At 40.1% G+C, this 57671-nt stretch carries 58 protein-coding genes and 1 other annotated feature (2 of these 59 cut by a window edge); of the genes, 40 read left to right on the top strand and 18 right to left on the bottom strand.

What is annotated here, in order from left to right:
• On the top strand, positions 1-41 hold the 3' portion of the coding sequence (locus ACZ5AE_RS23280) for a hypothetical protein (protein ID WP_464566897.1). The gene continues 268 nt to the left of window position 1, outside the view; only the last 41 of its 309 coding nucleotides appear in the window; its start codon lies off the left edge, out of view; it ends in the stop codon at positions 39-41.
• Between the two features lie 43 nt (positions 42-84).
• On the opposite strand, the gene ACZ5AE_RS23275 is transcribed toward ACZ5AE_RS23280, so the two are convergent.
• Together ACZ5AE_RS23275 and ACZ5AE_RS23270 are read right to left on the bottom strand one after the other, a co-directional pair.
• Entirely contained in the window at positions 85-519 is a 435-nt protein-coding gene (locus ACZ5AE_RS23275) for a Dps family protein (RefSeq protein ID WP_464566896.1), read from the bottom strand.
• A gap of 91 nt (positions 520-610) precedes the next feature.
• Positions 611-1864, bottom strand: coding sequence for a TolB family protein (locus ACZ5AE_RS23270; RefSeq protein WP_464566895.1), 1254 nt, complete (start codon positions 1862-1864; stop codon positions 611-613).
• Positions 1865-2052: 188 nt separating this feature from the next.
• Here ACZ5AE_RS23270 and speD point away from each other — a divergent pair, with 188 nt between their 5' ends.
• Positions 2053-2859, top strand: a complete 807-nt coding sequence (gene speD / locus ACZ5AE_RS23265; protein WP_464566894.1) for an adenosylmethionine decarboxylase — start codon at positions 2053-2055, stop codon at positions 2857-2859.
• A gap of 271 nt (positions 2860-3130) precedes the next feature.
• On the opposite strand, the gene ACZ5AE_RS23260 is transcribed toward speD, so the two are convergent.
• From ACZ5AE_RS23260 to ACZ5AE_RS23245, 4 genes are all read right to left on the bottom strand, one after another.
• Positions 3131-3880, bottom strand: a complete 750-nt coding sequence (locus tag ACZ5AE_RS23260; protein WP_464566893.1) for an AAA family ATPase — start codon at positions 3878-3880, stop codon at positions 3131-3133.
• Positions 3881-4090: 210 nt separating this feature from the next.
• Positions 4091-5461 carry an amino acid permease gene (locus ACZ5AE_RS23255; protein WP_464566892.1) on the bottom strand — a complete coding sequence of 457 codons (1371 nt, stop codon included), beginning with the start codon at positions 5459-5461 and terminating at the stop codon, positions 4091-4093.
• A 111-nt stretch (positions 5462-5572) separates the two neighbouring features.
• Complete coding sequence (locus tag ACZ5AE_RS23250; RefSeq protein WP_464566891.1) at positions 5573-6106, bottom strand: hypothetical protein; 534 nt, start codon at positions 6104-6106, stop codon at positions 5573-5575.
• Positions 6107-6246: 140 nt separating this feature from the next.
• Complete coding sequence (locus tag ACZ5AE_RS23245; RefSeq protein ID WP_173058944.1) at positions 6247-6468, bottom strand: DeoR family transcriptional regulator; 222 nt, start codon at positions 6466-6468, stop codon at positions 6247-6249.
• Positions 6469-7013: 545 nt separating this feature from the next.
• Between ACZ5AE_RS23245 and dat the strand changes: the two genes are divergently transcribed.
• Positions 7014-7868 (top strand): D-amino-acid transaminase, encoded by an 855-nt coding sequence (gene dat / locus ACZ5AE_RS23240; protein WP_464566890.1) that lies wholly within the window; start codon positions 7014-7016, stop codon positions 7866-7868.
• Between the two features lie 112 nt (positions 7869-7980).
• Here dat and cysK read toward each other — a convergent pair whose 3' ends face one another.
• Positions 7981-8916: a cysteine synthase A gene (gene cysK / locus ACZ5AE_RS23235; protein ID WP_464566889.1), complete on the bottom strand. Its 936-nt coding sequence runs from the start codon at positions 8914-8916 to the stop codon at positions 7981-7983.
• A 149-nt stretch (positions 8917-9065) separates the two neighbouring features.
• Between cysK and thpR the strand changes: the two genes are divergently transcribed.
• The 4 genes from thpR to ACZ5AE_RS23215 all read left to right on the top strand — a co-directional run bounded on the left by thpR (position 9066) and on the right by ACZ5AE_RS23215 (position 13724).
• On the top strand, positions 9066-9635 hold the full coding sequence (thpR, locus tag ACZ5AE_RS23230; protein ID WP_464566888.1) for an RNA 2',3'-cyclic phosphodiesterase: 570 nt from the start codon (positions 9066-9068) through the stop codon (positions 9633-9635).
• 15 nt (positions 9636-9650) lie between these two features.
• A complete protein-coding gene (locus ACZ5AE_RS23225) occupies positions 9651-10634 on the top strand; it encodes a diacylglycerol/lipid kinase family protein (RefSeq protein WP_464566887.1) in 984 nt (327 codons plus the stop codon).
• Entirely contained in the window at positions 10621-12756 is a 2136-nt protein-coding gene (gene pulA, locus ACZ5AE_RS23220; RefSeq protein ID WP_464566886.1) for a type I pullulanase, read from the top strand. The genes ACZ5AE_RS23225 and pulA overlap by 14 nt, the downstream gene beginning before the upstream one ends.
• A gap of 194 nt (positions 12757-12950) precedes the next feature.
• On the top strand, positions 12951-13724 hold the full coding sequence (locus tag ACZ5AE_RS23215; RefSeq protein ID WP_464566885.1) for a phosphotransferase: 774 nt from the start codon (positions 12951-12953) through the stop codon (positions 13722-13724).
• Here the strand turns inward: ACZ5AE_RS23215 and ACZ5AE_RS23210 are convergent.
• Positions 13721-13999 (bottom strand): YtzH-like family protein, encoded by a 279-nt coding sequence (locus tag ACZ5AE_RS23210; protein ID WP_464566884.1) that lies wholly within the window; start codon positions 13997-13999, stop codon positions 13721-13723. The two genes, ACZ5AE_RS23215 and ACZ5AE_RS23210, sit on opposite strands and share 4 nt — an antisense overlap.
• 155 nt (positions 14000-14154) lie before the next feature.
• Between ACZ5AE_RS23210 and trmB the strand changes: the two genes are divergently transcribed.
• Entirely contained in the window at positions 14155-14814 is a 660-nt protein-coding gene (gene trmB, locus ACZ5AE_RS23205) for a tRNA (guanosine(46)-N7)-methyltransferase TrmB (RefSeq protein WP_464566883.1), read from the top strand.
• A 185-nt stretch (positions 14815-14999) separates the two neighbouring features.
• Positions 15000-15839 (top strand): YtnP family quorum-quenching lactonase, encoded by an 840-nt coding sequence (locus ACZ5AE_RS23200; protein WP_464566882.1) that lies wholly within the window; start codon positions 15000-15002, stop codon positions 15837-15839.
• A 54-nt stretch (positions 15840-15893) separates the two neighbouring features.
• On the opposite strand, the gene ACZ5AE_RS23195 is transcribed toward ACZ5AE_RS23200, so the two are convergent.
• On the bottom strand, positions 15894-16223 hold the full coding sequence (locus ACZ5AE_RS23195; RefSeq protein WP_464566881.1) for a PepSY domain-containing protein: 330 nt from the start codon (positions 16221-16223) through the stop codon (positions 15894-15896).
• Positions 16224-16405: 182 nt separating this feature from the next.
• On the opposite strand from ACZ5AE_RS23195, the gene ACZ5AE_RS23190 reads away from it, so the two are divergent.
• The 12 genes from ACZ5AE_RS23190 (at position 16406) to ccpA (ending at position 28440) form a co-directional block, all read left to right on the top strand.
• Positions 16406-17479 carry a M42 family metallopeptidase gene (locus ACZ5AE_RS23190; protein ID WP_464566880.1) on the top strand — a complete coding sequence of 358 codons (1074 nt, stop codon included), beginning with the start codon at positions 16406-16408 and terminating at the stop codon, positions 17477-17479.
• Between the two features lie 64 nt (positions 17480-17543).
• Positions 17544-18065, top strand: a complete 522-nt coding sequence (locus tag ACZ5AE_RS23185; protein ID WP_464566879.1) for a DUF84 family protein — start codon at positions 17544-17546, stop codon at positions 18063-18065.
• A gap of 86 nt (positions 18066-18151) precedes the next feature.
• Entirely contained in the window at positions 18152-18679 is a 528-nt protein-coding gene (locus tag ACZ5AE_RS23180) for a hypothetical protein (RefSeq protein ID WP_464566878.1), read from the top strand.
• Positions 18680-18820: 141 nt separating this feature from the next.
• The gene (locus ACZ5AE_RS23175; protein WP_464566877.1) at positions 18821-19135 is read left to right on the top strand and encodes a thioredoxin family protein; all 315 of its coding nucleotides are present in this window, start codon (positions 18821-18823) and stop codon (positions 19133-19135) included.
• An 88-nt stretch (positions 19136-19223) separates the two neighbouring features.
• On the top strand, positions 19224-20018 hold the full coding sequence (locus ACZ5AE_RS23170) for a DUF1444 domain-containing protein (RefSeq protein WP_464566876.1): 795 nt from the start codon (positions 19224-19226) through the stop codon (positions 20016-20018).
• A gap of 455 nt (positions 20019-20473) precedes the next feature.
• The gene (locus ACZ5AE_RS23165) at positions 20474-22660 is read left to right on the top strand and encodes a DNA translocase FtsK (protein WP_464573719.1); all 2187 of its coding nucleotides are present in this window, start codon (positions 20474-20476) and stop codon (positions 22658-22660) included.
• Between the two features lie 287 nt (positions 22661-22947).
• Complete coding sequence (gene murC / locus ACZ5AE_RS23160; RefSeq protein ID WP_464566875.1) at positions 22948-24249, top strand: UDP-N-acetylmuramate--L-alanine ligase; 1302 nt, start codon at positions 22948-22950, stop codon at positions 24247-24249.
• Positions 24250-24496: 247 nt separating this feature from the next.
• Positions 24497-24958 carry a DUF948 domain-containing protein gene (locus ACZ5AE_RS23155; protein WP_464566874.1) on the top strand — a complete coding sequence of 154 codons (462 nt, stop codon included), beginning with the start codon at positions 24497-24499 and terminating at the stop codon, positions 24956-24958.
• Positions 24959-24978: 20 nt separating this feature from the next.
• Entirely contained in the window at positions 24979-25443 is a 465-nt protein-coding gene (locus ACZ5AE_RS23150) for a YtxH domain-containing protein (RefSeq protein WP_464566873.1), read from the top strand.
• A gap of 89 nt (positions 25444-25532) precedes the next feature.
• Positions 25533-25862, top strand: a complete 330-nt coding sequence (ytxJ, locus tag ACZ5AE_RS23145) for a bacillithiol system redox-active protein YtxJ (protein WP_464573718.1) — start codon at positions 25533-25535, stop codon at positions 25860-25862.
• 288 nt (positions 25863-26150) lie between these two features.
• Entirely contained in the window at positions 26151-27227 is a 1077-nt protein-coding gene (locus ACZ5AE_RS23140) for a bifunctional 3-deoxy-7-phosphoheptulonate synthase/chorismate mutase (protein ID WP_464566872.1), read from the top strand.
• 208 nt (positions 27228-27435) lie between these two features.
• Positions 27436-28440: a catabolite control protein A gene (gene ccpA, locus ACZ5AE_RS23135; protein WP_464566871.1), complete on the top strand. Its 1005-nt coding sequence runs from the start codon at positions 27436-27438 to the stop codon at positions 28438-28440.
• A gap of 33 nt (positions 28441-28473) precedes the next feature.
• On the opposite strand, the gene ACZ5AE_RS23130 is transcribed toward ccpA, so the two are convergent.
• From ACZ5AE_RS23130 to ACZ5AE_RS23120, 3 genes are read right to left on the bottom strand one after another with little or no spacing between them, the layout of a single operon-like run.
• Positions 28474-29646: an acetoin utilization protein AcuC gene (locus tag ACZ5AE_RS23130; RefSeq protein WP_464566870.1), complete on the bottom strand. Its 1173-nt coding sequence runs from the start codon at positions 29644-29646 to the stop codon at positions 28474-28476.
• Entirely contained in the window at positions 29643-30290 is a 648-nt protein-coding gene (locus tag ACZ5AE_RS23125; RefSeq protein WP_464566869.1) for an acetoin utilization AcuB family protein, read from the bottom strand. The genes ACZ5AE_RS23130 and ACZ5AE_RS23125 overlap by 4 nt, the downstream gene beginning before the upstream one ends.
• 35 nt (positions 30291-30325) lie before the next feature.
• Complete coding sequence (locus ACZ5AE_RS23120; protein WP_464566868.1) at positions 30326-30958, bottom strand: GNAT family N-acetyltransferase; 633 nt, start codon at positions 30956-30958, stop codon at positions 30326-30328.
• 195 nt (positions 30959-31153) lie between these two features.
• Here ACZ5AE_RS23120 and acsA point away from each other — a divergent pair, with 195 nt between their 5' ends.
• Entirely contained in the window at positions 31154-32872 is a 1719-nt protein-coding gene (acsA, locus tag ACZ5AE_RS23115) for an acetate--CoA ligase (protein WP_464566867.1), read from the top strand.
• Positions 32873-33014: 142 nt separating this feature from the next.
• On the opposite strand, the gene ACZ5AE_RS23110 is transcribed toward acsA, so the two are convergent.
• A complete protein-coding gene (locus ACZ5AE_RS23110; protein ID WP_464566866.1) occupies positions 33015-33209 on the bottom strand; it encodes a DUF6954 family protein in 195 nt (64 codons plus the stop codon).
• Between the two features lie 108 nt (positions 33210-33317).
• On the bottom strand, positions 33318-34577 hold the full coding sequence (gene tyrS / locus ACZ5AE_RS23105) for a tyrosine--tRNA ligase (RefSeq protein ID WP_464566865.1): 1260 nt from the start codon (positions 34575-34577) through the stop codon (positions 33318-33320).
• A 45-nt stretch (positions 34578-34622) separates the two neighbouring features.
• Positions 34623-34837: a binding site (T-box leader), on the bottom strand.
• 146 nt (positions 34838-34983) lie between these two features.
• Between tyrS and ACZ5AE_RS23100 the strand changes: the two genes are divergently transcribed.
• On the top strand, positions 34984-37749 hold the full coding sequence (locus ACZ5AE_RS23100; RefSeq protein WP_464566864.1) for a transglycosylase domain-containing protein: 2766 nt from the start codon (positions 34984-34986) through the stop codon (positions 37747-37749).
• 110 nt (positions 37750-37859) lie between these two features.
• Here the strand turns inward: ACZ5AE_RS23100 and rpsD are convergent, their stop codons facing one another.
• Positions 37860-38462, bottom strand: a complete 603-nt coding sequence (rpsD, locus tag ACZ5AE_RS23095) for a 30S ribosomal protein S4 (RefSeq protein ID WP_464566863.1) — start codon at positions 38460-38462, stop codon at positions 37860-37862.
• A 350-nt stretch (positions 38463-38812) separates the two neighbouring features.
• Here rpsD and megL point away from each other — a divergent pair, with 350 nt between their 5' ends.
• On the top strand, positions 38813-39991 hold the full coding sequence (gene megL, locus ACZ5AE_RS23090; RefSeq protein ID WP_464573717.1) for a methionine gamma-lyase: 1179 nt from the start codon (positions 38813-38815) through the stop codon (positions 39989-39991).
• Between the two features lie 25 nt (positions 39992-40016).
• Here megL and ACZ5AE_RS23085 read toward each other — a convergent pair whose 3' ends face one another.
• Positions 40017-40496 (bottom strand): GAF domain-containing protein, encoded by a 480-nt coding sequence (locus tag ACZ5AE_RS23085; RefSeq protein ID WP_464566862.1) that lies wholly within the window; start codon positions 40494-40496, stop codon positions 40017-40019.
• A gap of 153 nt (positions 40497-40649) precedes the next feature.
• Here ACZ5AE_RS23085 and refZ point away from each other — a divergent pair, with 153 nt between their 5' ends.
• The 7 genes from refZ to rarD all read left to right on the top strand — a co-directional run bounded on the left by refZ (position 40650) and on the right by rarD (position 48891).
• Positions 40650-41282, top strand: a complete 633-nt coding sequence (gene refZ / locus ACZ5AE_RS23080; protein ID WP_464566861.1) for a forespore capture DNA-binding protein RefZ — start codon at positions 40650-40652, stop codon at positions 41280-41282.
• A gap of 247 nt (positions 41283-41529) precedes the next feature.
• Complete coding sequence (ezrA, locus tag ACZ5AE_RS23075) at positions 41530-43218, top strand: septation ring formation regulator EzrA (protein WP_464566860.1); 1689 nt, start codon at positions 41530-41532, stop codon at positions 43216-43218.
• Positions 43219-43436: 218 nt separating this feature from the next.
• The gene (locus ACZ5AE_RS23070) at positions 43437-44582 is read left to right on the top strand and encodes a cysteine desulfurase family protein (RefSeq protein WP_464566859.1); all 1146 of its coding nucleotides are present in this window, start codon (positions 43437-43439) and stop codon (positions 44580-44582) included.
• Positions 44579-45787, top strand: a complete 1209-nt coding sequence (thiI, locus tag ACZ5AE_RS23065) for a tRNA uracil 4-sulfurtransferase ThiI (protein ID WP_464566858.1) — start codon at positions 44579-44581, stop codon at positions 45785-45787. Before ACZ5AE_RS23070 ends, thiI begins: the two co-directional genes overlap by 4 nt.
• Before the next feature lie 97 nt (positions 45788-45884).
• The gene (locus ACZ5AE_RS23060) at positions 45885-46091 is read left to right on the top strand and encodes a small, acid-soluble spore protein, alpha/beta type (protein ID WP_464566857.1); all 207 of its coding nucleotides are present in this window, start codon (positions 45885-45887) and stop codon (positions 46089-46091) included.
• Positions 46092-46228: 137 nt separating this feature from the next.
• Complete coding sequence (gene mbcS, locus ACZ5AE_RS23055) at positions 46229-47815, top strand: acyl-CoA synthetase MbcS (protein ID WP_464566856.1); 1587 nt, start codon at positions 46229-46231, stop codon at positions 47813-47815.
• 146 nt (positions 47816-47961) lie between these two features.
• Positions 47962-48891: an EamA family transporter RarD gene (rarD, locus tag ACZ5AE_RS23050; RefSeq protein ID WP_464566855.1), complete on the top strand. Its 930-nt coding sequence runs from the start codon at positions 47962-47964 to the stop codon at positions 48889-48891.
• Between the two features lie 32 nt (positions 48892-48923).
• On the opposite strand, the gene ACZ5AE_RS23045 is transcribed toward rarD, so the two are convergent.
• Positions 48924-49724, bottom strand: a complete 801-nt coding sequence (locus tag ACZ5AE_RS23045; RefSeq protein ID WP_464566854.1) for an NAD kinase — start codon at positions 49722-49724, stop codon at positions 48924-48926.
• A 155-nt stretch (positions 49725-49879) separates the two neighbouring features.
• Between ACZ5AE_RS23045 and sppA the strand changes: the two genes are divergently transcribed.
• The 9 genes from sppA to ACZ5AE_RS23000 all read left to right on the top strand — a co-directional run bounded on the left by sppA (position 49880) and on the right by ACZ5AE_RS23000 (position 57569).
• The gene (gene sppA, locus ACZ5AE_RS23040; protein ID WP_464566853.1) at positions 49880-50890 is read left to right on the top strand and encodes a signal peptide peptidase SppA; all 1011 of its coding nucleotides are present in this window, start codon (positions 49880-49882) and stop codon (positions 50888-50890) included.
• An 11-nt stretch (positions 50891-50901) separates the two neighbouring features.
• Positions 50902-51339 (top strand): RDD family protein, encoded by a 438-nt coding sequence (locus ACZ5AE_RS23035; protein ID WP_464566852.1) that lies wholly within the window; start codon positions 50902-50904, stop codon positions 51337-51339.
• A gap of 253 nt (positions 51340-51592) precedes the next feature.
• On the top strand, positions 51593-52105 hold the full coding sequence (locus ACZ5AE_RS23030; protein WP_464566851.1) for a DUF2953 domain-containing protein: 513 nt from the start codon (positions 51593-51595) through the stop codon (positions 52103-52105).
• A gap of 17 nt (positions 52106-52122) precedes the next feature.
• Positions 52123-52596, top strand: coding sequence for a GerW family sporulation protein (gene ytfJ / locus ACZ5AE_RS23025; RefSeq protein ID WP_464566850.1), 474 nt, complete (start codon positions 52123-52125; stop codon positions 52594-52596).
• 193 nt (positions 52597-52789) lie between these two features.
• Complete coding sequence (tpx, locus tag ACZ5AE_RS23020) at positions 52790-53290, top strand: thiol peroxidase (protein ID WP_464573716.1); 501 nt, start codon at positions 52790-52792, stop codon at positions 53288-53290.
• A gap of 210 nt (positions 53291-53500) precedes the next feature.
• The gene (locus ACZ5AE_RS23015; protein ID WP_464566849.1) at positions 53501-54484 is read left to right on the top strand and encodes a class I SAM-dependent methyltransferase; all 984 of its coding nucleotides are present in this window, start codon (positions 53501-53503) and stop codon (positions 54482-54484) included.
• A 434-nt stretch (positions 54485-54918) separates the two neighbouring features.
• Positions 54919-56109 (top strand): acetate kinase, encoded by a 1191-nt coding sequence (locus ACZ5AE_RS23010; protein WP_464566848.1) that lies wholly within the window; start codon positions 54919-54921, stop codon positions 56107-56109.
• 108 nt (positions 56110-56217) lie between these two features.
• Complete coding sequence (locus ACZ5AE_RS23005) at positions 56218-57060, top strand: EcsC family protein (RefSeq protein ID WP_464566847.1); 843 nt, start codon at positions 56218-56220, stop codon at positions 57058-57060.
• Complete coding sequence (locus tag ACZ5AE_RS23000) at positions 57057-57569, top strand: MogA/MoaB family molybdenum cofactor biosynthesis protein (RefSeq protein WP_464566846.1); 513 nt, start codon at positions 57057-57059, stop codon at positions 57567-57569. Before ACZ5AE_RS23005 ends, ACZ5AE_RS23000 begins: the two co-directional genes overlap by 4 nt.
• Before the next feature lie 69 nt (positions 57570-57638).
• Here ACZ5AE_RS23000 and ACZ5AE_RS22995 read toward each other — a convergent pair whose 3' ends face one another.
• Positions 57639-57671, bottom strand: the 3' portion of a protein-coding gene (locus tag ACZ5AE_RS22995) for a hypothetical protein (RefSeq protein ID WP_464566845.1). It continues 282 nt past the right edge of the window; only the last 33 of its 315 coding nucleotides appear in the window; its start codon lies beyond the right edge, outside the window — the gene reads right to left on this strand; it ends in the stop codon at positions 57639-57641.

Here is a 57671-nt window from a genome sequence, read left to right as displayed (position 1 = left end):
TGATGATTATTTCATCGCTGGGAATAAATTATAAACCTTAATAAAAAAAGGACAAAGCAATTATGCCTTGTCCTTTTTTATTGATTATGCACCTAAATAGGCTTTTAACATCCAGTTATGTTTCTCTAATTTACCTTTCAGACCTAGGAACATATCGCTGGTTACTTCGTCATTTTTTTGTTCAGCAGTTTCCATTCCATCTTGAAGCTCATCAATGATTTGTGTGAAGTCCTTTACAATAGCTTGAACCATTTCTTCAGCATTTAAAGTTTCGGTTGTTTCCTTAATTGTTGCCAATTCTAGGTATTCTTTCAAAGTTGAAACGGGACTACCCCCAATAGCAAGTAATTGCTCAGCAAATTCATCAATAGTAGCAGCAGCTTCCTCATATAATTCCTCAAATTTAGCATGTAATGTAAAGAAGTGGTGCCCTTTTACATACCAGTGAAAACGATGAAGCTTTGTATATAATACATTCCAGTTTGCAATTTGTTGGTTTAGAACTTGTTCTAATGTCATTTAGCATTCCTCCTATTTTCTATCTGTTTTAATTATAACACATACAATATTATAATCAATACTAAATTATAATAATTATAAATAAGGTTTTTTACTCAAAAAAATCATAGCCCCCGACATTTTTAATCCATACCTTGGCGTTTTTACCATCAGGGTCTGAAATCCATAAATCTCTTGTTGTCATGGCTATATCCTGATAACGAAGCCAAGTAATTTTACCAGCTGCAGAAAGATATATTGGATCGTAGTCTCCATAGTCATTTGGCGGATGGGTAATTTGTTTCTGTGGTGAATCGCCGATTTTTATTAAGAATAACGATGGATCGGGCCGCTGTTTTGGGTTATTTGACCATTCACTTTCTTTTACCCTTGATACATAAAGAGAATGGTCATCTTTCCAAGTGAAACCTAATTCCGCAAAATGTTCAGGCGTCAGGCTGGTAGTTTGAAAGGCCGGCAGGTCCGTGACCTTCATATCTTTGTTCTTAAAGCCGGAGACAATTCTCCCGCCTCCCGCTATATATCCAATCCGATTTTGCTGAAACGCCCATTTTGGTGCCCCCACTTCCCAAATAATTTCGTCTAAAACTTCGAACGTTTGCCCATCAGACGAGATAACACAAACCAGATTGCTGTCCATTGACCATGAGGCAGTAGGGCTCACCATAAAGGAAATCCATTTTCCATCAGGAGAAAATTTGAAATCGGTCGCATCAATTGCTAACAAACTGACGTCCCCTTTTTTCAATTCACTGGGAATGGTATAGAACCTGTTCGCATTTTTAGTGAGACTGGTGATTTTGTCTAAGTTCCTTTCAAGTCCAATCTTGTAGAGAATGGGATTGGTCCATCCATCAGGCCTTAGGGAAGCCCCTGAGCTTGTGATAAAAGCCCGTCCATCCGGAAACCAATTGTAGTCTCCCACACCAAGAGCAATATTATAAAAAGATTCAAGATTGGAGACATTTAAGACCCCACCGCTTTTAAAAGCAACAAGGTTTTCCACTGGGGACCATTTCGGATTAGTTCCATCTAAAGTTATTCTCTTATGTTTTTTCGTTTCTATATTGTATACCCAAATCTCCGTCTGGAATTCTACATTGGGATGTTGCTTCTCTTTAGGCTCCACTTGATACACAATCCATTTACCATCATGGGACCATTGGGGCGGATATGGATATTTTGCCGACTCATTTGTAATTTTTTCTTCCTTTCCATCTATCTTCGTCCAGAGATATCCGTCCCTTACAAATGCAGCCTTCACCTTGTTGCTTATTGGTTCTGCTCTCGCAAGGTTCGGCATTAGTATTAGGAATATCAATACGATCAAAAACCTTTTTTTCATTTCTTCACCTCATTGTCAATCCTTCAATTATTTTCCTCCGAAATTTGAAAAAAATTAGGGTTTTCTTCAAAAATAATACAGTGGCAACACTTTGCACCTGCTTATAATTGATAAATTCCATAAAAATGAGGATTAATGGGTAAATTAATATTATTTATAAGCGAAAAAGGTCTTTAGGGGGAAGTGAAATGAAATTAACACATCAACAGCGCATCGAATTACACGGCTTTAATAATTTGACGAAATCATTAAGTTTTAATATGTATGATATTTGTTATACGAGAACGAGAGAAGAAAGGGAAGCATATTTAAAATACATCGATGAACAATACAGTGCTGAGCGGTTAACTAGGATTTTAAAAGATGTAGCAGACATTATAGGAGCACATGTATTAAACATCGCGAGTCAAGATTTCGAGCCTGCGGGAGCAAGTGTCACCATCTTAGTATCGGAAGGCCCGGTTGAAAATGCGCCGTCTGAAATCTTTGAGGAATCACCTGGTCCGTTGATGGAATCTGTAGTCCTCCAATTAGATAAAAGTCATATTACCGTTCATACATACCCTGAATATCATCCTGACGAGGGAATCAGCACATTTCGGGCAGACATAGATGTTTCTACATGTGGAGAGATTTCTCCTCTTAAGGCGCTCCATTATTTAATCCGTTCCTTTGAAACGGACGTGATGACAATCGATTACCGTGTTCGAGGCTTTACGCGTGATAAGGATGGATATAAGCTGTTCATTGATCATGAAATTAGTTCCATCCAAAACTATATTCCTGAGGACGTCGGCGAAATGTTTGATATGATTGACGTGAATGTCTATCAAGAGAACATTTTTCACACCAAATGCAAGCTGAGGGAATTTGACCTTAATCATTATTTATTTGGCTATACAAAAGATAAATTGTCCCCTGATGAGGTTATAGAAATTACGGAGAGAATTAAGCTTGAAATGGACGAGATTTTTTATGGGAAAAATATTATCTAAAACTGGAAAAATAGTCATGTAGAAGAGGTCTATGTGCCCCGAACTGGCGGTTGAACAAGAAAACCGGTCACATAGAAGGGGTCTACGTGACCGAACAGGCAGTTGAACTAGAGAACCGGTCACGTAGTAGGGAGCTGCGTGACCGAAATGGCGGGTGAACTGGAAAACTGGTCACGTAGAAGGGAGCTGCGTGACCGAAATGGCGGGTGAACTGGAAAACGGTCCTATAGAAGAGGCACGAAACTGCGATAAAAACGGAAAAATTTGAAATTTATTTATTCAATAAATGATGCAGCATCCTATTTTTATCCTCAAAAAACTGCTTTGTGATCCGGAAATGGTTTGTGTCCTCCAACCGGCTTTCCCTAATGCCATCTTCAGTGAACTCAAAAATTTTCGCATCAGGGTAGGCCATGATGATTGGTGAATGGGTAGCAATGATAAATTGGGAGTTCTCATTTACTAAATCATGAATCCGTGTCAGCATCGACATTTGCCGTAATGGAGATAAGGCAGCTTCCGGTTCATCTAAAATATAGATTCCATTGCCTCCAAATCGATGGAGGAATGTTGAGAAAAAGGCTTCACCATGGGATTGTTCGTGAAGGGAAACCCCTCCAAAAGAATCTATGACTGGACGACCTAATATCTCACGATCCATCTCTTCAATATTAGAGGCCACATTATAAAAGCTTTCCGCCCTTAGGAAAAAGCCATCCTTCGGCCTTTCAACCCCTTTAATTATTTTAAGATAATCCCCAAGTTCTGAATGAGAGTCATAGGTCGAAAAATTAAAATTGAAGGACCCGCCTTCCGGATTAAAGCCCATTGAGACTGCAATGGCCTCTAAAAGTGTGGATTTCCCCATTCCGTTTTCTCCAACGAGGAATGTAACTTTTGAATGAAAAAAGAGTTCATCCCAATTTTTTAAGCAAGCTAGGTTAAAGGGATATCTTTTTGAGGGGATGCCATCATTTTTTAATCTAACACTTCTAATATATTGGTCTCCGAAAAAATTCATCTGAATCGACTCCAAAGGATTTTTAACCATTTTACCATTTTGGCTTTAAGAAACGGAGAATATTTTAATGGCGTTCTAAAAGTCGTTATTTATCTGAAACAGCCCAGCAGTTTCGGCATTCCGTAATTCAATATTTCTAGGGACTTTTAAATCTGCAATAAAGCAATAAAAAAGAAGAGGCTGACAATGATGTCCTCCTCTTCTTCCCGTTTATATAGTTCTTGAAGGATTTATTTGTAGATTTTTCTCTCTTTTTTGTGTAAAAAATGAAAGAAGAATCAATAATACAACCGTTATTACGCAAACACTTGACCCAATTAAATTGTTAGGGTTAAGCAGAAACATAATAAAGATGGTACTTAACGAAATAACTGCAAAAATCGTGGTATACGGAAAGAATTTTACCATGAACCCCGGTTTATTTTGATATACAGGGCGTAGCTTTAATTGTGCCAGACAAATACTAGTCCAAATTAACATGACTGTAAAACCAGGGATGGTCATAAGATAACTGATGATTTGGCTGGGTGTTAAATATGCGAGATAAACACCTGCCGCAATACATACACTTGTAATGGAGATCCCTGCAATAGGAATTCCGTTTGCAGAAGTCTTAGCTAGCCCTTTCGGTGCTACACCACTTTGGGCCATTGAAAAAAGTGTCCTTGAAGTTGCATAAATGCCAGAATTGGCAGCAGACAAAACGGCTGTTAACAAAACAAAATTCATGATGTGGGCCGCACCCGGCAGTCCGGCACTGCCGAATACCTGAACGAAGGGGCTATCCTCGCCAGTTACCTGATTCCAGGGCATTATTCCGCAAATAATAAGGATTGGAAAAATGTAAAAAATGATTACACGGAAAATAGCACCTTTAATAATTTGCGGCAGAACACGTTCACTGTCCTTCGTTTCTGTAACGGCAACTCCAATTAGCTCTGCGCCTCCATATGAAAACATAACAACCAAAAAGGCGCTCATTATCCCGCCAATACCATTAGGAAAAAACCCACCGTTTCCAGTATAATTTGATACCGGGTCATGTACGGTGCTTGGAATAAATCCAAATATCAGCAACGCTCCTAAGACAATAAAAGCCACTAAGGCAAGGATTTTGATTCCGGCAAACCAAAATTCAAGCTCGCCATAATATTTTACTTGAAAAAGATTGATCCCGACTATTACCGCTGCACATATAAAACTTAGCAGCCATAGCGGGGCAGTCGGAAACCAAAATTGCAAGAAGCTTCCTGCGGCCAGGAGTTCCACGATGGTGACGAGAATCCAGTTTATCCAATAAAGCCAACCGACGATAAAGGAAACGCGAAATCCAAAGGCTTTATGGACAAGATGCTGGACATTGTGATTGGGGTTGGCAAGCGCCATCTCTCCCAAAGCCGCCATAACGATAAATAATAACAGTCCGCCGATCAAATAGGTGATAATGACACTCGGACCTGCAATATGCAGTGTATCAGAACTTCCTTTAAAAATCCCCGTACCAATCATGCCTGCTAATGCTATAAACTGTACATGCCTAGGCAATAACCCTTTTTTTAAATCCTGTTGACCTTTTTTCACATTAACCAACCTACTTTTCTATTCTGCTTAAACGCTTTTAAGCGCTAAAGTATTTTATACTAATATATCATTTTTCCTCCGTTTGTCAAAGAAAATATTATATTAGTAATATTATTGTGAAACGATTCTAAGCCGATTATGTTCATTTACCCTAATATCCCATGATGAATCTGACAGATGAAATTTATCATTAATGGATTTCCGGTTTTTTCTCATCCACCTGACGGCAAATTGGTTTGCGTCTTTTTCAACCCATTGTTGGCTGTAGGATCCTGAGTTTAATGAATATAAACGAAACGGCTGTTTGTTAAGGGAAAACTGCTGATGGTGGCGTATTTCATGAAATAAACAATAGGCACCATGGAGTTTGACTAAATGCTTATCTTTATAAGGTAAATTAAAAAGGTAAATGAATATTATATTGTGTTTAAAGTTATAGGTGGAAAAGACACCTTTTTGAATAATAGATTTTAATAGACTGTAGCGTTCAAAAAGGGTGGCATGAGATGCTATTAATGAAACTACAGATTGCCAATCTTCGAAAAGATAAATATCAGGAAGAGGTTCTAAATTATTTGGTAATAGATTAAGAAGGAATTTCACATCTCCTTCAGAAAGAATTGAGGAATAGCTGTAAATTGTCATGTAAGACCCGCCCTTTAAAATTTTCACCTTTTAATAATATTCTGTCAAAACACGAGATTCCCCTTTCGAAAGCAACAAAACAGCACAGGTAAATTTTACCTGTGCTGTTTTTATGTTTAAATGAAATTTTTGTTGATAATTTAAGATGACATCTTCACTTTCTTTTCTGTTGTTGTCCATTTTCCGCGGCTTGGGCTGATTACCAAGTCATTATAGGCTAAGACATTTAAATCTCGTTGTATGGTGCGAGGAGTGATACCAAATTCCTCTACAAGTTCCTGCGTTGTGACAGTGCCGTTATTGCGGATAAACATGTAGATACATTTGATGCGGTTTAACATCCGGTTAGTTGAAGGTTTCAAAGAACCACTCCCTATCCTTTTTTCAAACCTATGGCTTAATCCCTCTACCGACAGCCTCTTTGAAGAAGATTCTTCAATATATGTAGTTTTCTTTTCCGCGCAGACATCTCCTTTTTTGGAATCATTGAAGTGGTACTTAGATGTCATACATCTAACCATATTGTACCCATAATTTCAGAAAATTTCTACCACAATAGTAAAGTTTACGTAAAAATGCTTACAAGGTTTCAAATTTTTGAGAATCTCTCCCTCCTTTTTTAGCTAATAGGAAAGCAAAAATCCAACTACGCCTCTGACTTCGCACTATCAGACTAGTCAATCGGCGAGTTTTCATTTATTTTCATACTATAAGTTATGGGGATACATGTTTGGATTATGATAATTTTTTGAATTTTTAGGAAAAATATCTCAATTATAACTCAAGAAAAAAAGACGAATAGGCTGTCCGGAACTTCGCTTTTTTCGAAAATATTGGTAAGATATTTTCAGTAAGAAAACTTAGGAGTGAACCACTGGTAAAATAGTTTAAAAAGGAGTATTGGAAAATGACTTATGCAATTTTAAATGGTGCGCTGATAGATCGATCAGAAGCTACGGTCGACATTGAAGACCGCGGCTATCAATTTGGTGATGGGGTATATGAGGTCATTCGCGTCTATAACGGAAAAATGTTTACAATTAAGGAGCACTTGGATCGCTTCGAAAAAAGTTCAGAAAGTATCGGTATAACACTCCCATACTCTGCAGAAAAACTATCAGATATGCTAAAGGAACTGGTTGAAAAAAATACTCTGAAAACCGGCATTGTATATATGCAGGTTACCAGGGGTGTTGCACCTCGTAATCATTCTTTTCCGGCAAAAGAAGTTGTACCTGCCCTGACTGCCTATACGAAAGAGCTTCCAAGGCCGGCTGAGAATTTGAAAAATGGTGTGAAAACGATACTTACAGAGGATATCCGCTGGCTTCGCTGTGACATAAAAAGCTTAAACTTGCTTGGCAGTATCCTTGCCAAACAACAGGCTGCTGAAAAGGGCTGTTTTGAAGCAATCCTGCATCGTGGACAGGATGTTACTGAAGGAAGCTCTACTAATATTTTTATTGTGAAAAATGGAGTAATTATCACGCATCCATCGGATAACTTGATTTTAAAAGGGATTACCAAGGACGTTGTTTTACAGGGCTGTGCTGCCAACAATATCCCGGTTGAGGAACGGACGTTTACGCTAGATGAATTGGCTGCTGCTGATGAAGTGTTCCTATCAAGTACAACTGGTGAGGTTATGCCGATCATTGAAGTTGCGGGTAAAAAGGTTGGGAACGGGATGCCCGGCCCAGTAACGAGGAAATTACAGGATTTGTTTACTCAAGAAATTGAAAAACAATGCGGTGCGTTATAAGAAAAAAGACGTGGAATAGGGTCCACGTCTTTTTATATATCATGGTAAAACAGCTTCCGAGAGTAAATCAGGCTTATCCGAGAGTAAATCACGCTAGTTCAATCACAAGGCCCTAGGATTGAAACTGAAACAAATCACTCGATAAATACCGTTCTCCTGTATCACAGGCTATGCATATAACGATTTCATCAGGAGATAAACGCTTGGCAACCTGTAAAGCGGCAAAGCATGCTCCGCCTGATGACGGGCCGACAAGGAGTCCTTCTTCACCCGCTAATTTCCGCGCAATATCGTAGGCATCTTCATCACTAATCTGATGAATTTCATCATAAACATCTTGATTTAGAATCTCCGGAATAAACCCTGGACTTGTTCCGACAAGCTTGTGCTTTCCGGGTTTGCCCCCTGATAAAACAGGCGATCCCTTTGGTTCGACGACGTGTACGGTAATATTCGGAAAATGTTCCTTTAACACTTCACCAGTCCCTGTAATCGTACCACCTGTTCCCGCAGTTGCAACAAACGCGCCAAGCGGCTTACCAATTTCTTTAACAGCCTCGATAATCTCCAAAGCTGTGGAAGTTCGATGTGCATTGGGATTTGCTTCATTTTCAAACTGCATTGGAATAAAACTGTTTGGTATTTCAGCGGCAAGTTCCTGGGCCTTCCTAATGGCACCTGGCATTTTTTCATCTCCTGGGGTAAGCACAACCTCAGCCCCGTAAGCTTTTAAGATATTAATGCGTTCCTGTGTCATTGTATCAGGCATAATAATAATGGCTTTATATCCACGTGCCGCTGCATTCATGGCCAGCCCGATTCCTGTGTTGCCGCTTGTCGGCTCAATGATTGTTGCACCTGGAGTTAACTTTCCTGCCTTCTCTGCTTCTACAATCATATTGAAAGCAGCTCGGTCCTTCACGCTTTTACTTGGATTAAAATATTCCAGCTTCAAATAAACTGAGGCCCCGTCTTTAGGAGCGATCCGATTGAGTTTGACTAAAGGTGTTTGTCCGATTAAATCTGCAATATTATTGACAACTTTCACTATGAGGGACCATCCTTTCCTTTGCTTCTAAATTCTATAATAAATAAAAATAATTCCAATGTAAAAAATATCGGATAATCTAAGCTGTAAAATAGATATAATGAAAAGGAAAAATACTAAATATGGAAATAAAGGAATGAAAAAAGCCAGTGGAACATCAAACTCATTTTTTCTATGCTATAAGAATTCCTGAAGAAACGAAAGGAATTATGAAAAACCATATCGAACAATTAAGAACAGCGCTTCCCTTCCAGCGCTGGGTACACCATCTGGACCTGCACATCACATTGGCGTTCCTGGGGTCTGCTCCCGTTGAAATGCTTGAAGCTTCCGTAAACAATGTCAAATCAGGCTTAAAATCTGAACAAGCTTTTACACTTAAAATTAATGAATTGGGGATATTCGGTGCGAAGGATTCCCCGAGAGTGTTTTGGGCGAACACAGAAGAAAGCCCCGAACTGCAAGCCCTGCAAAAAAAAGTATTCCAAGCATGTGAGGGAGCAGGATTTGCGCTCGAAAAAAGGCCGTTTCGTTCACATATCACACTGGCAAGAAAATGGCGTGGGGGCGTTCCCTTCCAAAATGAGCAGCTCACAATTTGGAAAGAGCTTCAGCCCGAACCGCTCCCTTTTCTAGCTGGAGAAGTGGTGTTATATCAAACCCATCTCAACCAAACACCGAAATATGAAGCCATTAAACTTTTTCCTTTACAAACATAAAAAAGGTTGATTACTATGAAAGAATTATACTTTGTGATAAATCCTAAAGCCGGAAATGGCCATTGTTATAAAATTTGGCGAAAAATTGAGCTGAAATTGAAGGCTGAGGAAATTTCTTATTTGGCTTTTTTTACGGAGCATTCCGGACATGCTAGAATAATTTCTGCGCAAATTGCGTCCAGGAATAACCATTCTAAAATCGTCGTTGCCGTCGGAGGTGACGGGACGCTTCATGAAGTAGTGAATGGAATCATTTACCATCCAACTATTACGTTAGGATTTATACCTGGCGGATCGGGAAATGATTTTTCTAGAGGCTTTCAAATTCCAGCGGACCCAGCTGCCGCCCTAAAAGTAATGCTCCGCCTGATGAAAAGTGATGCGCCATTAATGGATGCCGGGAAAATTACGATTCAGGACAAGTCCGAGCAATATTTTATTAATAATATGGGGGCCGGATTTGATGCATTGATTGCCTATCAGGTCAATCATTCGCGAGTAAAAGCCCTGCTAAACAAATTCTCTTTGGGCCGTCTGGTTTATGTTTATTTTCTTTTGAAAGAACTATTTTGTTATAAAACTTCTACAATTGATTTATCAATTGACGGTAAAGAGCATAAATTTAAACAAACATGGTTTGTGACTGTCTCCAACCAGCCTTACTATGGGGGCGGAATGAAAATTGCACCTGCTGCTGAACCGCAGGATGGTTTACTTGATATTACAGTTGTCCATGAATTATCAAGACTGAAACTTTTAATTGTTTTTATCAGTGTTTTTTGGGGGAAGCATAGTTATTTCAAAGCGGTAAAATCATTTAAGGGAAGAGATATAACAATTCGTTCAGATATAGAGCTCTATGTTCATGGAGACGGGGAGCATGTTGGACATATTCCATTAAAGGCAGAGATTATTCCAAAAGCTTTACATGTGTTAACGCGTATGCACTATAAGGACGAAGTTGATTTGAAAGAGAGGGACTCGAATGGAATCCACTAAAAGGAGTTTTGAGGCCTATTTGGATGAGATGACCATTATTACGATACTTCTTCCCCTTTCCTACTACAATGGCCAGTCATCTTCATTTTCTATAATCTGCGGTGCGGAAAAGAGTCCTTTGAAAATCATCGATAAAATCCCTATTGAAAATTATCTGAAATATACTTGCCGGTCTGCTGATGAGATTTGCTTTGGCAAAGAATATGTGATTGCTGATAACCACGGCGGCAGGACGGACCTTCAAATAGGGGCAGTTATTCGGACGGAAGCTTTTGATAATAAGTTTTTTTATGAAGGAATTGACTTGGGGGTAACGTATCAACATGATCGATCCCAATTTAAATTATGGGCTCCGACAGCTACACAGGTGAAATTAAAATTGCGCCACCCCGCCACGCAGTATGCGGAAATCATAAAAATGAAGCTAGGGGACCGGGGTGTATGGTGTTTAGATATTCATCGCGACTTGGAATTGTATCAATATAGTTTTCTTGTACAGGTTAACAATAAATGGCGGGAAGCAGTGGACCCGTATGCCAAGGCGGTATCAGCCAATGGGGAGCATGGAGTTATTGTTTGTTTAGAGAAGACAGCACGGCAAAGGGTAGAGGTGCCGCCGATAACCAGTCCAGTTGAGACGATCATTTATGAAGCCCATATCCGAGACTTTACGATACACCCTCAAAGTGGTGTGAAAAATAAAGGACTGTATCTTGGTGCTGGTGAATTAAATACCAAAGGGTTGGATGGAGAACCCACAGGCCTGTCCTATGTCAAAGAATTAGGCATCACCCACTTGGAACTCCTTCCTTTCCACGATTTCGCGGGAGTCGATGAATGGAATCCAGACAAAGAGTATAACTGGGGTTATAACCCGCTCCATTTTAATGCTCCAGAAGGGAGCTATTCCACCAATCCCTCTGACCCGTATTCCCGGATATCCGAGTTAAAAGATTTAATTGACCAAATTCACAGAGCCGGCCTCAGGGTCATTATGGATGTTGTTTATAATCATGTCTATATCCGTGAAGAATCCTCTTTTGAAAAAATTGTTCCCGGCTACTACTTTCGGCACAATGAAATTGGCCTTCCTTCTAATGGAACTGGTGTGGGAAATGACATTGCCTCCGAGCGGAAAATGGTGCGAAAATTTATTATCGATTCCATTCGCTACTGGCTGGACGAATACCATATTGACGGTTTCCGTTTCGATTTAATGGGAATCCTGGATGTTGAAACAATGAACGAAGTCAGAAAGGTATGTGATAGCCTGGCAAAAGGGATTATTATCCTCGGTGAGGGTTGGAACTTAAATACACCGCTTCCTTTTCAGAAAAAGGCAATTATCGCCAATCAGGCAAAGTTGCCTGATATTGCCCAGTTCAATGACCAGTTTCGCGATACCATCAAGGGGAGTACCTTTAATATATTGGATAAGGGATATGCTTTAGGGAATAAACAGTATCTCGAGTCGGCCTTTGAAATGATTACTGGAAGTATTGGGATTAAGGCCGAAGGGGCAGGAATCTTTAATGAACCTGTTCAATCCGTCAATTATGTGGAATGCCATGATAATCATACCATATGGGATAAGTTACAATCTTGTCTGCCGGATGTTGATGATGCTGTAAGAATGAGGTATCATCGCCTTGCGACAGGGATCGTTCTTCTCTCGCAGGGAATACCTTTCCTTCACAGCGGTCAGGAATTTTTTCGAACAAAACAAGGTGAAGGTAACAGCTACCGATCTCCAGATTCCATAAACCAACTGGATTGGAATCGCAAAAGTCAATTTAAAGAAAATGTGGATTATATAAAAGGACTTATTCAAATCAGAAAAGAATACTATTGTTTCCGGTTAAGATCTGCAGCAGAAATCCGCAATCAAGTAAGCCGGCTGCCACTTCCGTCGCCAATTTTGGGATGTTCTTTTAAACAGGGAGATTCTGTCGTTATGCTAATCACTAATCCTTCTTTAACTTCACACAAGATTAGTATTCCAAACGGGGAATGGAGCGTTTTAGCCGACAGAGATTCAGCCGGTATTATGGCAAAAAAAGTTTTTCAAGGCGGAGAAATTCAAGCAGAACCCATATCTTTAAATGTTTTAGTGAAAAAATAGTTTCCCATGATTACTTGACGAAAAATAGCTATTGGAGATAAAATTTATTAGGATGGCTATTGTATGCTATTATTCAATAGCTTTTTTTTATTAATAAAAAACAATTCGTAAAACCTTCGCACGTCTTGGTTTTACTTCTGATTTAGATGAGGGCCCCAACCTCAAAGAACGGCATAAGTTGAAGGTGAACAGTTTTGGAACATATATTAGGACAAGAGTGGGAAATAATACCTGCCGGCGGGGCCACCGGAGAGGCCTTTTATGCAAGGCATGAGGACCAACGGCTTTTTTTGAAGCGGAATTCGTCTCCCTTCCTTGCAGTACTTTCGGCAGAGGGAATTGTCCCTAAGCTTGTTTGGACAAAACGATTGGAAAATGGAGATGTCATTACAGCCCAGCAATGGCTTGAAGGCAGGGAACTGAAATCGACGGAAATGAATCAAGAGGTTGTTGCCAAGCTTCTAAAGAAAATTCACCGTTCAGAGCCCATGCTCGGTATGCTGAGCAGACTGGAAAAATCACCATTGCAGCCTGAAACGATCTTTCAATCGGTGGTCTCTGGACTGGATGTAGAGCTATTAATCCTTCCGGAAGTCCAAGAAACACTCAGCTTTTTAAAAAAAGAAGCGAAAAACGTTTATTGTGAAGAAAAGGTGGTTTGCCACGGAGACGTCAATCATAATAACTGGCTTTGGACTGATGACAATCAGTTGTACCTCATTGATTGGGATGGAGCAATGATTGCGGACCCTGCCATTGACTTAGGAATGCTCCTATATTGGTACATTCCTGAAGAAAATTGGCAGGATTGGTTGAAAATGTACGGGGAAAACTTAACCGACGATTTGAAACTTAGAATGCAATGGTATGTGGCATTGCAGACTTTATCTTCTATCCAATTTTATAAAAATAAACATCGTGTGGATGAGATGAATAAGTGGATTCAATTCTTAAGGGACATACTTTAAGAAAATTGCCCAATATCATCTACCCATTGTGACAGGTTCTCTTGATGCGCTGTAATATGCCCGTCTAAATCTGCAGTTTGCGCTCCTGTTTGGCTGTAACGGTAAACTTCTTGTAAGATAGGTTTGACATTTTGGTCAACCTGATTGTTTACCATCAAGGATTTGATTAATCGTTCCAATTGTTCACATTCGGCAACGGACCCGCAGCAATCTGTTTGATGATTGCTTAATATATCTTTGAGCAAGGTTACTTGGTCATGATGACTTAATGGCATAAAAAGCACACCCTTTCAAGTGGGAATGAAAAAAGAATTCACAGTTAGGTTGTGAATTCTTTTTTTATTTATTCACTAGTATCACTGTTTTACTTGCAAGACAAAAATGAGCATGCTATGTATTAAACGATAATATTTTTAGGAGTGGCAAATAAATGAGACTCAGAAATAAACCTTGGGCAAAGGATAAAATAGAGCAGTATCCGCAATATGCAGTCCCAAATCCGGAATTAAACAAAGGAAAATGGAATGAAGTGTTTGGAAATAACAACCCGCTTCATATTGAAGTTGGCACTGGCAAAGGGCGTTTCATAACTGAAATGGCCAAGGCCCATCCGGATATTAATTATATTGGAATTGAACTATATGATAGTGTGATTGTGGCGGCATTGGATCGCTTGATTGAAGCGGAATTACCCAATGTAAAGCTTCTTAATGTCAACGCTGCAGAATTAGAAAAATATTTTACCAAGAATGATGTGGATCGAGTTTATTTGAACTTTTCCGATCCATGGCCAAAGACTCGTCATGAAAAAAGAAGATTAACCTACAAGGATTTTCTTAAATCTTATGAGAATATTCTCGTAGCTGGCGGGGAAATTCATTTCAAAACGGATAATCAAGGTCTGTTTGAATATTCCTTAATGAGTTTTTCTGAATATGGATTGTTATTAAAGTTCCTTAGCCTTGACCTTCACAAAAGTGATTTTGAAGGTAATATTATGACCGAGTATGAACAGAAATTTTCCGAAAAGGGCAATCGAATTTATCGCTGTGAAGTTAAATATCAGAATGATACAAAGGGGCAGTCTTAAAAAGACTGTCCTTTTTTACGTTAATAGGAAAGATTAAATTTTTTCAAATTTATTCTTTCCTAACGCATAAATTCAACTACGCCTCATGAACGTCCTAACGGACTTGCAAATCGGCAAGTTTTCATTTATTTTCATACATTTCTGGAAATGTTAAACTATTGAAAAGGGAAGGAGGAGAAAGAAACATGCAATCATTGAAAATTGGTAATGTTACTCTTACTTGGATTTCAGGAGGGGTTACGAATTTGGATGGGGGGGCTATGTTTGGTGTGGTCCCAAAGCCATTGTGGTCAAGAAAATACCCGGCAAATGAAAATAACCAAATTGAATTGCCAACAGATCCTATTTTAGTTCAATTTGATGGGAAAAATCTGCTGGTTGAGTCGGGACTTGGCAGCGGAAAGTTGACTGAAAAGCAATTAAGGAACTTTGGCGTCACAAAGGAATCAGAACTGGATGCCTCTTTAGAAAAATTAGGCTTAACTCCTGAAGACATCGATTATGTCTTAATGACCCATCTTCACTTTGATCATGCTGGCGGATTGACTAAGCTTGTGAACGGTGAGTACGTATCTACATTCCCAAATGCCCAGATTATAGCGTCGAAGATTGAATGGGATGAAATGAGAGAGCCCAATATTCGTTCAAAAAATACATATTGGAAGGAAAATTGGGAAGCTGTGCAAACACAGGTTGTCACCTTTGATGAGACCTGGAGTTTTGGACCTATTCAGTTGATTCACACGGGAGGGCATAGTAACGGACATTCTATCCTTTTAATTGAGGATGGAGGCGAAACAGCTATTCACATGGCTGATTTAATGGCTACCCATGCCCACCAAAATACTTTATGGGTAATGGCTTATGATGACTATCCGATGGACTCTATTCGAGCAAAGGAAAAATGGTTTCCATACGCGCTTGAGAAAAATGCTTGGTTTACCTTTTATCACGACGCTTTTTACCGTGCTGTCAAATGGGGACCTGATAACAAAATTACAGAAAGCATCAAAAGGGAAAATTGAGGCTTCAATATTTATGAAAAATAGCCGCATCATAAAGATGCGGCTATTTTTTCATTAAGACACCAAGTTCTCGGATAACTTGCGGATTTCCAAAATCGTTCCGGTTGAGGCATCGGCAATAAATTCATATTGTTCATTGTTTCCATCATTATTTTTTGAAATGCCGCCCTTATAGACCTGATATTGCACCTGATTCTGTTCATAAGGCTCCGCTTTCATATGTATCCACGACCCGTTGATTGGTCCGTTTTGTTTAAATTGTGCTTTTACATGTTCTAATACCTTTTCTGGTGAAACTTTTGTTTTTTGCGAAATAATCTGTTTAGCCGTATATCCCCCAACGATCCCCACCGATACTCCGAATAAAAAAGACTTCCAGTTCATCACAAAGCCCCCTTTTCTTCAAAAAAATGCCAGAAGTATTTCTCCTTTCAGTATATCGTATTTAAAAATAAGAAGATAATAATACCTATAGGAAAATGAAATATTGGAAAGCTGTTTATAACTTCTGTAAAATAAAAATGATACATAGTATGAGATAAAAAGACTAAAGGAGTTTTATACATATGAATGAACAAACCTTGAAGCTTTTTCAAACCTTAACCGAGCTGCCTGGAGCACCCGGAAACGAGCATTTAGTCCGCAAATTTATGAAAGAACAGCTTTCACAATATGCCGATGAAATAGTTCAGGATAGGTTAGGCAGTGTTTTTGGATTGAAAAAAGGGAATGAAACTGGCCCGAGGATCATGGTAGCAGGGCATATGGATGAAGTTGGCTTTATGGTTACGGCCATCACCGAGAATGGAATGATCCGTTTCCAGACGCTTGGCGGTTGGTGGAGCCAGGTACTTCTCGCCCAGCGCGTCCAAGTCATGACAAAAAACGGTCCTGTCATCGGTGTTGTTGGATCGATCCCGCCGCATCTGTTGGATGAATCAAAGAAAAATAAACCGATGGAAATTAAGAATATGCTGATTGATATTGGGGCGGATAACCGTGAAGACGCTGAAAGAATCGGCATTAAGCCGGGGCAGGCCATCCTGCCGATTTGCCCGTTCACCCCAATGGCAAATGAGAAGAAAATACTGGCTAAAGCTTGGGACAATCGCTATGGCTGTGGCTTGGCGATAGAACTGCTTCAGGAACTAAAAGATGAAACATTGCCTAATATTCTTTATTCCGGGGCAACGGTTCAAGAGGAAGTTGGTCTGCGTGGTGCTCAGACTGCCTCTAATATGATTAAGCCAGATCTCTTTTTTGCACTAGATGCCAGTCCGGCCAATGATATGACCGGTGATAAAAATGAATTTGGGCAATTGGGCAAGGGAACATTATTGCGTATCCTTGATAAGTCAATGGTAACACACCGCGGGATGAGGGAATTTGTCCTGGATATGGCCGAAACACATAATATTCCGTATCAGTACTTCGTCTCCCAAGGCGGAACAGATGCCGGCCGTGTTCACCTGTCAAATGAAGGGGTACCAAGCGCGGTTATCGGTATTTGTTCCCGTTACATCCATACTCACGCCTCTATTGTCCATGTAGATGACTATGCAGCTGCTAAGGAATTATTGGTTAAACTAGTGAAGGCATGTGACAAAACAACTGTGGAAACAATTAAATCAAACAGCTAATTATGCGGGGGCGTGATGTCACATCATGCCTCCTTTGCTGTATTTCTAAAAAGGAGCAATTAGCATGAAAATTATTATTGGATCCCAAAACCCTACTAAAATTACGGCGGTCAAAAATAGCTTTCAACACCTGGAGGCAGCATTTATATCCTTAGACGTACAATCCGGGGTTAGCGAGCAGCCTTTCTCCGATGATGAAACAATAAAAGGGGCAATCAACAGGGCAAAAGGCGCGCTTGAACAAGGAAATGGCGATATTGGCATCGGCCTTGAGGGAGGTGTCCATGAAACTAGCCACGGGCTTTTACTATGCAATTGGGGAGCGCTTGCCACCCTCGATATGGAGCCGATTGTAGCTGGCGGTGCAAGATTTTTGCTGCCTGAGGAAGTAGCGGTCAGATTAAGGGCCGGTGAAGAGCTTGGTCCGGTTATGGAGGATTACGCGAAAAAGAAAAACGTCAGCAAGCAGGAAGGGGCAGTCGGGGTCTTTACGGATGGAATGGTCAATAGGGCCGAAATGTTTACGCATGTTATGAAGCTTTTAGTAGGGCAATTTACCTATCAGCAAAAATTAAAAGTAAAATAAGATATATAATTCGACATTATTTTTCGACAAAGTCTTGTCATTTGAATATTCTGGCAGTTATTATGGAGATAGAATAATGTTTTTAATTGGGGGAGAGCAGTCTGAGACTCTTTAAAACCATATCGATCTTCATAATATCGCTGGGATTATTAACTGCATGTGGAAATGCATCATATAATGAGGAAAGTAAGGCAACTATTAAAACTGTAAGAACAACGTTTCATGAAAAGGCAAAAAAGCCTACGAAAAAAAGTGAAAAAATTCATTTTTACCTTCCGTTCGGATATGAAATTGATAACACCACTCCGAATAATATCATTTTAAAAAATGGCTCGAAGACTTATATTTTGTTTGTTAATCCACAAGAAACCACATCTAGTGAAGTAGTGTATAAATCAACTGTTGAACAGTATAAAAAACTAGATACCAATGAAGTATTCAAAGATGATAAAATGTTTGGGTATTTGACCATTAAAAAGCTAAAAGACGATATGAATGAAATGACCATTGGTGTAGGCGGCGCAAAAATAACTACCCAGGTAAAAACCTCAAGCCTAGAAGAAGAAGCAAAAGCAATGACGCAGATCATTCATTCGGTAACATATAAACAATAAAACGGAGGTGCGTCCTTCGTTTTTTGTATGCCATGGTTGGTTAAGATAATAGGGGATGTCCAATTGCATATTATTGGACTGCATTCAGGATGGATTGTTATGATGGAAAAAACATTCTTTCAATACGGGGGTCGTTAAATTATGAAACATTTAGAGTCCATGGAGCAATTTGAGCAATTGCGTGACCAGGGAAAAACGATTTTTATGTTTTCAGCTAATTGGTGTGGAGACTGTCGGTTTATTGAACCAGTCTTGCCAGAGATTGAGTCCAAATTTATGGAATATACTTTTATCCATGTAGACCGTGATCAATATATCGATTTATGCCAGCAGCTCGATGTTTTCGGGATCCCAAGTTTTATTGCCTTCGAAAACGGCAAAGAACTGGGGCGCTTTGTTAGCAAAGACCGTAAAACACAAGAGGAAATTGAAGGATTTATTACAGGTTTAAAATAATTCAGCACAAGGCTCCATCTCCTTTTGGAGAAGGAGTCTTTTTATCTAAAATAAAAAACTACTCCTTTTAAATACTGGAGGGATATAAATGAAAATGGACAGTAAAAAGATGAGGCGAGAACTGGAATCGCGTTTGGATAATGAAGATAGAGTATTAACCTATGATCGCGACAAGGATCAGCTGCGTATTGAAAGCAAACGAACTGGAAAAGGGATTACAGTTGCACTAGCCGGGATTGTGGCTAAATGGCATAATGAGAAGGATAAAGCGATTGACGAGGTTGTTTATTATGTGGAAGAAGGGCTTCAGGCCATGGAGGAAACAATTCAATTAACTCACCATGAGAAAAAAATCTTCCCAGTAATCCGTTCATCCTCTTTTCCGAAGGAAGCCGAAGAAGGAGTTCCATTCCTTATCGACGAACATACAGCGGAGACGAATATTTATTATGCTTATGATATGGGGAAAACCTACCGCTTAATTGATTCCCGCATTATGCAAAAAGAAGGCTTGGATCCGTTGCGGATTAAGGAAATTGCCTTATTTAACGCAAGATCGCTGACTACATCAGTGAAGGAAGACCAAGTAGCGGGAAACATTTTCTATTTTCTTAATACCAATGATGGGTATGATGCAAGCCGGATTTTAAATAAGGGATTCTTGAATGATATGGAGAAGCGGATTACCGGGACAATGGTCGTGGCCGTTCCACACCAGGATGTCTTGATCATTGCCGATATCCGTAATGACAGAGGATATGATGTGATGGCACAAATGGCGATGAGCTTTTTTGCAAGTGGCCGCGTTCCTATTACCGCCCTGTCGTTCTTATACGAAAACGGAGAATTAGAGCCGATATTTATTTTAGGAAAAAACAAATAAGAAGTGGGATCACTAGTGAGTGGTCCCATTTTTCTGTGTCTCAAGAACGAAATTTAATATATTTTAGCTGTTTCAAAAGAATAATGTCGAAAAAATAAAAAATGCTGATAAAATAGAGTGACAATGAAATAGAAAGAGTGATAGTTTTGAGCTGGATCCAAAACTTTTTTCAAAAATTAAAGAAAGATGAGGAAGGCGAATTCAACAGGCCCCCCTTACATAATAAATCGGAAGTTCCTACATTTGCTTTTCAAAGTGAAAGCGCAAAGGATTTGAATGCAAGAGTTTCTTTTCAATATCCAAAGAATCAATTAAAGACACCTTTAGAATCAAAAAAACCGGTGGAAGGAAAGCGGCAGAAAAAGAGAATCGGAAAAGAGATAGAGAAAAAGAAAATTCCAACATCGGTTTTAGAACTGGAAAAACCAATTCCAAAAGAACCAATAAAGGTGAAAATGGAGCCGGTAAAAAAAGCCCCGGGTCCGTTTCATCCAACAGAAATTCCTTCCCCCGTTTTTGGCTTCAATCGGCCGAGAACGACAGATACTGTCGTCGAGCATGAATTGAGTAATTTCTTTGAGGAAGAAAATACTGGACAGTGTGCTCCACTGCCGATGGAAGAGAATCTTTCCATGAGCATTTCAAATTCTGTCCGAAAGAGTTTGGAGACAGAGGATGAACTTAAAGAGACTGTTATCCTTGCAGAGGTCCCTTCAGTGGACATTTCATACTCCGACAAAATAGATAACAGCCCTGTTTTGATTGAGGATGTTCAATTACCTGCAGGCAAGGTTGGTGAATTGCTGCTTCGTGCCGAGGAAAACCCAATTGAGGAATCCAAACTGCCACTTGGTGATAAAGAAAATCAAATCGAGGAATCCAAATTGCCTTTTCTTATCGAAGAAAACCAAGGCGAGGAGTCTGAACCACCTAAGCCTAAGCGTTCTCATCTTCCTTTCAACGTCATGATGTTGAAGCAGGATCGAGAAAAATGGGAAGTTAAGAAAAGAAGACTCGATGAAGAACGGCGTAGGCAGGATTTAATTGAGGTTTCTCATCAGGGGCAAGCTATGGAAAACAACAGCCATCCAAAAGTGAAAGAGGAACCGCAAAAGCAGGAATCAATTAATACTAAGCCAAAAGAAATAATAGTTGAAAATAATAGCCCGTATGAAGAGCAAAAAGACCACCATCTCCAAGAGATTGCCGCAGCAGGCGAATATCAATTCCCAATGGCGGATTTGCTGCATCCACCGGTTACCGAAATCATCGATACAAAATGGATGCTTTATCAAGAGGAATTGCTAAACCAAACCTTACAAAACTTTAATGTTGGCGCAAATGTGGTGAATGTAACGCAAGGTCCGTCTGTCACTCGCTTCGAGGTTCAGCCTGAGCCTGGTGTCAAAGTGAACAAGATTACCAATCTAAGTGATGACATAAAATTAAGCCTTGCTGCCAGGGACATCCGGATCGAAGCACCAATTCCGGGGAAGCACACGATTGGAATTGAAGTGCCGAACCAACAATCAAGACCAGTAAGAATCAGCGAAATTATTGGCAGAAGCGTTTTCAGTGATTCAGCATCCCCGTTAACAGTGGTGCTCGGACTTGATATTGCCGGCAAACCGATTGTGACTGATTTGAAGAAAATGCCGCACGGTCTAATTGCCGGGGCAACCGGGTCTGGAAAAAGTGTCTGCATTAATTCGATATTAGTCAGTTTATTATATAAAGCCAGTCCTGAGGATGTTAAGCTCATGCTTATCGACCCGAAAATGGTGGAGCTTGCTCCATACAATCGGATTCCTCATTTAGTCAGTCCGGTTATTACGGATGTAAAGGCAGCAACTGCTGCTCTAAAATGGGCTGTCGATGAAATGGAAAGACGGTATGAGCTATTTGCCCATACTGGTGTCCGTGATATCAGCCGCTTTAATGAACTGGCTATGGAGCATAAAAGATATTCCGATAAACTTCCATATATCGTCATTGTTATTGATGAGCTTGCTGATTTAATGATGATGTCACCGGCGGATGTGGAGGAAGCCATTTGCCGGATAGCCCAAAAAGCTAGAGCCTGCGGTATTCATTTGATTATTGCGACGCAAAGGCCATCCGTTGATGTCATAACCGGTCTAATTAAAGCAAATGTTCCGACACGGATTGCCTTTTCGGTTTCTTCCCAAGTGGATTCGCGTACAATCATTGATATTAGCGGTGCTGAGAAGCTGCTTGGCCGCGGTGATATGCTCTTTCTGGAAAATGGCTCCTCAAAGCCGGTTCGCTTGCAGGGCACATTTGTAACTGATGAAGAAATTGATGTGGTTGTCGCCCAGGTAAGAGAACAGCGCGAGCCGGAATATTTATTTGTCCAGGAAGAGCTTTTAAAAAAGGCCCAAATAACGGAAGAGGAAGACGAGTTATTTTATGATGCCTGTGAATTTATCATCGAACAAGGGGCAGCCTCCACTTCCAGCCTTCAGCGCCGTTTTAAAATAGGCTATAACCGGGCTGCTCGCTTAATGGATATGCTTGAACAGCAGGGATATATTTCAGGCGCAAACGGAAGCAAGCCGCGTGAAGTATTAATTACCGAAGCGGATCTCGAATCTATCCAAGATGCAAGTCTAAATTTGTAAATATAGACAAATAATAAATGAAACCCAACGATTGGCGGGTACGATAGGACGATTTCTGAGTTGTTGTGAATTTATGCTTTCAGAATATACGACAGTAAATTCTGATTAGCGAATAGTACATTTGGAGCAAATGGGGTTCGAAAATAGTTTTTAAGGATAAATAGTGATATAATATTGAAATATGTTTAGGAAAAGCAGGTGCAAAATTCTCCCTGCTTTTCAGATTAGCAAATACAGACAGATGTCATATACTGTTTTACAGATAGACGTTGGTTGGAGGTTCTTCTATGACAATTTACCATTTTGTCGGTATTAAGGGGTCTGGTATGAGCGCACTTGCGCAAGTGTTGCACGATATGAAATTTCAGGTCCAAGGCTCCGATGTCGAAAAGCGCTTTTTTACTCAACTGGCCCTTGAGCAATCGGGGATAAAAATACTCCCGTTCCAAAAAGAAAATATCAAGCCAGGGATGACAATCATTGCCGGGAACGCATTTCCTGATACACATGAGGAGATTCAAGAGGCCATGAAACTAGGGCTTCCTATTATACGTTACCATCGCTTTTTAGGCGATTTTATGCAAAATTTTACAAGTATAGCCATCACAGGCGCTCATGGCAAAACATCCACTACGGGTTTGCTTTCGCACGTAATTGCAGGTGCGAGGCCTACTTCCTTTTTAATTGGTGACGGTACTGGTAAAGGTGAGGAAGGTGCAGAATATTTTGTTTTTGAGGCATGTGAGTATAGAAGACATTTTCTTTCCTACTTCCCTGACTATGCCATTATGACAAATATTGACTTTGACCATCCTGATTATTTTGCCAATATTGATGATGTTTTTTCGGCTTTTCAGGAGTTGGCATTCCAAGTGAAAAAAGGGATATTTGCTTATGGTGATGATGAGCAGCTTCAAAAAATTCAGGCAAAGGTTCCTGTCTTGTTTTATGGATTTGCTGAGGAAAATGACTATCAAGCTGCAAATATTGTGAAAACGACAGAAGGAACAAGCTTTGATGTATTTATTCGCAATACGTATTATGATACCTTTTCCATCCCAACATTCGGGGACCATAGTGTTCTAAATGCTCTAGCTGTCATTGGCGTTTGCCATTATGAAGATATTAATGTGGAAGTGGTAAAGGACCGTTTAACAACCTTCCAAGGGGTAAAGCGAAGATTCACGGAAAAAAGGATGGGCAGCCAAATTTTAATTGACGATTATGCCCACCATCCGACAGAAATTAAAGCAACTATTGATGCAGCAAAACAAAAATATCCTGAACGGAAAATTGTTGCAGTGTTTCAACCGCATACCTTTACAAGGACCCAGGCCTTTTTAGAGGATTTTGCTGAAAGCCTAAGGCTGGCGGATAAAACTTATTTGTGTGAAATTTTTGGGTCTGCTCGTGAAAAACAAGGGAAGCTTTCCATTCATGACCTTGAGGATAAAATTCCTGGTGCTGAAATTCTCACTGAACAGAACACAACTCTATTAGAGAATTATGATAATAGTGTCATCCTCTTTATGGGAGCTGGAGACATTCAGAAATTCCAGGAATCTTATGAAAAACAGATTGCCAAATAAGAAAAGGATTCCGCATAAGTGCGGCATCCTTTTTTTGCTAATAGGAAAGTAGTATTAATTCTGTCTTCGTCCTATCGGACTCGCCAATCAGCGAGTTTTCATTTAATATCAATGATATAACCAAATTTTTTTAACTAATTGCAGGAAAACAAGACAAATCACTGGAAGTAGTATAAGATATGAACGAGGTTTAAACCATAGTTTCAACGGCAATACATAATTAATAGGATATATCGGAGGTTTTACTATGATCTTGATTTTATACATAAGCGTGGCGTTAATTGCAGTAGCCTTTTTAGTGCTAGTTTTCTATTTATCAGCGACACTTAAATCCCTGAAAATTACCCTTACAAGTGTTTCGGATACTTTAAAGGGACTTGAAAAACAGGTTGAAGGTGTAACAAGTGAAACAACCCAGCTCTTGCAAAAAACAAATGCCCTTGCCGATGATTTGAAAGATAAATCTGTGCGCTTAAATAGTGTCGTCGATTCTGTTAAAGAGGTTGGAACCTCAGTCAGGAAATTTAACGGAACATTAAAGAATATTACGAATACGATTGATGAGCAAGTCGAAGAGAGCAAAGAAAAAGTTTCGCAAATTATTCAGTGGAGCAATGTATTTTTCGAATTAAAAGACAGGTGGCAGGCTCGTAAAGAAGCCAAAAATGAAGAAACCATTTATGAAAGGCAAAAGGAACGTTCACATTAAAAAGGAGGAATGAAGGGATTATGACAAAACGAGAGTATGAATCACGTGAAACCAATCAAGTTCGAACCGACGAATCTGGCAGCAGAAGTTTTCTGCTGGGCGTTATCGTTGGCGGTCTGGCGGGAGCGGCAGCGGCGCTGCTCTTAGGTACAAAAAAAGGACAGGAATTTCGCCACACAATTTCTGACCAAACGGGATCTCTTCTCGATAAGTCTTCACCGCTAAGGGAAAATGTAAAGTCCAAAACCATCTCACTTACCCAGGGGCTTGCTCAGCAATCCTCTAATTTAATGAATAAAGTGAAAGGGAAATCAGATACCACATTTGAGCAGCATGAGGATTCAGAAACCACCTATATTTCGATTAAAGGTTTAAGCGAAAAAACAGCATCACCAAATTCTGCTGCAAATAGCGATGAAATTCGAAAAAAATTAGAGGAAGCTCAAAAAGCACTAGAGGAAGAAGAAAGTAAGGTTAGGATTTAAAAGGAATATAAGTCATACTGTTTGTGAATCATTACGGTGAAGTGTTAAAATTACTTCACCGTTTATTATTTTAGGAGGTAAAAATTATGCTGAAAAAAATTGATTCAATAGAAGAGTTTACGGAGTTACTAAATAAAAAAAATACATTTTATCTATTAAAGCATAGCTTAACTTGCCCCATCAGCCAAGCAGCCTACAATGAATACGAGAAATTTTCGAATGAACATGAAAATATCCCAACTTACTATTTGGCAGTCCAAGATTCCCGCCCATTATCAAACGAAATCGCTGAACAATTTCAAATTAAGCATGAATCTCCACAAGCTATTCTTTTTGCTGATGGGAAACCATCGTGGAATGCTTCACACTGGAAAATAACGAATCGTTCTTTGGCACAAGCTATTCCCGTACAGGAATAAAAAATAGTTTCATTTTGCCACAAAAATGTCACCTTTTTTCAATAAACACATATATTACTTTAATATATAAAAAAAAACACTTTAATACTTAAAAGCTTAAAAGCGTTTAATCGTTAAAGAAAAAAGTGATGACAAAGATATTTATTTCGGCTATAATAAACCCTAATTATAAAAAAGTTTATAATTTTTAAAAATCTTTGATTGTGAGGCAGTTAACTTAATCCTATTTAAAAAAGATAGCGATACTTAGGAATAAATGCCGACAAAAGAAAGGACGGGGATGAAAAGATGGGCAATAATGAATTGGATCAGTTAAGAGACCGAGTAGACGAGTTAAACTTGGAATTGTTGAGGTTAATAAATGAAAGAGCTCGGCTCGTCCAAGAGATCGGGCAGGTAAAAGGAAGTCAAGGCGTTTTCCGCTTCGATCCAGTCCGTGAAAGAATAATGCTTGATAAAATTAAAGAGAATAATGATGGTCCATTTGAGAATTCAACAATTGATCACTTGTTTAAGGAAATTTTTAAAGCGGGACTTGACCTCCAAAAGGACGACCATAAGAAAGCTTTGTTAGTTTCCAGAAAGAAACAGCCAGAAAATACAATCGTAGACTTAAAAGGCGAAAAAATTGGCGATGGCAAGCAGCATTTCGTCTTCGGTCCATGTGCTGTTGAATCCTATGAGCAGGTGGCAACTGTTGCCAAAGCTATGAAGGAAAAAGGCTTAAAGCTTTTGCGCGGTGGTGCTTACAAGCCAAGAACGTCTCCATATGATTTCCAAGGATTAGGTGTAGAAGGACTGAAAATTTTAAAACGTGTTGCCAATGAATATGATATGGCCGTCATTAGTGAGATTGTCAGTCCTGCCGATATTGAGATGGCTGTTGATTACATCGATGTTATCCAAATTGGTGCACGAAATATGCAAAACTTCGAATTATTAAAGGCTGCTGGTGCAGTGAATAAACCTGTTCTATTAAAGAGAGGGTTAGCTGCAACCATCGAGGAATTCATCAATGCTGCCGAATATATCATGGCGCAAGGAAATGGACAAATTATCCTTTGCGAGCGTGGAATTCGGACCTACGAAAAGGCAACTAGAAATACCTTAGACATTTCTGCTGTTCCAATCTTAAAGCAAGAAACACACTTACCTGTTATGGTGGATGTTACCCATTCAACTGGAAGAAGAGATTTACTGCTTCCATGCGCGAAAGCCGCAATAGCTATTGGGGCAGACGGCGTTATGGCTGAAGTACACCCAGACCCAGCTGTAGCACTTTCTGATGCACAACAGCAAATGAACCTAGAGCAATTTGATCAATTCTACAATGAACTCCTTGCATCCAACTTTGTAAGAGTATAATGAATAAGAACCTTCTGCCAGATAGCAGGAGGTTTTTTCCTGCTTTTAAAAAAATATTGACAATTATAATTGCGGCTTTTTTCTTCTTGTCGTATCATAAATACATACTTAAAGATTGTTTACTTTATCACATAAGTAAAAATGACTAGATTTTAGCTAAATGCTATAAAATAAAGAAAACAATGTACGTTTTAGGAGAGTGTTACAAGTGAATAATATTACAATTTATGACGTAGCCCGTGAAGCGAATGTTTCCATGGCAACAGTATCCCGCGTTGTTAACGGGAATCCAAATGTTAAGCCGGTTACCCGCAAAAAGGTACTGGAAGTAATTGAAAGACTAGGATATCGTCCAAATGCAGTTGCCAGAGGATTGGCAAGCAAAAAAACAACTACGGTAGGAGTTGTTATTCCTGATATTTCCAATATCTTCTTTGCAGAACTGGCCCGTGGGATTGAAGATATTGCCACAATGTATAAATACAATATCATTTTAAGTAATTCCGATCAAAACAAAGAGAAAGAATTACATTTGTTGAACACGATGCTTGGTAAGCAAGTGGATGGAATTGTCTTCATGGGTGGCCATATTACCGATGAGCATGTTGTAGAGTTCGAAAGATCACCTGTTCCGATTGTACTGGCTGGTTCTATTGAAGAATCAGAAAAGATTCCATCTGTTAACATTGACTATGAACAGGCTGCCTACGATTGTGTAAAAGAGTTTATTGGTAGAGGACATAATCATATTGCTTTTGTTATTGGCCCGCTTTATGAGCCAGATATTACTGTTAAAAAGTTAAATGGCTATAAGAGAGCATTAGAAGATGCAAATATTCCTTTTAATGAAGAGTTAATTATTGAAGGGGATTATACGTACGATTCCGGAATTGAAGCATTTGAAAAAATGCTTGAACTATCTGAAAAACCAACGGCCATCTTGGTTGGTGCGGATGAAATGGCACTTGGCGTCGTCCATGGAGCTGAGGACAAGGGCTACAGTATTCCGGAAGATTTTGAAGTGATTACTTCAGATAATACAAGACTTTCGCTGATGGTCCGTCCGCAGCTAACGACAATTGTTCAACCTCTTTATGATATTGGGGCTGTTGCAATGCGCTTGTTAACTAAATTAATGAACAAAGAAAAAGTAAGTGAACAAATAGTAGTTCTTCCACATCGAATTGAACATCGTCAATCTACAAGAGAATAGTTAAAAAGGCGGTTAAATAGCCGCCTTTTCTTATTATCTAGATTCACTTTTTTGATGATTACGAATTGGATACAGTGCTTTTTCAAGTGTGATTAAGTTCTTTTCCGTTATTTCTGCTTTTCTGGGGATTGGAGGATATATATCCTCAGAATCATCCCATTCCCTTGGCAATGCCACTGGGGACTCCTTTTGCCACCGTTCAATCCAGTCTTCCGGCAAACTGCCAAAACAATTCGGGTTTTCTGTCATCTCCATCCAAATAAATGCCCAAGCCCTTGGGACAACACGCCAAATATCATATCCGCCGCCGCCTACGGCAATCCATTTGCCGCCGCAATATTGGTGGGCAATTTCATGGGCTAATTTAGGGATTTCCCGGTATATTTTCATCGTTGCCGACAAATGGGTTAATGGGTCATAATAATGTGAGTCTGCCCCGTTTTGCGTAAGGATGACATCAGGCTTAAAAAACTCTGCCACTTCCCTAATTGCGTTTTTGTAGGCATGCAGCCACGAATCATCTTCTGTAAAGGCATCAACAGGAATGTTGAATGAATAGCCGTATCCCGCTCCTTGTCCTCTTTCGTTTATATTGCCCGTACCCGGAAATAGATAGCGGCCTGTCTCATGAATCGATAGTGTACAGACATTTGGGTCATCGTAAAAGGACCATTGAACTCCGTCACCATGATGAGCGTCTGTATCAACGTATAAAACGCGGGCATTATATTTTTGCTGGATATATTTAATCGCAACAGAACTATCATTGTAAATGCAAAATCCGGAGGCTTTCCCCCGAAATCCGTGATGCAGACCCCCGCCAAGGTGCAGGGCATGAAGTGCTTTTCCAGTCATTACCTCATCGACAGCTGTTAAGGTCCCCCCCACCATCAAAGAGCTGGCCTCATGCATATTAGGGAAAATGGGGGTATCTTCAGTACCTAAACCATAGTTTTCAGCTATCTCTTTCGGAAGAAGCCCCTGACCGGCCTTTTTTACTGCTTCTACGTAGCTTGAGTCATGAATTAAGGTTAACTCCTCTTCTGTCGCCATTCTTGGCTTAACAATCTTAAGAGGGTCTAAGGCATTTATTCTATTTAATAAATCTACTGTGAGTTTAAGCCGGAATTGATTAAAAGGATGATGGCTGTTGAATCGATAATTCAGAAGGTCTTCTGAGTAAATAAAGGAACAGCGATCATTCATATAGACATCCCCGGCAAATTAGGCCATAATACCTGGTGGCCAGCTTCTTTAAGGTCTTGAATCAATCCGGTAGGGTTCATTAATTGAACTCTAATAACAAGTATTTTATATTGTTCATCCTGTTTATCTGGGTAAACCAGAACACTTAAAATGTTTGCCTTCCGTTTTCGGATAATTTCCGCGACTTCACTAAGAATTCCGGAGATATTTGGCACTTTTATTTCAATTTGCGATCCAGGCTGGTGAACACCTGTTAACTCAATCATTGTTCTTAATAAATCTGTTTCTGTTACAATTCCCACTAATTTTCGATTATTGATGACCGGAAGGCAGCTTATTTTATGTTCATAGAATAGAGCGGCCGTCTCTTCAACAAAATCTAGGGGATGGCTTGTGATGACGTTACTCTCCATTATCGTATCTAGGGTTTTTTTCAAAATTTCCGGGTGTTCATTTGCATGGAAAATGGATGGTGTAGCCTCTCTTATTTTTGCAACGGTAACAAGACCAACCAGGTGCCCATCTTTATCAATTATTGGGATGTGGCGAATTTTCCTTAATTCCATTAATGCCATGGCGTCTGCAATGGTATCAGTGGGAGAGAGGGCAGCTACATCCGATTGCATAATTTCTTCCACGATCATAGGATTTCCCCCAATTCTCTATAGTTTAATCATGTTTAGTACATAAATCGATTCATAAAACGTAAACGGTCGAAGCGCTGAATGGATTCATGATCGATGCGTTTGCCTATTTTGGCCATCAAACAGTTGGCAGGATGGGAGCAGATTTCCGGGTCATCAGTCGCATACCATTCCAATCCGCCGGCATTCATCATTTTCTCCATAATCTTTCGATATTCCCAAACATTGAGTTTGGTTCCTTTTAAATCCCAATGCCAATAATACTCTGTGGTGATAATTATATAGTCTTCCATGGGATCATCCATCATGGAAACAATCAAGAGGTTTTTACCGACGGCACAGCCTCTAAATTGGGGGATCACCTCGATTGCACCTAATTCTATTAAATTATCCATCTTTCCTTCCGACCAACGTTCTAGAGGGTCCGGGTATAAAAAAGTAACATAACCGACGATTGTATTTTGATAACGTGCAATAATAATTCTTCCTTCGGTTAAATCGGCGATCCCGATTAATGCCTCGTGCTGCTGGGCCGGGGGGCGAAACGCAACAAGGTCTTCATGAAAATCATAGCCTGCTAATTTTTCTGCAGTGACAGGGCCTTCGATAATTAATTTGCCGTGAGGAGTTTTCAATTCCTTAGCATTATAGGTTTTTTTGTGCTCCATTTGGTCACCCCTGGAAAAAATCTAGGTATTTCAATTCTATTATACATGAAATATTTATCTATAAAGATTTTTCACTAAATTTTCGAAAAATTAAACACTTGGTATATATTTTTACAAAAAAATGTTTTTTTAAAATTGTGAATAGTTATTATTTGTACTATAATTATATCAAATACTTCAGAGGGGGAGATAGGAATGAAAGTGGAAGCGCTGCCAGTAGTCCAAGGGGATTTCAATTTGCGAAACTATGATGAATCATATAAAAATTTTGACTGGAAAGATACAGAAAAGGAATTCTCTTGGAGTGAGACAGGCCTTGTTAATATGGCTTACGAGGCGATTGACCGCCACGCGGGTACGTTCAGAAAAAATAAGGTGGCATTATATTATCGTGATGCTTCGAGAAATGATAAATATACCTTTAAGGAAATGAAGGAGCTTTCCAATAAGGCTGGGAACGTGCTGAAAAATTACGGCGATGTCGAAAAAGGTGACCGTGTCTTTATTTTTATGCCGCGTTCTCCAGAACTTTACTTTACTGTTTTAGGAGCAATTAAGCTTGGTGCGATTGTTGGTCCATTGTTTGAAGCTTTCATGGAAGGGGCTGTCAGGGATCGTCTGCAAGACAGTGAAGCAAAAGTATTAGTAACCACTCCAGAATTGTTAAGCCGTGTACCAGTTCAGGATTTACCGGCATTAAAGCATATTTTCCTCGTTGGAAAAAATGTGGAGGAACAAGGGAATTGCATAAACTTTTTCGAAAAATTCGAGACTGCCAGCAAAGAGCTGGAGATTGAATGGGTTGAGCGGACTGATGGATTAATCCTCCATTACACATCAGGATCCACTGGAAAGCCGAAGGGCGTACTGCATGTGCATAATGCGATGATTCAGCATTATCAAACAGCTAAATGGGTACTTGATTTAAAAGAGGATGATGTTTACTGGTGTACAGCAGACCCAGGCTGGGTGACAGGAACTTCCTACGGAATCTTTGGCCCTTGGTTGACTGGTACTTCAAACGTTATTGTCGGCGGACGTTTCAGCCCGGAAGCCTGGTATCAAATGATTGAAGACTTCGGCGTTACAGTTTGGTACAGTGCACCAACAGCATTCCGGATGCTGATGGGAGCGGGGGATGAGCTGGTTAAGAAATTTAATTTAAGCAGCCTTCGTCATGTCTTAAGTGTTGGTGAACCATTAAACCCTGAAGTGGTAAAATGGGGTGCTAAGGTATTCAATAAGAGAATTCATGATAACTGGTGGATGACAGAAACCGGTGCACAGTTAATTAGTAACTATCCTTGCATGGAAATCAAGCCTGGTTCAATGGGGAAGCCAATCCCTGGCGTTGAGGCAGCTATTGTTGATAATCAAGGTAACGAGCTTCCGCCATACAGAATGGGGAACCTTGCGATTAAAAAAGGCTGGCCATCGATGATGCATACGATCTGGAACAATCCTGAGAAATACGAGTCGTATTTCATGCCAGGTGACTGGTACGTCTCCGGAGACTCTGCGTACATGGATGAGGATGGCTACTTCTGGTTCCAAGGCCGCGTCGATGATGTCATCATGACATCTGGAGAGCGAGTCGGCCCGTTTGAAGTGGAAAGCAAGCTTGTTGAACATCCAGCGGTTGCTGAAGCAGGGGTTATCGGAAAACCGGATCCGGTGCGCGGAGAAATTATTAAAGCCTTTATCGCGTTAAGAGATGGTTATGTGGCAACTGAAGAACTTAAAGAGGAAATCAGACAGTTCGTCAAAAAAGGTCTTGCAGCACACGCAGCACCTCGTGAAATTGATTTCCGCGACAAGCTGCCAAAAACACGCAGCGGTAAGATTATGAGACGTGTTCTTAAAGCATGGGAGTTAGACTTGCCAACCGGAGACTTGTCTACGATGGAAGATTAATTTTTGAAGATATTAGTAGAAAGGGGGCTGGCTCCAAATGATGGCGGAGCCAGCCTCTTTTTTGTTGGTCTATATTCCTTTTTAGGATTCGCTGATATATTTAAAAATCCGCTGATAAATCGCAAAAATCCTCTGAAAAATGCTATTTCCGCTTGCGTTCAGCCAAGCCAATTCCCTTCCAATAGCAAAATCCCAACAATATATAGATTATCATAACAACAATTCCAGTAACCAATCTTTCTTGCTTGCTGCCATCAGCCATAAGAACCGGCCCCAGGCCAAAAAACGTAACCAAGCCAATGAGAAGGATAAAAACAGCGTGCACTAAAACTCTCACTACTTTCACCTCCAAATTTCCTAATATATATATTTGACGTTTCAAAGAAAAAAGCTGTTTCAAATAATAAGGACTTTGGGTAGCAGTCCCAAAGCCCCTTTAAAGCAATTAATATTTAATTAACGTATACTTCTTTTTCCCTCTTCGGACAATTGTAAACTGGCCTTCAATTTTGTCAGTTTCCCGCAAAGCGTAAGCTGTGTCGGTTACCTTTTCTCCGTTAATAGCTATGGCGCCATTTGTAATATCTTCCCGAGCCTGACGCTTTGAAGAAGATATCTTAGCTGCTACTAAAAGCTCAACTAAGTTATTTTCCTCTTCATTTTGCAGCTCGTAAGACGGTACATCTTTAAAGCCCTGCTTGATTTCGGAAGCCGATAAACTGCGAACGTCCCCGCTAAATAATGCTTCGGAAATCTTAATGGCCTGCTTAAGCGCATCCTCTCCGTGAATCAAGCGGGTCATCTCTTCTGCTAGTGCCTTTTGGGCTTTACGGAGATGCGGTTCCGCTTGTACACTGATTTCCAATTGTTCAATTTCCTCTCGAGAAAGGTAGGTAAACAGCTTCAAATATTTCACCACATCGGCATCAGCTGTGTTAATCCAGAACTGGTAGAACTCGTAAGGAGTGGTTTTTTCCGGATCAAGCCAGACAGCGCCGCCTTCCGATTTGCCAAACTTGGTACCGTCGGATTTGGTAACAAGCGGAATCGTCAATCCGAACGCTTTTGTCTCTTCGTCATGCATTTTTCGAATTAACTCAAGACCTGAGGTAATGTTCCCCCACTGGTCACTCCCGCCAATTTGCAATTTGCAATTATAATGATCATATAAATGATTAAAATCCATAGCCTGTAAAATCGTGTAGGTGAACTCAGTAAATGAAATCCCAGTTTCAAGCCGAGAGGCAATCGTATCCTTTGCCAGCAGGTAATTAATACCGATATGTTTGCCGATATCTCGGAGGAAGGCAATGACACTCATGGACTCGGTCCAGTCGTAGTTATTGACCATAACCGCGCCATTTTCCCCTTCAAACTCAAAAATGGCTTCTAATTGCTTTTTAATGCCCTCAACATTTTTCTGAACTGCTTCGATTGTTTGTAGTTTTCGTTCTTCGCTTTTACCGCTCGGGTCGCCAATCAGACCTGTTGCACCTCCGACCAATACAAGCGGCCGGTGTCCATTCTGCTGGAATCTTCTTAGTGTTAAAAACGGCACTAAATGGCCGATATGAAGACTGTCAGCAGTTGGGTCTGTCCCGCAATAGAGGGAAATTTTTTCGTTATCTAAAAGATTTTTTAACCCTTCTTCATCTGTTTGCTGATAAATAATGCCCCGCCATTTCAAATCCTCTAATAAGTTCATTGCTCTCAAAACCTCCAATAAAAAATAAAAACGCCCCTGCAATTATGCAGGGACGTAAATTATACGCGGTACCACCCAGCTTGAGGAAATTCCTCCAACTTGAAAAAAATAACGGTTTGAACCGTTCTCCGCTACTGCATCTTCACAGAGAAAGCTCCAGGATGTAATTCACTCTTCTATATGTGGCAGCTTTCACCGGCCGCTGCCTCTCTATTTACAGGGATAGAAGAACTACAATTGATTCCCTTCAAAGCCTTAAATTATAAAAAAATGCTTATTGATTTTTTAACATATATTAAAGATAAAGTCAAACGGTAAAATGGAAATTTTAGAAAAATGTAGAATCCTGTCAAATTCTATACCATTGATATGCTATAATGGATGTGATTTTATTAGAGGTGATGCTATGAAAGAAAAGTGGCAAATATGGAAGGAAAAAGCTGATTCCCTCCTTAATTTTATTACTCATAAAAAAACTGTCAAAGGTGCCAGGATTACGTATCAGGTTTTCTGGAACCTGTTTCTGCTTTTATTAACGGTTGTGGTCCTTGTAGGGGCTTTTGCAACAGGTGTAGGAGCCGGTTATTTTGCCTCGCTCGTCAAGGATGAGCCCGTGCGTTCATACGAAAGTATGAAAAAAGATATTTACAACTATACAGAAACATCGGACTTATATTTTGCTGATAATGTTTATTTAGGAAGACTTCGGTCAGACCTTGTCCGTGATGAGGTTAAATTAAATCAAGTTTCAGATTACCTAATCAACGCTGTGGTTGCAACGGAGGACGAATACTTTTACCAGCATAAAGGGGTTGTTCCGAAAGCGGTTTTCCGTGCCCTTTTTCAAGAAGTTACCAATTCCCCTATTCAATCTGGAGGAAGTACTTTAACCCAGCAGCTAATAAAAAATCAGATTTTAACGAATGAAGTTTCTTTCCAGAGAAAAGCAAATGAAATATTACTGGCCCTTCGCCTTGAGAAATTTTTCAATAAAAAGGAAATTCTTGAAGCGTATTTGAATGTTTCTACTCTTGGAAGAAATTCTTCAGGGCAAAACATTGCCGGTGTCCAGGCTGCCGCAAAAGGGATCTTTGGTAAAAATGCGAGCGAACTGACATTGCCGCAGGCTGCCTTTATTGCTGGATTACCGCAAAGCCCATTTGGCTATACCCCTTTTACTAGGGAGGGGACCGTAAAGAATAATTTAGAGCCGGGAATTACAAGGATGAAAACGGTTTTAAAAAGAATGTATGATGGCGGATATATTAATGAAACGCAATATGCAGAAGCATCAGCCTATGACATTACAAAGGATTTTATACCGTCAGTGCCGAATCCGCTTGATAACTATCCTTGGCTGACGGTCGAAATTGAGAAACGGGCCATTGATGTTCTGACCACTGTATTGGCTAAGAAAGATGGCCATACTGAAAAAGAATTAAAACAAGATGAAAACCTTTATTACAAGTATAAGACGATGGCTAGCCATAATCTGCGGCAAAATGGCTATCAAATTCATACAACCATTAACAAAGATATATACGATGCGATGCAGGTAGTAAAAGATAACTACAAATATTACGGACCAGATAAACCGGAGGAAAAAGAAGACCCGGAAACTGGTGAAAAGAAAACTATAATGGAACCTGTTGAGGTTGGTGCAGAACTGATTGAAAATAGTACGGGGAAAATCATCAGTTTTGTTGGCGGCAGGGATTATAATAAACAGCAGCTCAATCACGCGACCAGTGCAATCCGTCAAAACGGTTCGACAATGAAACCGCTGCTGGTTTATGGGCCGGCAATTGAATTGGGAAAAGCCGCACCCGGAACCCCTCTTCCGGACGTTGCTCTAAGGCTGGACAAAAGTATAAGTACACCATGGCCTCATAACTACGACAAAAGTTATAGCGGGCTAGTATCAGCACGTTATGCTTTGGCCAAATCCTATAACGTGCCGGCTGTAAAGCTATACTCTGAAATCGTGGACCAGCGCCCAGCACAGTATCTGGAAAAAATGGGCTTTACTTCGCTAACAAAAGGGGACTACACGAATCTAGCTACCTCAATCGGGTCCATGGATAACGGCGTGACTGTTGAAGAAAATACAAATGCCTTTAGTACCTTTGCCAATGGCGGGAAATTTATCGATGCTTACCTGATCGATAAAATTGTCGACAAGGACGGTAAAATTATCTATCAGCATGAAGTAAAACCTGTTGATGTCTTTAAACCTCAGACTGCATTCTTGACCCTAGATATGATGCGCGATGTTATAAAAATGGGTACAGCAGCAGGTGTAAAGAGCAAACTGAATTTCAGTGCTGATTGGGCAGGCAAAACTGGTACTGGTAACAATTATTTTGATTCCTGGTTTGTTGCCTTCAATCCGAATGTAACACTTGGAATTTGGACTGGATATGATACGCAGAAATCGTTAAAAACTAATGGGATGTCCTACAGTCAACGGACCAATAATCTTTGGGCTGAACTGATGAATGCTGCTTATAAAGTTAAACCGGATTTAGTTGCTCCAAAAGAAGGCTTCCAAATGCCTGAGGGAATTGTCAAATCCTCATATTGTGCGGTTTCGGGCATGCTTCCGTCAGCGGCGTGTTCAAAGGCAGGCTTGGTTGAAAGTGATTATTTCAATGCCAAAGATGTTCCTACTAAAGTCGATGATAGTTTAATCCAAGGAAATTATGTTACCATCGGCGGTAAAAAATATCTGGCCCTTGATTCGACGCCAAAAGAGTTTACCCAGTATGGAACAATCTTAAACCCGGATTTTATTACCAGAATGGTAGGCAATGACTTTAAGAATATCAGCCAGCTTATACCAAACAGGGGCAGATGGAACAATGTGCTTGTCTCAAGTGCTAAAATGGCAGAGAACGGCAAGCAGCCAGATAGTGTCACTTTAAACGTATCCGGTAATACCCTTACATGGAGCGCAGCTGCAGACAATGATATCGTCGGCTACCGTGTATATCAGGGCGGATTTTCTGGTGCGAAGATTGCAAGCATCAACAGCGGCTCCCCACTATCCTATAATGTTGGAAGCGGAAGCTTCTATGTAACGGCAGTTGATATTGCAGGAAATGAATCCGCGCCTTCCAATGTAGTGGAAGTAGGAGTTTTACCTGAATTACCTCAACTACCTCAGCAGTAACCTTTAAAGGAGGTCTCAAAATTAAATTATGAGACCTCCTTTTTTCATTCTAGCAACAAAAAAAGGCCCCAGAATTGAAATTCTGGGGCCTTCCGAATGCTAAATACAAATTAACGAGAGTAGAACTCGACGATAAGAGTTTCGTTAATTTCAGCAGGTAATTCCGAACGCTCTGGTAAGCGAGTGAAAGTACCTTCTAATTTGTCAGCATCGAAAGTTAAATAATCAGGAACGAAGTTAGTTGCTTCGATTGCTTCTTTGATCACATCAAGGTTGCGAGATTTTTCACGAACGCTGATGGTTTGACCAGCAGCTACGCGGTATGATGGAATATCAACGCGAGCGCCATCAACTAAAATGTGGCCGTGGTTAACTAACTGACGAGCCGCACGGCGAGTGCGTGCAAGACCTAAACGATAAACTACGTTGTCAAGACGAGACTCAAGAAGAACCATGAAGTTTTCGCCATGAACGCCGCCTAATTTGCCAGCTTTTTCGAATAGGTTGCGGAATTGACGCTCGTTAACTCCGTACATATGACGAAGCTTTTGCTTTTCTTGTAACTGCAATCCGTATTCAGAAAGCTTTTTGCGTTGGTTTGGACCATGTTGTCCAGGAGCGTAAGGACGCTTTTCTAATTCTTTACCTGTGCCGCTTAGAGAGATTCCAAGACGACGGGATAATTTCCAGCTTGGGCCGGTATATCGAGCCATGAATGACTCCTCCTTTAAGTTTTTATTTTGGTAAAATAAAAACCGTAACGAAACATCGATAACAGCCATTTTGTTTTCATGCACCATCGCCCTAGCAGCTAAGGGTTACGCGATGCACCTTCGCAAGAAGCTCTTGCGAGGAACAAAATGGAGCAGCTAAAGTCGTTTCATAGGCTGCAATATTTTACACAAGGAGTATTATATAACTTTTATTCGTTGTAAGTCAAGCTAACTTTTATTATAGCACTGAAAACAATCAGATAAAGAGATTTTAACAGACCATTCTTTTTAAACATATACTACAGAGAATTGAAAACGGTTTCAAGCAGGAGGGGAGCTGCATTTTGGAAATGAAGAAAGCTCGTTTTGAAACGGAAGTGATTCATGCCGGTTATTGTCCCGAGCGGCATCAAGGAAGCTTAGTGCCACCGTTGTATCAAACGTCTACTTTTACATTTGCCAATGCGGAACAGGGAGAAAAGCGGTTTGCCGGTGTGGAAGAGGGTTTTGTGTACTCGCGATTGGGGAATCCTACGGTAAAAGTTCTAGAAGAAAGGATAGCAGCACTAGAGGGTGGAGAGGCCGGATTGGCTTTTTCTTCAGGAATGGCTGCTGTCAGCGCGGTGTTGCTGGCTTTAACAAAGTCTGGAAGTCATATTCTTTGCTCTAAAGGGTTGTATGGCTGTACATTTGGTTTACTACAATTGATGAAGGAGAAATTTGACATCGATCATCATTTTTCCGAAATGGATTCGGCAGAAACCTTGGAATCTGAAATTCTCCCCAATACCTCCTGCATCTATATTGAAACTCCAATCAACCCAACTATGAAACTTGTTGACCTAGAATTGGCGGCAGCGGTCGCAAAAGAGAAGGGGATTCCGGTAGTTGTGGATAATACCTTTAGTTCTCCCTATATCCAAACGCCGCTCGCGCACGGCTGTGATATCGTCATTCATAGTGCAACAAAATATATATGCGGCCATGGTGACGTTATTGCTGGCTTAGTAGTCGGGAAGCAGGAGTTTATTAAAAAGGTTTCCAAGACCGTTCATAAAGATTTAGGCGGAACCATGTCTCCGTTTGATGCCTGGCTTCTGCTAAGAGGCATCAAAACCCTGCCGGTTCGAATGGATCGTCATTCTGAAAATGCCCTAAAGTTATTCGGATTTTTGAAAGGTCATCCAAAAGTAAAGGATATATATTATCCTGGTGACCCGGATCATCCTGATTATTCCATAATGAAAAAACAAATGAAACAAGCAGGCGGGCTGCTTTCCTTTTCACTTCATGGGACAAGGGAAACAGCGCAGCATTTTATAAACCAATTGAAATTAATTAAAATTGCGGTAAGTTTGGGAGACGCGGAAACATTAATCCAGCATCCGGCGACAATGACTCACGCGGTCGTACCGGAAGAAGAACGGCTGAAAATGGGAATTGACAATACATTACTCCGGCTGTCCGTCGGTCTTGAAGCATGGCAGGATTTAAAAGAGGATTTGGAACAAGCACTTGATAAAATATAAAACTCGCCAATCGGCGAGTTTTCATTTATAAATGTTCAACTAGGATGGAGACGAATTCCTCAAGCTTTTCTTGGTCCAATTCATCAAAGCGGTTTTTTTCTGGTGAATCAATATCTAGGACACCTATAACCTGATTACCTTTTACAAGTGGAATAACAATCTCTGACTGGGAGGCAGCATCACAGGCGATATGGCCCGGGAATTGATCCACGTCTGCGACCCGAACTGTTTCTGCTTTCTGGACTGCTGTCCCGCATACACCTTTTCCAACCGGAATGCGGATACAGGCAGGCAGGCCTTGAAATGGTCCAAGCACTAGTTCTCCGTTCTCCAACAAATAAAATCCAACCCAGTTAATCCGGTCTAAAAATTGGTTTAAAAGGGCGGAAGCATTGCTTAAATTGGCAATTTGATTTTTTTCATCATGGATAAGAGCACTCAACTGTTTTTTTACCAATTCGTAATTTTCTTCACGGGTCCCTTTATACATTTCGACGTTAAACATCCCTTTTCCCCCTATTTCTTAAAGTTTTATAGTCTATTTTAGCAGATTGAAAAGAAAAAAAGCAGACTTTGTCGACTTTTTCATAAAGGAATCCTTATCAAGAAAAAGAACAATTATATTAGGGGATTTTGTGCTCGAAAAGGGGGAAAAGGGATGAAGAAAAGTTCAAAGGATTCGGTTGTCACAGCTGCTATATTGTTGTTCAATTCCAAAGGCTACTCAGGAACGTCGATTAGGGATATCGCCGATGCTGCGAAAGTAAATACGGCCACCATTGCTTACTACTTTGGAAACAAAGAGGGGCTTTTAGAATATTGTTTTACCTATTTTTTTGAACAATACATCAATAAAATGGAAGCTGCTTTTGCCACCATTGAAAAAGGGGCAGCAATTTGTCTGAAGCGTGTCGTGGCGGATCTGTTCCATTATCAATGGGAAAACATTCAGCTTGCCAGCTTTGTGTACAGGGAAATGTCAATTGATTCGCAAATGGTAAGAGAAATTATGGCCACTTATTCCTTGAAGGAAAAATATTACTTTCAAAAGATATTTGAAAGGGGCTTTGAGTGGAATGAATTTCGGCCACATTCGATTCCTTATTTAATTATTCAGCTAAAGGGTCTCCTGATGATGCCTTTTATGAATACTCATTACATGAGAGAAGTCCTCTATGTTTTCCCAAATGAAAAGTTTTTTGAGCAAAAATATTTAAAGGACCTTTATCAATGGATTGACAAAACCCTTTGTTCCGAGATTCAAATAAAAAAAGAAGCGATTATAAAGTAGAGTCCAGGAATTGAATCAAAGCCCTCAGCTGTAAAGTTCCCTCAAAATCATCTAATAAAAGGTAAAGCACTGGCTGTCATGATGAATTTTTGCAGCAGAGTGCTTTTTTTGTTTTTCTTTTACAAAAAAATTGAAATTACTAGTCAAAAATTGTCGTATACATGGTATCATTAAGGCATCGAATTTAATCATTAACGGATTATTAAATAGATGAGAATGTCAGCTGTTCGGAATAGGAGGCTTGCAAGTGAAATATATAATAGGGTTATTCATCCTTATTCTTGCGATATTTGTATTAGGATATCTAATAAAGAAAAAGCATTTTAAAGAAATGGACCATCTCGAGGCCTGGAAAATTGATTTGTTTAATAGACCAATTCCTGATGAAATGGCAAAAGTAAAACAGCTTAATATGACCGGACAAACAGAAGAGCTTTTTGAGCGCTGGCGGAATGAATGGGACGATATTGTGACTGTCAAACTGCCGGATTTGGAAGAAATGCTGTTTGATGCAGAAGAATACATAGACCGCTATAGATTCAAAAAAGCAAAAGAGGCTCAAAGCAAAATCACGGAAAAATTACAAGAAACTGAAAATCAAGTAAACAAAATTATCGAAGAGCTTCATGAACTGGTTGGAAGCGAGGAAAAGAACCGGGTAGAAATTGAGGAATTGAAGGAGCTGTATCGAGAGACAAAGAAAACCTTGCTCGCACATCGCCATAGCTTTGGCAATACCGAGAAACATCTGGAAGCGGCACTAACTGAGATCATGGGGAAATTTCATGAATTCGATGAAAAGACAGACCAAGGAAATTACTTGGAGGCACGTGAAGTCGTATTATTCATTCACGATAAACTAACTGGTATAAAGAATAATATGGATTTAATTCCACAACTGTTAATTGAATGCCAGTCGCTGATTCCAAGCCAGTTGGCCGAGGTGAGGTCTGGTTTACGGGAAATGACGGAACAGGGGTATTATTTAGAACATGTCCATGTGGAAACAGAAATGGAGCGTCTTGAGGAAAAAGTCAGAGAAAATTTAGCTTTAATTGAAAAAGGTGACGTTGACCAGGCTCAGGATGGAAATATAGAAATAAAACAGCGGGTCGATATTCTTTTGGACCTTTTAGAAAAAGAGGTACATGCGAAGCATTTTGTGAAGAAAAATGAACAGGCTGCAGGCAGTCTTCTTGCTGATGCAGAAGAGGTTAATAAATATCTTGCATCGGAAGTCCTTCATGTACAGGCTACCTACCAATTGGCTAATCAGGATTTGGAAACATTGAACAATTTGGAAAGAGAGCTTGCGGCTGTGTATAAACGCTTTGAAATAGTAACAGAGAAAATAAAGCAAAACCAAACAGCTCAGTCCATCATTAGTGAGGAATTAAATGAAATAAAGGAACACTTAGAACTCATCCATGAGGAGCAGCAAACCTTTGCCCTTAAACTTCAAGCCCTTAGGAAGGACGAACTGGAAGCTAGAGACAAAGTCAAAGAATTGGCGAAAAAGGTTGGAGAAACCTTCCGCCTTGTTCAAAAACATAATGTTCCTGGACTGCCTGAAGAATATCGATTCTTATTTGAGGATACTAACGAGAGTATCCAAAATGTCAGATACCAGCTCGAGGAAAAGCCTCTTAATATAGCGGCACTAAATCAGTATTTAGAGATTGCTGTACTATCGGTTGATAAATTGGTAAATACCACTTTGGAATTGATTGAAAATGTTACGCTTGCTGAGAAGGCAATCCAATACGGGAACCGATATCGGAGTCAGTATCCTTCTGTTGCAAATGGATTAAGAAATGCAGAAGAGGCGTTTCGACGATATAATTATCAAGAAGCATTGGAGCAGGCTGCTGCTACGATAGAGGGGATCGACCCGGACGCATTGAAAAAAATAAAGACACCTGTAGCTGTTGATTAGGAAAAACCGATTGTCATATCGGTTTTTTTCTTTGGTAATAAGAAAGCATAAACTTTCTGTCGAAAGATTTATACTATCTTAACGCGTAAATACAACTACGCCTCAAGAACCGTCCTATCGGACTCGCCAATCGGCTAGTTTCTCATTTACTTTTTCAAGATAATAATTTGTGGTAAGATTTATTTCGGCAAAGTGGTGTTAAAGGAAGGTTGTAAACCATGATTTATTTTGATAATAGTGCAACGACAAAACCCTATAAGGAAGTATTAAACTCATTTCTAACTGTTTCCAGTGAATATTTTGGAAATCCCTCTTCATTGCACAGTTTTGGGGGACAAGCAGAAAAGCTTCTATCTCAGGCAAGAGAACAAACAGCCAAGCTCATTGGGATTAAACCGAATGAGTTGTATTTTACCTCGGGTGGTACTGAGAGCAATAATCTTGCCATTAAAGGAGCAGCTTTAGGTAACAGAAACAGGGGGCGCCACCTGATTACATCAAGTGTGGAACATCCATCCGTTCTAACGGCAATGGAGCAGCTAGAGCAGGAAGGTTTTGAAATAACCCGCCTCCCTGTTGATAAGGATGGGCGTGTTTCTGTTGATGTTGTAAAAAGCTCAATCAGAAAAGATACCATATTGGTTTCTATCATGCAGGTTAATAATGAGGTTGGCACAATTCAACCCATTGAGGAAATGGGCGGCTTGTTAAAAAGTCATCCATCCGTATTATTCCACGTTGATGCGGTTCAGGGAATTGGCAAGGTTCCTTTAGACATATACAAAAGCAGGATAGATTTATTATCCATATCGGCTCATAAGATCCATGGATTAAAGGGGACAGGTGCCCTTTTTATTCGTGAAGGGGTCAGGATAGCACCGCTTTTTTCCGGAGGAAATCAGGAACGGAAAATCCGCAGTGGCACGGAAAATGTCGCCGGTGCTGTTGCAATGGCAAAAGCACTCAGGATGACACTGGATAAAAGTGCTGAGGCAATAAAGAGCATGGCTAAGCTTCAAAACCTGTTAAGAAATAAGTTAAATAAAATTGAAGAGATCCAAATCAATACTCCAATTGAAAACTCAGCACCGCATATTTTAAATTTTTCTTTAAAAGGGATCAAATCAGAGGTATTCATTCATGCACTTGAGCAGAAAAACATTTTTCTATCAACCACGAGTGCGTGCTCATCAAAAAAGAAGGCCCCTAGCAATACATTGCTTCAAATGGGAGTGCCTGAAGACCTTGCTGAAAGTGCAATAAGAATCAGCCTTTGCTTTGACAATACAGAAGAAGAAGCAAGGAAGGCAATCTTAGTGATTGAGGAAACAGTAAAACATTTAGGAAGGGTAATGAATAAATGAATTATGACCGTATATTAATCCGCTACGGGGAAATATCTACTAAGGGAAGAAATCGCAATAAATTTGTTGATAAGCTTAGAAAAAGTGTGAGAATTGCCCTGGCCCCGTTTCCAAATATCAAAATTGAAGCCAGCCGTGATCGGATGTATGTCCTATTAAATGGAGAAAACGGGATAGAAATCATGAAAAAATTAAAGAATATATTTGGGATTCAGTCCTTCAGTCCGGCCATAAAGGTTGAGAGGGAAATAGAAACCATTAAAGAAGCGTCTTTAACATTAGTAAAGTCGCTCTATAAAGAAGGGCAAACCTTTAAGGTAACTGCCAAAAGATCAGATAAAACCTTTGATCTGAATACGGATGAAATCAATAATGCGATAGGCGGCCATTTATTAATAAACGTTCCCGGGATCAAGGTAGATGTTCGAAATCCGGATATTAATTTACGAGTTGAGGTACGTAAAGAGGCCGTTTATTTGTCCTGCGAAACAATAAAGGGAGCGGGCGGACTTCCTTCAGAATCAAGCGGTAAAGCCATGTTGATGCTTTCCGGAGGAATTGACAGCCCGGTAGCGGGATATATGGCAATGAAGCGGGGCTTGGAAATTGAAGCAGTTCATTTTTTCAGTCCGCCGTTTACTAGTGAACGTGCAAAAGAAAAAGTTATTGACCTTTCAAAAAAAATGGCCGAGATGGCAGGCGGCTCATTAAAGCTTCATATTGTGCCATTTACCGATGTTCAACAGGCTATCCGCGAACAGGTCCCTGAAAATTATACGATGACTTCGACAAGAAGAATGATGCTCCGCATAACGGATGAAATCCGCAAAAAACAAGAGGGGTTGGCCATTATTACCGGCGAAAGCCTTGGCCAGGTTGCCAGCCAAACACTTGAGAGCATGTATGCGATTAATGAAGTGACCAATACACCGATTTTACGTCCCTTGATTTCGATGGACAAAACGGATATCATTAAAATCGCGAGTGAAATTGATACACTTGAAATTTCAAATCGGCCGTATGAAGATTGCTGCACTATTTTTGTGCCTGCATCACCGAAAACAAAGCCAAAAAGAGAAAAGGTAAATCAATACGAAAGTTATTTCGATTTTGAACCATTAATCCAAGAGGCTGTACAGGAAGTTGAAACGCTTGTAATAAAACCTGACCGTGAATCTCATTCGGAATTCAGTGAATTATTTTAAACGTATTTAAGAATATTTTGTGAACATTTACCAATTCTAAATTTGCATGAAGCTATAGTGTTCTACACATTCTATACTCACAAGGAGGTGAGTATAGATGGCTAACAACAATAACAACAACCAATTGCTAGTTGAAGGTGCTCAACAAGCCCTTGATCAAATGAAGTTTGAAATTGCTCAAGAGTTTGGCGTAAACCTTGGTGCAGACACTACTTCACGCGCTAACGGATCTGTTGGTGGTGAAATCACTAAACGTCTAGTAGCAATGGCTGAATCACAATTAGGCGGCGGATTTTCTCGTTAATTAAAAAAGAATATGATGGCTACAGAGAGCGGGATTTTTTCTCGCTCTCTCTTTTTATTTTTCAGAAAAGGGCGTATAATTGGGACTAGGTAATAACATCAAATATAATACATTGTTACCAAGTGGAGGGGATATTAATGAAGCGAGAAGATTTAATTGCACCGGAGAAATACAATCTTGTAGCAGAGGTTGAGCGGTTTGCGAAGGACCCACACAAATTAGCCCTTAAATGGGAAAATGAATCAGGTGAAACTAAAGAGATTACATATGAAAATTTAATGAAGCAAGTAAATCAAGCCTGCAATGTCTTTGCCCAGAATGGGCTACAAAAAGGTGATGTAGTTCTTGTCATAGTCCCGCGGCTGATTGAGGCATACGTTGTCTATCTCGCAGCGTTAAAAGCAGGTATGGTTGTGATTCCAAGCTCGGAAATGCTAAGGGAGAAGGACCTTCAGTACCGTATTACCCACGGAGATGTAAAATCAATTATTAGCTATTATCCATATGTCGATCAATTTAAAGACATTTCGGAAGTACACAAACTAGTCAAGTTTACAATCGGGGCAGACGTGGGCGGCTGGAAACGATTGGATGCTGAAATGAAAGAAGCATCAGATGTATTCCCACTTGCGGAAACCAACCGTGATGATATGGCTTTCTTATCCTATACCTCTGGTACAACAGGCAACCCTAAAGGGGTTGTTCACACGCATGGATGGGCTTTTGCACACTTACGGACAGCAGCAGCCAAGTGGCTTTGCATCGAAGAGAGGGATACGGTTTGGGCGACTGCCGGCCCAGGGTGGCAAAAGTGGATTTGGAGCCCGTTCCTGTCGGTATTAGGGTCTGGGGCAACAGGATTCGTTTACAATGGCAAATTTGAGCCGAAAAAATATTTAAGCCTGCTTCAGAAATATGACGTCAATGTCCTATGCTGTACACCAACGGAATATCGTTTAATGGCGAAGGTCGATAATTTAGCTGACTATCAGCTGCCGAATCTTCATAGTGCAGTATCAGCTGGCGAACCACTAAATCGTGAGGTTATTGATACATTCCGTAAATATTTCCATTTGGATGTTCGGGATGGCTATGGTCAAACAGAAAATACATTGCTTGTTGGAGTTACAAAAGGTATGGAGTTGAAACCAGGTTCCATGGGCAAACCCACGCCTGGCAATCGTGTTGAAATCATTAATGAAGAAGGCCAAGTTTGCGGCATAGGTGAAGTAGGCGATATTGCGGTACACGTCGAAACTCCTGCCCTGTTTAAAAACTACTATAAGGATCCGGAGAGAACAGCCATGCAATTCCGCGGTGATTATTATGTTACCGGAGATAAAGCGAAAATGGATGAAGACGGCTATTTCTGGTTCGAAGGACGAGGCGATGATATCATTATCAGCTCCGGCTATACAATTGGACCATTCGAAGTCGAGGATGCCCTTGTTAAGCATCCGTTTGTTAAAGAATGTGCGGTTGTCGCAAGTCCAGATGAAGTCCGTGGAAATATCGTTAAAGCTTTTGTCGTTCTTACAGAGAATGTGAACCAAGCTGATCCTGAATTGACAAAGACCCTTCAGGAGCATGTCAAAACGCTGACAGCCCCATATAAGTATCCAAGAAAAATAGAGTATATCCCAGAACTTCCAAAAACCACTTCCGGAAAAATTCGAAGAGTCGAGCTTCGTCAAAAGGAATTGGAATCAGCCAAAAATCTATAAATGTTTCCATTAAGGCACACGGTCTAACCGCGTGCCTTTTATAATAGAATGAAAAATTTGTCAGGCAGAAAAATCCCCAATCCATACTGTTTCAAGTTATAATAAGGAGTATTTCGAGAATAGAAAGAATTGGGGATGCGGAATTAATGAATAAGAATGAAACGCAGCAGGGGGTTATCTATGCCGCTGTTTCCTATTTGCTTTGGGGATTGCTGCCAATATATTGGAAACTTTTAGGAGACGTGCAAGCGGATGAAATATTAGCCAGCCGTGTTGTTTGGTCGTTTATTTTAATGCTTGTTATTCTTATTTTTACTAGGAAAATGCGGCTGTTTACTGCAACATTAAGGGGCTTTGCTAAAAGGAAGAAGCAAATGTATGCTTTAATTGCTGCTTCCTTGTTAATAAGCGTAAATTGGTTTACTTACATTTGGGCGGTCAATAATGGCCATATTATTGAAACAAGCCTAGGCTATTATATAAATCCACTAGTCAGTATTTTATTGGGAATGATTGTCCTGAAGGAAAAGCTATCATTTTATCAATATATATCCTTTGGACTGGCAGCCATTGGCGTATTAATCATCAGCATTTCCCATGGCACATTCCCGTGGGTAGCCATTGTTTTGGCGCTGACGTTTGGATTATACGGGCTTGTAAAAAAGCTTGTTAACGTTGAATCATCCGTTGGATTGACTTTAGAGACACTAGTGGTTACGCCGCTTGCAGTTATTTATATAGGATATTTGTTTATCAACGGGTCCATGGCGTTCATGCATAAAGGAATTGGCACGGATTTGCTCTTAATCGGGGCAGGTGTCGCAACAGCAGTACCTCTTTTATATTTTGCTAAGGGAGCACAAAAAATTCCATTATCATTACTTGGTTTTTTACAATATATCTCTCCGACTTTAACTTTACTACTAGGGATATTTGTCTATAATGAACATTTTTCAAAAGTGCAGCTGCTCTCCTTCATCTTCATCTGGTCAGCACTAACCATTTACTCTCTATCAAAAACGAAAATTCTGCCGGAAAAAGCGTTTAAATTAAGAAAAGAAAAAACCACAGTATAAGAAATGCGGCTGACTTCGTCTGCCGCATTTCTTTATAAAAACGTTCTTTTAACTTTTTCAAAAAAAGAATTATCTTTTAATTTCAGCGTTTTTAATTTTTTGTCGCTTAATTCTATTTTGATTTTATCGACATGGCGGATGCTAAGTGCTTCATTATCCATCCCCATTGTCGGGTGATCATTTTCCTCTGAAACAACTTTAAGTGTAAGCGCCCTTTCTCCACTCAAAATAAACGATACGCCAAGTGTACGGTAATTGTTGTTGTTAATTGAAGCAACCTCGCTTACCTGCATACAGGAGAGAAGCGGATCAACGACCGCTCCCCGCACTGATTTATTATAGGCAGTGCTTCCGGTTGGTGTCGCAACAATCAGTCCATCCCCGCGGAAGGTTTCGAAATGCACATCATCCACAAAAACATCAATGACGAGGGTTTTAATAATAGACGAGCGGATGCTGAATTCGTTAAGACACGTAAAAGTTCCTTTCCCATCTACAGAAACTTCGATAAGCGGGTAGCGTCGGACCTCCAACTGTTCTTTCAGCATGGCATTAATCATATTTGAGGTTTCGCCAATACGAAAATCACAATACATATTTAAATTGTTTTTGGTGGATATCCCCATATATAGGCAATCTTCACGAAAACCGGTTTTTCTTACGGCCTGAAGAAAAGCTCCGTCATCCCCGATACTGGCAATGATATTTGCTTTACGATAATCATCTACAATCGTAAAGCCATAGCGCTCAGTGGCTTCAAAAAGAGGGGCCGCTTTAATGAGGGTATCATTATCGTGTTTATAATCATAATAAATCATTTGCCTTTCTGGCATATATTAACCCCCCTGGAAATAATTCGAATATATAGCCCTGTTAAAATCCAAATTTTGATAAAATAATAGTAATCTCAAAATAGTTTAGCATTTTTTTGAAACAATATGAGAACAGCTAGGGAAATTTAACAAAATCGTTAAAAAGGGGGATACATATGAGTGGTAAACGCTGGGCTGCACTAGGAATTGCTGCGGCATTATTTATTTTTTCAATTCTAATTAACTTTTTGTCAGCATTTGCATTTAAAGGTATCAAAACAGATTTTAGTGAATTGATGGCAGCAGGGGAAGAACCCTTTACTGAGGAAGTGGTTGATGATGGAAGCGAATTAAAGAAAATAGTCATCCTCGATGTGGATGGGGTCATTCAGGATACTGGAGAAACGGGCTCGCTCTTGCAAAGCTCAGGCTATAATCATCAGGGCTTTATGAAAAAACTGAACAATATTAAAGAGGATGATTCCGTGAAGGGGGTCATTATCAGGGTCAACTCCCCAGGTGGCGGCGTCGTTGAAAGTGCAGAAATTCACGATAAGCTGAAGGAAATTCAGAAAGAAACGAAAAAGCCAGTTTATATTTCAATGGGCTCAATGGCGGCTTCAGGGGGCTATTATATTTCAACGGCTGCTAAGAAAATCTATGCCAGCCCTGAGACTTTGACAGGGAGCCTCGGGGTAATCATGGAAGGAATCAATTATAAGGGGTTAGCAGATAAATACGGCGTTGATTTTGTCACGATAAAGAGCGGGAAGTATAAGGATATTATGAGTCCGACAAGAGAAATGACTGAGGAAGAGCGGCAAATCCTACAAAAGATGATTGATAACTCTTATGACGGATTTGTTAAAGTCATTTCAGAGGGCAGGGGGATGACGATTGACCAGGTTAAACAGATTGCTGATGGCCGTGTTTACGATGGACATCAGGCAAAGGAATTGAACTTAATTGATGGGTTTGGATACCTAGATGATGTTATTTCGGAAATGAAGAAGAATGAAAAGCTAAAAGGTGCAAAAGTAGTCCGCTATACGGATGACCTTGGCTTTGCCTCCATGTTTCAATTTCAAGCACAAAAATGGCTCGGCGACAGTGCGGAAATGGCCGGTTTGATGAAAATCCTTTCCAAACCAAATTCGCCGCGTCTCATGTATCTATATGCAGAATAGGGGGAAAGCAAATGGACATGAATGAAGTAAGGCCTGTTCGTTATGCCGGTTTTTGGATGCGCTTTTGGGCATTTCTGCTTGACTTGATAGTTGTAGGCAGTTTAGAGCGAATATTAATCAATCCTCTTTTCCGTTTATTGAATATATCATTATCTGAATTTAATATGTTTTCACCAGTTTCTATCTCATCAGCAGTGGTCTTTTACTTATATTTTGTATTGATGACCAAGTTTTTTAACCAAACGCTTGGAAAAATGGTATTTGGACTGAAAGTCATAAACCTTGATCAGGATAGGCTTACATGGGGGACAGTTTTGTATAGGGAATGGATTGGCCGCTTTATTTCTGCCACGATCGTTATCGGCTATATTATTGTCGCCTTTTTACCTAAAAAACAAGGTTTGCACGACCTTTTTACTGATACGACCGTTATTCATACTGAATCATAATTCAGCCTGCCGATTCAATTCGGCAGGTTTATTTTTTTTCCTATGGGAGATAATATCAGGTTGAAAGGTTGTGAAATCGTTGATCTGGCTGTTGGCATCCCTGATAATTCTTTTGCTCTTATTTATTCTCATCCTTTTCACTAAACTGACAATTCAGCTGACTTATTTCCATCACAATGATAACGATGATTTAAAGCTAGAGTTTAGGATCTGGTTTGGACTTATTAAGTATAAGAAAAGCATCCCATTAATCATGGTAGATGAAGATTCCCCGAGCATAGTTGTTAAAAGCAGCACCGAAACAGCAAAGTCCGAAAGTTCGGAACCGAAAGTGACTCAAATTACAGATAAAGACGTGAAGTCCTACTGGAAACGTACCCAGGAGCTTTTAACAAAAGTAAAGGGACTTCAAATTATCATCAGGAGATTTTTACAAAAAATAAGTATTAAAGAATTTGAATGGCAGACTATGATTGGTATAGGTGATGCAGCACATACAGCTATTTTAACGGGAGCCCTTTGGACAATGAAAGGGGCAGTTATCGGGGTTCTCAGTCAATATCTACAACTAAAAACAACACCAAAATTAAGCATAACTCCCCAGTTTCAAGGAAGCGTAGTCCAAACTTATTTTCAATGTATTTTTCAGTTTCGAATCGGGTATGCTATTTTGGCAGGATTAAAACTGATTAAATTTTGGAAGGGGGGAAAACCGCCTTTCAAAAACAAATCTAATTTTTCAAATGATAGAACCAAATCAATTTGAAAGAGGAGGAGACTGCTATGTCTGATCATCCAATTCAAGGTTTAATGACGACAGCGATGGAAAGCTTAAAGGAAATGATTGATGTGAACACCATCATCGGAGATCCAGTGGAAACTCCAGATGGAAGTGTCATCCTAACTGTTTCCAGGGTAGGTTTTGGATTTGCAGCGGGAGGCAGCGAGTTCAAAATGGATACATCACAAGGACAAGGTGGTCAAGGGGGCCAAAGTCAGGGCGGGCCAAAGCTTCCATTTGGCGGCGGTAGTGGTGCAGGTGTATCGATTACTCCAATTGCCTTTCTAATTGTCAATTCACAAGGGGTTAAAATGCTTCATTTAGATGAAAGCACACACTTATATGAGAAAATTCTTGAGCTTGCCCCGCAGGCGGTGGACAAGATTCAGCAGATGTTCGCAAAAAAAGATGAGGCAAAACAGCAGAGCAGCCCGCAATATCAAAACAACCAGGCAAAACATGATTTTGATATATAAGTTGAAAGGTTAATCTTCCAAACCGCTTTAGGGAGGTTAACTTTTTTCATGATGGAGGCTCTAAAATGTGGTCTTTCTAAAAGTCTTAATAATTGCAAAAATTGTATTGAAAGGATATATTTACTCTGTACATATACCAAGTGAGCAGGTTCAAATGCCTGATTTACTTGAACTGACAAAGGAGGATGTAAAGATGGCAAATGTTACATTTAAGGGAAATCCGGTTAATCTATTAGGCAATGAGGTAAAAGTAGGAGACAAAGCTCCTAATTTCACAGTACTTGCCAATGACTTATCAGAAGTTACTTTAGACAGCACCAAGGGGCAGGTTCGTTTAATCACTTCCGTTCCATCATTGGATACTGGTGTTTGTGATGCAGAAACACGTCGGTTTAATGAAGAAGCAAATAGCTTAGGTAATGTTAAAATCTTAACGGTAAGTGTGGATCTTCCATTTGCTCAAAAACGCTGGTGTGCAGCAGCTGGCATCGAAAATGTCCAAACTCTATCTGACCACCGCGACCTTTCTTTTGGAAAAGCTTACGGAGTAGCAATCGAAGGTTTAAGATTATTAGCTCGTGCTGTATTTGTGGTAGATTCAAGCGATACTGTAACATATGTTGAGTATGTAAGCGAAGCTACCAATCATCCAAATTACGAAGCAGCTCTAGAAGCAGCAAAAAGCGCGAAGTAATAAGAAAAGCGGAAGCGGCTTCGGAACAAGCACAACTTGCTCCTGCGAGGATTATTCGAAGGAGCAACCCTTAGTGCACAGGGGCGACAGGCATAAGACGAGCTTTCTTGACGGATTGGCTGTGACCTGCGATCCCCTAGGCGCTGGAGCTGGACAATAATTAAATGAAGGCCTCCGCCGCGGCGGGGCCTTTTTATACTGAGGTGTAATATGAATATTTCTTCAACTGAAAAATTGTTTACAATGTTTAATGAAACAGCTTTAGTATTACAGGAAGAATTAGATTGTTCTTTTTTGGAAGCTTTAGCGGAGACCGGCGAGAATCTGTTTCAAGCGTCTATCCTTCAGGAAGAACTAAGTGAATTAACGCTAAAGAGGCTGAAAAAGCAATATGAAGAGATAGATTTGGAGAAATACTCAAATGAGGATATTCGTAAGGCATTTCAGCTGGTTATTCTAAAAGGCATGAAAGAAAATGTTCAGCCCAACCATCAAATGACTCCTGATTCCGTAGGGATGCTCATTGCGTATTTGGTTGAGCGTTTTATTAAGAAACCATCCTTCCGTTTGCTTGACCCTGCAGTTGGTACTGGGAATTTATTAATGACGATACTAAACCATGTTCATAAAGAAATTGCGGCTGTTGGGGTAGAGATTGATGATCTTTTAATAAAGCTTGCCTATGTTAATTCAAATTTACAAGAATATCCGGTCCAGTTCTTTAATCAGGACAGCCTTGAACCATTATTTATTGAATCAGTGGATGCAGTAGTGGCGGATTTGCCGATTGGTTATTATCCAAATGATATTCGAGCGGCAGATTACCAACTAAAAGCGAAAGAGGGTCATTCCTATTCGCATCATTTGTTTATTGAGCAAAGCGTCGGCCATACGAAACCGGGGGGCTATTTATTCTTCCTCATCCCTAATGGGCTTTTTGAGAGCCCGCAAGCTGGACAACTCCATGAATTTTTAAAGGAAGAGGTAATCATTCAAGGGCTAATGCATCTGCCAAACAGCATGTTCCGTGATAAAAATACGGCAAAAAGTATCTTGATTGTGCAGAAAAAGGGTGAGGATGTAAAGCCGCCAAAACAGGCGTTGCTTGTCAACCTACCAAGTCTATCCAATCGTCAGGGAATGGATAAAATATTAACGAATATCGAAAAATGGTTCCAGGAAAACAAAAGGTGATGTTAAAAGTCACCTCAGATTGTCGAGAAAGGGTACTTTTCTCGGCAATTTTTTATTTTGTCCCAACCTAAATGACCAAACTTTTATTGTTTTCCATGCTAACTGGCCTGTTGATTTCCGCGGGGAGGTCCTTAAGCCTCCTCGGCGCTTTTGGCGCCTGCGGGGTCTTTTAGTGACCTCTATTTCCCGCAGGAGTCGAGTGCCCTCCGCTACAATCAACAGACTTGTTAAAAGCCTTATATATATTAATAATGTTTTATGAAAAATGGGAATTTAATTATTATTTGCTGAAAACGCTGCCACTTGAAATTGACCTTGAAATGTCTGTTCTTCAGTGTTTAAATGTGAAATTGAGGGAGATAAACAAGAACGGTTTGCACAAAATAAAAGTGGTATATGTCTATAGATGGGTTTACAAAAGGAGCGTTTTGCAAATGGCAAAAATAATCGCAATTAATGCAGGTAGTTCCTCTTTAAAATTTCAATTATTTAAAATGCCGGAAGAGGAAGTCATTATAAAAGGGTTAATTGAGCGAATCGGATTGAATGATTCCATTTTCAATATCACCGCTAATGGTGAAAAAATTCAAGAGACTCTCGATATTCCTAACCATGAAGTCGCAGTTAAAATGCTGTTAGATAAATTGACATCACTTGGTATTATCCAATCCTTAAACGAAATTGAGGGAATTGGCCACCGCGTCGTCCATGGCGGAGAAGAATTTAACGATTCTGTTATCATTACGGACGAGGTATTAAATAAAATAGAAGTATTATCGGAGCTTGCCCCATTACATAATCCGGCGAATGTGACCGGAATTAAGGCATTCAAACAGGCGCTTCCGAATGTTCCTTCAGTAGCGGTGTTTGATACGGCATTTCACCAGACAATGCCTGCGAGCTCCTACCTTTATAGTCTGCCATATGAATACTACAAAAAATATGGCATCCGTAAGTACGGGTTCCACGGAACCAGCCATAAATATGTTTCACACAGGGCTGCTGAATTATTAGGCCGCCCGATTGAACAGCTGCGGTTAATTTCCTGCCACTTGGGGAACGGGGCAAGTATTACGGCCATTCAAGGAGGTAAGTCTATTGATACTTCCATGGGCTTTACCCCGCTCGCTGGGGTTACGATGGGGACCCGCTCAGGAAATATTGACCCTGCCCTTATTCCATATATTATGGAGAAAACAGGAAAAACAGCTGAGGAAGTCTTGGATGTGCTAAATAAAAAAAGCGGCATGCTGGCTGTGTCCGGTTTTTCAAGTGACCTTCGCGATATAGAAATCGAAGCAAAGCAAGGAAATGAGCGGGCAAAGCTTGCTTTGAACGTGTTTTCAAATCGAATTCATAAATACCTAGGTTCCTATGCGGCACGTATGTACGGTGTAGATGCGATAATTTTTACAGCGGGTATCGGAGAAAACAGCGATGTGATTCGTGAAAATGTTTTAAAAGGTTTGGAGTTTATGGGAGTTTACTGGGACCCTGCCCTTAACAAAGTAAGAGGCAAAGAAGCGTTTATTAATTACCCGCATTCACCGGTTAAAGTGTTAGTCATCCCAACCAACGAAGAAGTTATGATTGCTCGGGATGTTCAGCGCTTAGCAGCAATTTAATAGTTGATAAAAAGGCAAAGGCTAAAATAATACGGCTTTTGCCTTTTTATGATTGAATTTTTATATGATATACTGAAAAAAAAGGTTTTCAAAGGGTGGGATGGAAGCATGCCATTAACAGACCAGGAAAGAAAAAAGTTAGCCGAAATCCGGCAATGGGAAAGAAACTTATTAAGCTATGAAGCAAACGACTTTCAACTAACCTATGAAAAATATTTGGAACGGACCTTCTCCATGTTGCCAGAGAATCTTCAAAGGCAGTTTTTTTCAGGTCTAGACAGCTGGCTGTTTCATTTGCACGGCATGATCCAAGGTTCTCAGCTTCAAATGGATGCAAAGGATAGAATCATTACCACCGCGAGGATTTTTAACAAGGATGCGGAAAAAATAGAAGACCTAAGGCAATTGGATTTTGATCAATTGCAATACATAGCTGAACAGCAAATTGCAAAGCATCGTCTTTATTCCTTTATCCAGGGTGGTTTGGCAGGAACTGGCGGGAAACTTTTGCTTGGGACGGATATTCCAGCCATTATAGTAATTAATTTAAGAGTCGTTCAATTAATTGCCATGTCCTATGGTTTTGAAGTCAACACTCCCTATGAATTGATGACTTCGTTAAAGGTATTTCATACAGCAACGCTGCCGCCAAGAATGAAAAAAGATGGCTGGTCCTCTTTAATAAGCGAATTGGAGCAGAACGATAATCCTTATTTTTATGAAGGATCAGAAGAGATGACAGATATCACATGGCTTGAGCAGCCACTTCAGCAGCTGTTTAAAGCGGTGATTATTACATTATTCAGAAAAAAACTTGTTCAAGGGGTTCCGCTGATCAGTATGGCAATTGGAGCGGGCACCAATTATCAACTGACAAGAAAGGTGACGGAATTGGCTCAGAAATATTATCAGCTTCGTTATTTAAAAGATAAAGAGGAGTTTTTCGAATGAGTATTCAAGAACATAGAAAATCTGCCCAGGTTCAAGTGAATTTCAAAGTGATTACAGTCAGTGATTCACGGGACAAAGAGACGGATAAAAGCGGCAGATTAATGATTGATTTGCTAGAAGAAGCAGGGCACAAGGTTGTTGACTACTGTATTGTGAAGGATGAGGTTCTGCCCATTCAGGAGGAAATACTAAAAGGCTGTGAGCGTAGTGATATTGATGTGATTCTGACAAATGGCGGAACAGGTATTGCCAAACGGGATGTAACAATTGAAACCGTTCAAAGTCTGTTGGAAAAGGAAATGACCGGATTCGGTGAAATCTTTCGCATCCTGAGCTATCAAGAGGATATTGGTTCTGCTGCCATACTTTCAAGGGCAGTTGCAGGCGTTATTAAAAATAAAGCTGTTTTCTCAACACCAGGCTCCTCCGGCGCTGTAAAACTCGCTATGAATAAACTGATCCTGCCCGAAATCGGCCATGTCGTAAAAGAAATTAAAAAAGATTTATAGAAATGATAAGGGGCCATTATCCAGCACTGCTTTAATACTACGAAGCAGTATGGTTACGGCCCTTACTGTTTATTGATGAACTTTTCCTGAAACTCTTTGGTC

The sequence above is a fragment of the Neobacillus sp. S1227 genome (assembly GCF_055385255.1).
This window is presented reverse-complemented; position numbering and strand designations above follow the sequence as displayed.

Bases quoted from the DNA above. Each gene is read 5' to 3' on its own strand.
- ACZ5AE_RS23275 (WP_464566896.1), bottom strand. From the start codon at position 519: ATGACATTAGAACAAGTTCTAAACCAACAAATTGCAAACTGGAATGTA.
- ACZ5AE_RS23270 (WP_464566895.1), bottom strand. From the start codon at position 1,864: ATGAAAAAAAGGTTTTTGATCGTATTGATATTCCTAATACTAATGCCG.
- speD (WP_464566894.1), top strand. From the start codon at position 2,053: ATGAAATTAACACATCAACAGCGCATCGAATTACACGGCTTTAATAAT.
- ACZ5AE_RS23260 (WP_464566893.1), bottom strand. From the start codon at position 3,880: ATGAATTTTTTCGGAGACCAATATATTAGAAGTGTTAGATTAAAAAAT.
- ACZ5AE_RS23250 (WP_464566891.1), bottom strand. From the start codon at position 6,106: ATGACAATTTACAGCTATTCCTCAATTCTTTCTGAAGGAGATGTGAAA.
- dat (WP_464566890.1), top strand. From the start codon at position 7,014: ATGACTTATGCAATTTTAAATGGTGCGCTGATAGATCGATCAGAAGCT.
- ACZ5AE_RS23225 (WP_464566887.1), top strand. From the start codon at position 9,651: ATGAAAGAATTATACTTTGTGATAAATCCTAAAGCCGGAAATGGCCAT.
- pulA (WP_464566886.1), top strand. From the start codon at position 10,621: ATGGAATCCACTAAAAGGAGTTTTGAGGCCTATTTGGATGAGATGACC.
- ACZ5AE_RS23210 (WP_464566884.1), bottom strand. From the start codon at position 13,999: ATGCCATTAAGTCATCATGACCAAGTAACCTTGCTCAAAGATATATTA.
- trmB (WP_464566883.1), top strand. From the start codon at position 14,155: ATGAGACTCAGAAATAAACCTTGGGCAAAGGATAAAATAGAGCAGTAT.
- ACZ5AE_RS23200 (WP_464566882.1), top strand. From the start codon at position 15,000: ATGCAATCATTGAAAATTGGTAATGTTACTCTTACTTGGATTTCAGGA.
- ACZ5AE_RS23195 (WP_464566881.1), bottom strand. From the start codon at position 16,223: ATGAACTGGAAGTCTTTTTTATTCGGAGTATCGGTGGGGATCGTTGGG.
- ACZ5AE_RS23190 (WP_464566880.1), top strand. From the start codon at position 16,406: ATGAATGAACAAACCTTGAAGCTTTTTCAAACCTTAACCGAGCTGCCT.
- ACZ5AE_RS23185 (WP_464566879.1), top strand. From the start codon at position 17,544: ATGAAAATTATTATTGGATCCCAAAACCCTACTAAAATTACGGCGGTC.
- ACZ5AE_RS23175 (WP_464566877.1), top strand. From the start codon at position 18,821: ATGAAACATTTAGAGTCCATGGAGCAATTTGAGCAATTGCGTGACCAG.
- ACZ5AE_RS23170 (WP_464566876.1), top strand. From the start codon at position 19,224: ATGAAAATGGACAGTAAAAAGATGAGGCGAGAACTGGAATCGCGTTTG.
- ACZ5AE_RS23165 (WP_464573719.1), top strand. From the start codon at position 20,474: ATGGAGCCGGTAAAAAAAGCCCCGGGTCCGTTTCATCCAACAGAAATT.
- murC (WP_464566875.1), top strand. From the start codon at position 22,948: ATGACAATTTACCATTTTGTCGGTATTAAGGGGTCTGGTATGAGCGCA.
- ACZ5AE_RS23155 (WP_464566874.1), top strand. From the start codon at position 24,497: ATGATCTTGATTTTATACATAAGCGTGGCGTTAATTGCAGTAGCCTTT.
- ACZ5AE_RS23150 (WP_464566873.1), top strand. From the start codon at position 24,979: ATGACAAAACGAGAGTATGAATCACGTGAAACCAATCAAGTTCGAACC.
- ACZ5AE_RS23140 (WP_464566872.1), top strand. From the start codon at position 26,151: ATGGGCAATAATGAATTGGATCAGTTAAGAGACCGAGTAGACGAGTTA.
- ACZ5AE_RS23130 (WP_464566870.1), bottom strand. From the start codon at position 29,646: ATGAATGATCGCTGTTCCTTTATTTACTCAGAAGACCTTCTGAATTAT.
- ACZ5AE_RS23125 (WP_464566869.1), bottom strand. From the start codon at position 30,290: ATGATCGTGGAAGAAATTATGCAATCGGATGTAGCTGCCCTCTCTCCC.
- ACZ5AE_RS23120 (WP_464566868.1), bottom strand. From the start codon at position 30,958: ATGGAGCACAAAAAAACCTATAATGCTAAGGAATTGAAAACTCCTCAC.
- acsA (WP_464566867.1), top strand. From the start codon at position 31,154: ATGAAAGTGGAAGCGCTGCCAGTAGTCCAAGGGGATTTCAATTTGCGA.
- tyrS (WP_464566865.1), bottom strand. From the start codon at position 34,577: ATGAACTTATTAGAGGATTTGAAATGGCGGGGCATTATTTATCAGCAA.
- ACZ5AE_RS23100 (WP_464566864.1), top strand. From the start codon at position 34,984: ATGAAAGAAAAGTGGCAAATATGGAAGGAAAAAGCTGATTCCCTCCTT.
- rpsD (WP_464566863.1), bottom strand. From the start codon at position 38,462: ATGGCTCGATATACCGGCCCAAGCTGGAAATTATCCCGTCGTCTTGGA.
- megL (WP_464573717.1), top strand. From the start codon at position 38,813: ATGAAGAAAGCTCGTTTTGAAACGGAAGTGATTCATGCCGGTTATTGT.
- ACZ5AE_RS23085 (WP_464566862.1), bottom strand. From the start codon at position 40,496: ATGTTTAACGTCGAAATGTATAAAGGGACCCGTGAAGAAAATTACGAA.
- refZ (WP_464566861.1), top strand. From the start codon at position 40,650: ATGAAGAAAAGTTCAAAGGATTCGGTTGTCACAGCTGCTATATTGTTG.
- ACZ5AE_RS23070 (WP_464566859.1), top strand. From the start codon at position 43,437: ATGATTTATTTTGATAATAGTGCAACGACAAAACCCTATAAGGAAGTA.
- thiI (WP_464566858.1), top strand. From the start codon at position 44,579: ATGAATTATGACCGTATATTAATCCGCTACGGGGAAATATCTACTAAG.
- ACZ5AE_RS23060 (WP_464566857.1), top strand. From the start codon at position 45,885: ATGGCTAACAACAATAACAACAACCAATTGCTAGTTGAAGGTGCTCAA.
- mbcS (WP_464566856.1), top strand. From the start codon at position 46,229: ATGAAGCGAGAAGATTTAATTGCACCGGAGAAATACAATCTTGTAGCA.
- rarD (WP_464566855.1), top strand. From the start codon at position 47,962: ATGAATAAGAATGAAACGCAGCAGGGGGTTATCTATGCCGCTGTTTCC.
- ACZ5AE_RS23045 (WP_464566854.1), bottom strand. From the start codon at position 49,724: ATGCCAGAAAGGCAAATGATTTATTATGATTATAAACACGATAATGAT.
- sppA (WP_464566853.1), top strand. From the start codon at position 49,880: ATGAGTGGTAAACGCTGGGCTGCACTAGGAATTGCTGCGGCATTATTT.
- ACZ5AE_RS23035 (WP_464566852.1), top strand. From the start codon at position 50,902: ATGGACATGAATGAAGTAAGGCCTGTTCGTTATGCCGGTTTTTGGATG.
- ACZ5AE_RS23030 (WP_464566851.1), top strand. From the start codon at position 51,593: ATGGTAGATGAAGATTCCCCGAGCATAGTTGTTAAAAGCAGCACCGAA.
- ytfJ (WP_464566850.1), top strand. From the start codon at position 52,123: ATGTCTGATCATCCAATTCAAGGTTTAATGACGACAGCGATGGAAAGC.
- tpx (WP_464573716.1), top strand. From the start codon at position 52,790: ATGGCAAATGTTACATTTAAGGGAAATCCGGTTAATCTATTAGGCAAT.
- ACZ5AE_RS23015 (WP_464566849.1), top strand. From the start codon at position 53,501: ATGAATATTTCTTCAACTGAAAAATTGTTTACAATGTTTAATGAAACA.
- ACZ5AE_RS23010 (WP_464566848.1), top strand. From the start codon at position 54,919: ATGGCAAAAATAATCGCAATTAATGCAGGTAGTTCCTCTTTAAAATTT.
- ACZ5AE_RS23005 (WP_464566847.1), top strand. From the start codon at position 56,218: ATGCCATTAACAGACCAGGAAAGAAAAAAGTTAGCCGAAATCCGGCAA.
- ACZ5AE_RS23000 (WP_464566846.1), top strand. From the start codon at position 57,057: ATGAGTATTCAAGAACATAGAAAATCTGCCCAGGTTCAAGTGAATTTC.